Origin of the sequence: Bacillus cereus group sp. BcHK124 (genome assembly GCF_027712065.1) — a bacterium.
GTDB classification, from domain to species: domain Bacteria; phylum Bacillota; class Bacilli; order Bacillales; family Bacillaceae_G; genus Bacillus_A; species Bacillus_A pacificus.
Genome location: NZ_JAQFPJ010000006.1, coordinates 57,672 through 113,913, shown reverse-complemented (window position 1 = coordinate 113,913; position 56,242 = coordinate 57,672). Strand labels below are relative to the sequence as shown.

Sequence of the window (56,242 nt, the reverse complement as noted above, 5' to 3'; positions counted from 1 at the left end):
AAGAAATCCAGAATGGTCCAAAGGAATTGTCGACTATTACACGAACCAAGGCTATGGGAAAGAACATAATCATTCAGGTGTAGAAGGAACGATAAAAGTTCTTGAGGCTAGAAGGGATTTAGAGTTAGAAATATTCGATATGTTAAAAATGAAAAAAGAAAAAATCAATAATACAAAATATGAAATTGACTCATATAGTTCAATGCTAAAAGATAAGTTAACAATAAAAATGGTGAAATAGCTTTTTACACTAACGGGTGCTTTAGTTGAAGAAGGAAATAAAAACGCTCAGAATATTTTGTGAGCGTTTTAGTTTGCTATTTATAATGCGAAATGCATTCAAATGATTGTATTATTTCAATGGATAAACATAATGCTCCAATTATAAATATTTTTTTCAAAATGAATCCTTCTTAAAGTGTGTATGTAACTTTAATATAATTAAAAACAAAGGTTTTATTCAAGTTTGTAAAGAAAGGAATAGCAATCAACCGTTGCTATTCATCCAGCTTCTACTATATAATAGCTATAGTCTACAATAATTGAGTCGTAATATGCGATTTTTTAAGACAATCGGTGAGAAAACGCTGAAATAAGCGGTATTAGTAGGAGGACACAAATGATTACAGTAAGTAACGTTAGTTTGCGTTTCGCGGATCGCAAATTGTTTGAAGATGTTAACATAAAATTCACGCCAGGTAACTGCTACGGCTTAATCGGAGCAAACGGTGCTGGTAAATCAACGTTTCTAAAGATTTTATCTGGAGAAATCGAACCATCAACAGGTGACATACATATTACGCCAGGCGAGCGTCTAGCAGTATTAAAACAGAACCACTTTGAATATGAAGAGTTTCCAGTATTAGAAACTGTAATTATGGGTCATACTCGTCTTTACAAAGTAATGCAAGAGAAAAATGCCATTTACATGAAAGAAGACTTTAGTGATGAAGATGGAATGCGTGCTGCAGAACTTGAAGGTGAGTTCGCTGAGCTTAACGGTTGGGAAGCTGAGTCAGAAGCTGCAATCCTTCTTAAAGGTTTAGGTATTGGTGAAGACCTTCATGATAAGAAAATGTCTGAGTTAACTGGTGCAGAGAAAGTAAAAGTATTACTTGCTCAAGCTTTATTCGGTCAACCTGATATTCTATTACTAGATGAGCCTACGAACCACTTGGACTTAAAAGCGATCCAATGGTTAGAAAACTTCTTAATGAACTTTGAAAATACAGTAATCGTTGTATCCCATGACCGTCACTTCTTAAATAAAGTATGTACACACATGGCTGATCTTGATTTCGGTAAAATTCAACTTTATGTTGGTAACTATGACTTCTGGTATGAGTCAAGCCAATTAGCTTTAAAATTAACGCAAGATGCTAATAAGAAAAAAGAAGAGAAAGTAAAAGAGTTACAAAACTTCATTGCACGTTTTAGCTCAAACGCATCTAAAGCGAAACAAGCAACTTCTCGTAAAAAATTATTAGATAAAATTACATTAGATGATATTAAGCCATCATCTCGTCGTTATCCATTTGTTGGCTTCACACCAGAGCGTGAAGTAGGAAATGACTTATTAACTGTTGAAGGTCTTTCTAAAACGATTGATGGTGAAAAAGTGTTAGATAATGTGTACTTCACTTTAAATAAAGGTGATAAAGTTGCATTTATCGGTCGTAACGATATTGCAATGACGACATTATTCAAAATCCTTATGGGTGAAATGGAGCCAGATAGTGGTTCATTTAAATGGGGCGTTACAACATCTCAATCGTACTTCCCAAGAGATAACTCTAAGTACTTTGAGAACAGTGACTACAACTTAGTTGAATGGTTACGTCAATTCTCTCCACAAGATGAGTCAGAAAGCTTCTTACGTGGTTTCTTAGGCCGTATGTTATTCTCAGGAGAAGAAGTTAAGAAGAACGTTTCTGTATTATCTGGAGGCGAAAAAGTTCGTTGTATGTTATCTAAAATGATGTTAAGTGGTGCAAACGTAATTACACTTGACGATCCAACGAACCACTTAGACCTTGAGTCTATCACTGCATTAAACAATGGTTTAATCGCATTTAAAGGTACAATTTTATTCACATCTCATGACCATCAGTTCGTACAAACAATTGCAAACCGCATTATCGAAGTAACGCCAAACGGTGTAATCGATAAAGAGGCTACTTACGATGAGTTCTTAGAAAATGAAGAACTTCAAAAACAAGTAGATGCAATGTACAAAGGTCAATAATAAATGATGAAAACCCTCGCTTTCGTTTTGAGAGCGAGGGTTTTTATAATCATTATTTTTATGGATTGTGAATAATTATTCAAGAATAACTTTATTAGAGGAAAGAGATTTGGATTTTGCACATAGAAGAATGGCTGAAGCATAAATAACTGAATGAAGAAATAATATATATCAAAAAATTAAATGCTATCTATTGTGAATTTCATTATATTACATTAATGTTCCAGAACTGGAGACATATTTATTTGCGAAGTAGTGAATAAAGGTTTATAGTATGTGATGTCATAATTAGTGGATGAATCTTGGGAGAAAACAGGAAATGTTACAAATTTATTTTGTTAAATAGAAACCAAGGTCAAAATGTCTAAAAAGAAATAGTTGAATAAATACTAGCTTCAAATTATAATTACTAGTATTCTTCATATAGTTAAATATATAAAATCTATTTGAAGATAAAAAATTGAATAGAGAGACAGACTTATAAAAAAATAAGCCTTGGATGATCAAAAGAGGTGGAGAAATGAAACAATTCTTATTAAAGAGCAAAAGTGTGTTAAGCAATCATTTTGGATTCTTTCTGTTTGCCGTTATTTTATTTTGGCTCAAAACATATGCAGCTTATGTAACGGAATTTAATTTAGGAATTTCAAACACAATCCAAAAATTCTTGCTGTTTTTCAACCCACTTAGTTCAGCAGTTCTATTTTTAGGACTTGCATTATTTGCAAAAGGGAAACGATCTTATATTTGGTTAATTGTTATCAACTTGTTATTGTCGATTCTTTTATACGCAAACGTCGTATACTATCGCTTTTTCAGTGACTTTATTACGTTCCCGACATTAACACAAACGAATAACTTTGGAGATTTAGGCGGTAGTATTATTGCGTTGTTACATCTTTATGATCCGCTATACTTCTTAGATACAATTATTTTAATTGTGTTAGTAGCAACGAAATTTGCAAATCCAAAACCAATTCGTGTTGCGAAACATAAATTATCTTTAGTATTTGTAGCAGGTATTTTATTATTCAGTGTTAACTTAGGACTTGCAGAATCTGACCGTCCTGAATTATTAACAAGAACATTCGATCGTAATTATATTGTGAAATATTTAGGGGCATATAACTATACAATTTATGATGGAATTCAAAGTGCGAAAGCATCAACAGAACGAGCATTAGCTGATGGAGATAATATGACAGAAGTAAGAAATTATTTGACATCAACTTACGCTAGTCCAAACCCTGAGTATTTCGGTAAAGGAAAGGGAATGAACGTAATCTATATTCATTTAGAGTCATTCCAAAACTTCTTAATTGACTATAAATTAAATGGTCAAGAAGTAACGCCGTTCTTAAACTCATTTACAAAAGATGCGAATACGCTTTACTTTGATAACTTCTTCCATCAAACAGGGCAAGGGAAAACGTCTGATGCGGAGTTTATGTTAGAGAATTCTATGTTTGGTTTACCACAAGGATCTGTATTTACAACGAAATCTCATAATACGTATCAATCAGCACCAGCTATTTTAGGGCAACAAGGATACACATCAGCAGTATTCCACGGTAACTATAAAACATTCTGGAACCGTGACGATATTTATAAATCATTTGGTTTTAATAAATTCTTTGATGCTTCATACTATGATATGAACGAAAAAGATGTAGTAAACTATGGATTAAAAGATAAACCATTCTTTAATGAATCCATTCCGTTATTAGAAACATTGAAACAACCGTTCTATACGAAGTTTATTACGTTATCGAATCACTTCCCGTATCCAATTGATAAAGAGGAAGCGACAATTGAACCAGCGAACACAGGTGACTCGTCTGTAGATACGTATTTCCAAACAGCACGTTATTTAGACGAATCTGTAAAAGGTTTCATCGATTACTTGAAACAATCTGGTTTATACGATAATTCTATTATCGTTATGTACGGAGACCATTACGGTATTTCAGATAATCATAACGCAGCAATGTCAAAAGTAATGGGTAAAGAAATTAACTCGTTTGAAAATGCACAGTTACAGCGTGTACCTTTAATCGTTCGTGTACCAGGTGTGAAAGGTGGCGTACAACATCAATACGGTGGTGAAATTGATGTTCTTCCAACTCTTTTACACTTACTTGGAACAGATACAAAAGATTATGTTCAATTTGGTTCAGATTTATTATCACCAGATCATAAACAAGTCGTTGCGTTCCGTAATGGTAACTACGTAAGTCCAACAGTTACTGCATTAAACGGCAAATACTATGATACAACGACTGGAAAACCAGTAGAATTTACAGATGAAATAAAACAAAATGAACAAATGGTTCAAAAATCGTTAAAATACTCTGACCAAGTCGTGAATGGTGACTTATTACGATTCTACACACCGGAAGGATTTACACCGGTTGATCGTTCAAAGTACAACTATAACCATCGTGATAAAAATAAAACGAAGGTAAAGACGACTGAAGATGGGGAAACGAAATAAATATTAAAAAGCGCTACTCATATGAGTGGCGCTTTTGTTTATAAATAGAACGTTGTTATTATATAGAAACATCTTTAGTCTTTTGTTTCATCTTTCCAAAGAACACTACACCAGCAATGACAATAATGATGAATGCCCATTTAATGAAAGGGTTACTTTCGAAAAATGCAGTGAACCACTTTTCATCCACAATCATTTTCGCGGCAGTATAAGCTAAAACAGCTGCTCCAATTGTAATAATGATAGGATAACGGTCGACCCATTTTAAAATTAATCTACTGCCCCAAACTACTACTGGAATTGAAACCAATAGCCCAATGATTACTAAAGAAAAGTTGCCATGCGCAGCTCCAGCAACAGCGAGGACATTATCAATGCCCATTAATGCATCAGCAATGATAATGGTTTTAATAGCAGACCAAAAACCTTCTTCTGCTTTAATATCATGATCTTTGCCTTCAGCAATTAATTTGTAAGCGATCCATATAAGAAGTACACCACCAATTAGAAGTAACCCTGGTATTTTTAACAACCAAACGACAACTAAAGTAGCGAGAGCTCTAATCGCGATTGCCCCGATAGTTCCCCATATAATTACTTTCTTTTGTTGATCTTTCGGTAATCGTCTTGCTGCTAATCCAATTACAATGGCATTATCACCGGCTAGCACTAAATCAATTACAATAATGGCAAGCAAGGCTGACAAATATTCGGCTGAAAGAAAATCCATATACACATCACTCCTTAAGAGTAATATGTGCTAAAGTGTTGATAATATAAAAAATAGGATTGAATTTGTATATTCAATCCATAATTACCATTTTTGAATTTTTTTTACCCCAAGCTTTATGATTTCGGTTTGGGTAATGAGTTGCTTCCCAGACCCAAATAGGATAGTTACCTTCGTAATGAGGCAATCTTGTTTTAGCAACGCGCACCATCCAGTCATATGAATATAAATCGTCTTGATCAATGAATTTTTTATTACCTTCTAAATAACCAACTTTCTTAAATTGCTTCCAAGCTTCTTCAGTTTGTACTGTATAAACGATCATATGGCACCTACTTATTTAAACTAGATTATAGTATAACATGTGATTTTTTTAAGTTAAATTCATGTGATTTTGAATTTTTATTAATATTAGAGAAGGGGGAGTTTGAGCGGAATATACGAGGAATAATTCTAAAACGATAAAAAGACTTGATTCCTAAATAAAGGAAATCAAGTCTTTTTCATTACATACGATTATCATGCCAGAAGTTTAATGGGAAGTGTTCGTTCTCACTATAGGCTTCTAATTCATATCCTTTTTCTTTCAGTCCTTTAATAATACCAGGTACTGCTTTTACGGATTGTGGGTGAATATCGTGCATAAGGATAACTTCTGTTGGCTTGTTAGCGCCATTTAGAACGTTTTCTACAATTTTAGCTGATGCAGCATCAACCTGCATTTTGTTATACTTCCAGTCTAAAGAATCGATTGTCCAATCCCAAACTTTTAAGCCATTCTCAACAACTTTGTTGCGAAGAGCCTCATTTAATCCTGGCATTGATCCGTAAGACGGACGAGTTAATACTGGTGATTTGCCTAAAACGCCAGCGATTAAGCCTTGATCTTCCTTCATCTCATCTACATAATGACCTTCTGTGTAAAGCTTCTTGTAGTTATGAGTCATACTGTGCATCCCAACGTAGTGGCCTTCAGCATCTTCACGTTTTACAAGATCAGGGAAAGCTTTTACATTTGAACCAATAAGGAAGAATGTTGCTTTTGCATTTTCTCTCTTTAACATATCTAAAAGCTCAGCTGTGTATTTTCCAGGACCATCATCAAATGTTAAGTAAGCTACTTTTCTAACTTGCCCATTATATTGTTTTGGAGCTTCTTTCGGTGCAAGAGATGATTGAATTTCACTTACAAGTTGAACAGATTTTGCTTCATCCTCTGTACTCGCTAGAGCAGTATGTGCTGATCCTAAGGCCGCTTCGTATGTAAATAATACCCCCGCGCAAATCAACATAGCCCTTTTCACTAAAGTTGTCATTCGAATTCCATTGTGCATAATTTTCCTTCTCTCTATAAAAGTTCTACTCTACTATATTAGCAATTATAGGGAGGTAATTGCAAAAAAACTTTTTTACAAGAGCAAAAAAGTTTGTCCAAAAGTATGCAAGATTTCAATATTTTGCTGGTTTACTAAAATGAAACAAGGATGGAATGAAAATGCATGTAGTTTGTTGCTATATATAATAAACCCAATGAGTGAGTTATACAGAGAATGCTGACGAAGAGTGTGCCTGTTGCATTAAAACGCATCTACAAAATTTCACATACCGTATTTTGAAAAATAAATATAGGAAAACCAAAAAGTAATGTAGAATATATCGTACATACATATATGAAGTCAACAGAAAAGATAAAGAGGTGGGCATATGTTACTTGAAGAAGTAATGCAGCAACTAGAGGAATACGGAACAGAACAGAATCGTAAAACGTATAAAAACCACGGAGCGAAAGAGCCACTATTCGGAGTTAGTTTTGCTAATTTAAAATTGTTAAAAAAGAAAATAAAAAAAGATCATGATTTAGCAATTTTATTATGGGAAACAAAAAATATGGATGCAATGACATTAGCAACAATGATTTTAGATCCAAAGAAAGTTACGACAGAACTGCTAAATAAATGGGTACAGGAAGTTGATTATTATTGTTTAATGGATGTTTTAATGACGGCTATTTGTACGTCGCCAATCGCGATAGAAAAAATGGAAGAATGGACAAAGTGTGATGATGAATGGATTGGAAGAGCAGGCTGGTCTTTATTAGCAAATATAGCGATGAAAAATAAAACGTTACAAGACGATTTCTTCTCTCCGTATTTAGAAGAAATTAAAGTAAATATACATAATGAAAAAAATAGAAAAAAAGAAGCGATGAATCGTGCTTTAATCGCGATAGGAATTCGTAATGAAGACTTAGAGCAAGCAGCGATTGAAATTGCACGTGAAATTGGAAAAGTACACGTTGATCACGGGGCAACGTCATGCAAAACACCAGACGCAGAGCCGTATATAAAAAAAGCGAGAGAAAGAGCTGAAAAAAAGAAAGTGAAATAAGAAAAGGGGAACGGTTATGAAAGCAATGGAAGCGGCAAAAAGCATCATTACATCACAATTTCCGGATTGTGATGTAGCTTTACTTGGAGGAAGTGTTGCAAGGGGAGAAGCGACAAAAACATCTGATTTGGACATTGTAATAGTTGATCAAAGTTTAGTGTCTTGTTATCGAGAATCTTTCTATAGTAATGGGTGGCCAGTTGAGGTATTTGTACATAATTTTGAAACGTTAAAAACCTTCTTTAAAATAGATTGTGACCGCGGAAGACCTTCGTTACCACAATTAGTTGCAGAAGGTATTGTATTAAAAGGGGAAAATGAAATTGTTGAGAAATTAAAAAGCGAAGCGAATGAGTTACTAAATAAAGGGCCAGCTAAATGGACGGAAGAAATGATGGAGCAGAAGCGTTATTTTATTACAGATACTTTGGATGATTTTATTGGTGCATCAAAAAGAGAAGAAGAGTTGTTTATCGCGAATTTATTAGCTGATTTATTACATGAATATGTATTAAGAGTAAATGGTAAATGGCTTGGAAGTTCAAAATGGTTTATAAGGGTACTTAGAAGATATGATGAACAATACGCAGATCAATTTGTAACAGCATTCGATCATTTTTATAAAACAGGAGAGAAAAGAAAATTAATTACTTTTGTAGAAAAAACGTTAGAACAGTATGGAGGAAGAATGTTCGAAGGGTTTTCTATAGGAAAGTAAAAGGGGGATAATACAATGAATATACCATTCGTTCAATTAAGAGAACTGACACTAGATGATGTAGAAGACCGATATCAATGGTCATTAGATACAAAAGTAACAAAACATTTAGTTGTACCAGATCAATATCCACCGTTCACTCGTGAAGATACAAAAAAATGGATTGAAGCATGTATAAATCGAAAAAATGGTTATGAACAAAGAGCAATCACTACAGAGAACGGCATACATATTGGATGGGTAGATCTTAAAAACTTTGATAAAACAAATAAAAATGCAGAATTGGGAATCGCGATTGGTAATAAAGAATACTGGGGTAAAGGGTATGGAATAGCAGCCCTATATAGTATGTTACATATAGCATTCTTTGAATTTGAATTAGAAAAAGTATGGCTACGTGTAGATGAAGATAATTTTCAAGCTAGAAAGAGCTATGAAAAGGCTGGTTTTGTATGCGAAGGGTTAATGAGAAATGATCGATTACGTAAAGGTCAGTTCATTCATCGCTATCGTTATAGTATGTTAAGAGAAGAATATCAATCTTTAATTAGTAGCTTATAAAAATATTATGTTAATTAAAAGGGGATAGAGAAATATGATTCGATTACTTACGAAAGAAGATGCAAAAAAATATTGGGACTTACGGTTACAAGCATTACAAGTAAACCCTGAGGCATTTGTAACAACTTATGAAGAGGCGATTCGTCAGGAAAATCCTATTAAGCGAGTGGAAAGTAATTTATCAGCTGCTACTAGTTGTACATTTGGTGCTTTTAATGAAGAGAATCAATTAGTTGGAGTTGTCACTTTACTAACAGAAGAGAAAGAGGCGTATAAACATAAAGGGCATATCGTTGCGATGTATGTAGATGCAAGCAATCGAAGAAGTGGCCTTGCACGTGAGTTAATACGTAAGGCAATTGAAAGAGCAAGAGAAATGGACTTGGAACAATTGACATTAGGTGTTGTTTCCACAAATGAGCCAGCAAAAAAGTTGTATGAATCTATGGGCTTTAAAACGTATGGGATTGAAAAAAGAGCTATAAAGATGAATGGTGTGTATAGTGATGATGAACATATGGTGTTGTTCTTGTAAGGGGGGAGTTTCATATGAAAGATCTACTTTTGCAAAGAAATATGAACCCGCAAGTTGCGATTTTGTATGCGACGGTTACGGATACATTTAAACGACTGCAAAAGTTAGTAGAAGGTACTGATGAGAAAGAACTGTCATTTAAAGGGACAGAAAATAATGAAAATAGTATTGGACAACTACTTCAACATTTAGCAGTTGTCGATTTACATTGGGTGTACCGATTAAAAGGAGAAGCAATTCCGCTCGCACTTGAAAATATATATGGACCTATGTTAAATGAAGCAGGAGAGCTGCCAAGTTTAAGAAAACAGACGTTGCAACAATTAATGCAAAATTATGAAGTTGTGCAACATATGTTTTATGAGGAATGTATGAAACTAACAGAAAATGATTTAACACGAGAAGTTTTTTATGAAAAGGGAGAAAATGCGACTATAAGGTGGGGGATATGGAACATAGCTGATCATAATCGGTACCATCAAGCTCATATTAGTCAGTTAAGAAAACTATATAGAGCTAGATACACGCGAGATGAAAAATTTGAATTTTAATTATATTTAAATTGTTGTATAGTAGTAAGAAGAAACTGAACAAGGGGTTTTATAATGAAAGCTATAGCAGTAGGGATATTGGCATCATTTTTCTTTGCCTTTACCTTCGTTTTAAACCGGGCGATGGACTTAGAAGGTGGAAGCTGGATTTGGAGTGCATCATTACGGTACTACTTTATGGTTCCGATGCTTTTACTTATTGTCATGTATAGAGGAAACTTAAAGCAACTCTTTCAATATATGAAAAACAATCCGAAAGAATGGTTAGTTTGGAGTATCGTTGGATTTGGTCTCTTCTATGCACCACTTAGTTTTGCCGGAGCTTTTGGACCTGGTTGGCTCGTTGCATCAACATGGCAAATTACAATCGTCGCAGGGATTTTATTAACACCATTTTTTGCGGTAGATCCATTACATAAAAAACTCCCGATGAAGGAATTAGTTATGTCGGGTATTATTTTATGCGGTGTTGTACTTATGCAAGTAGAACATGCTTCTTCATTAGGAATTCGTGAAACTGTTTTATGTGTCGTTCCTGTACTTATTGCAGCGTTTGCGTATCCTCTTGGAAATCGAAAAATGATGCAAGTTTGTAAAGGGGAGTTAGATGTATTCCAGCGAGTTCTCGGTATGACTTTAGCCAGTTTACCATTTTGGTTTTTACTATCTGGTTATGAAGTATCAACAGGCGGACTACCGTCAAGTAGTCAAGTTTTTCAATGTTTTATTGTAGCAGTTAGTTCTGGCTTAATCGCAACGGTATTATTCTTCTTTGCGACAGATCTTGTAAAAGATGATCCACAAAAACTAGCAACAGTGGAAGCGACTCAGTCCGGTGAGGTTTTATTTGCGCTAGTAGGAGAACTTATCTTGTTATCTGCACCAATTCCGTCATCTTTATCTTGGATTGGTATGAGCCTCGTTATTATCGGAATGATACTACATAGTTATGTAGCGGTCGTTGTGAAGAAAGAAGAAAAAATAACTGCGTGATGAGATTAGCTCTTTATATAAAGAGCTAATCTTTTTTCATAGAAAGGAATGATGATATGAATTTGCAATGTGTTAAACAAATTGAGAAAGATCCCATATTAAATGTACTACTGTATGCAGTCGGCCCAAGTGAATCTAGCAAAAAGAAAGCAGTTTTATTTTATGAAAGCAATAAAGGGACTTTGCATAAATATGAGGAAAAGGCTTGCATAGGTATTGAAATAACCGGAGCAAATAAAGCGAGAATATGCCACATAGCAGTGGTACCGCAATATCGTCATAAAGGAATAGCGGTGCAAATGATAAAGGAAATAGTAAGAATGTATCAATTGACGTATCTAGAGGCAGAGACAGACGCTGAGGCAGTAAAATTTTATAAGAAAATGGGTTTTCAGATTCAAAGTTTAGGAGAAAAATATCCGGGGATTGAAAGGTTTCATTGTTATTTGGAAAAATAGTACGAAAATATGCAAATATATATTGTGTTTAGTTTGAAAAAAGTAACATTTACATTATATAATAAAGGTATCTGGAAAAATATAGATAATGGAAATTAGGTGTATAACACATGAGAATGGATAAAAGTAAATTTATAAAAATTGCTACTTCAATAGGGGTATCATCTTTTTTATTAACTGGATGTGGTGATTATGAAGAAGATACTGCTCAACAAGAAAGTACTGCTGTTAAAACAGATGGTGCAAAACAGGGAAATGAACAAGAAACATTAAATTGCGATGATAAAACGCCTACTAATGAAAATGTAGAAAATGATGAGTTATGTAAGGAAATGAATCCATCATTTTCATCGTATCATGAAAATTCACATTTACCGATACTTCCATTCGTAGCAGGATATTTATTAGCAAGCAGAACTTCAAATATGAATTATACAGCAAAACCAAATATAATGAAGAAACCGTATGCAAATAATATTATTCCATATCGTGAGAAAGACCAAAGTAGAACTGGTGGCAGCGGTGGAGGAGGATACTACGGTGGAACTAACAGCAACAACAATAATTCTTCTAATAAAGTGGATTTAAATAAACAACAGCCAAATTCCTCAAATAAAGCGACGCCAGATACAAATACGCCAAAATCATCTACGACACAAACGCCAAAAGTGAATTCAGGTTCAAGTGGAATTGGGAACGCAAAAGCGCCAGCCGGATCATAACACGAAAGGATAATAGAATCATGTATACAGAACAAGAGCAGAAAGAGTATATGAAAGTATGGTTTTCACTAGCGGAAGAGGCTGGTCGGAATGGATTTACTTGGCCGAGTCTATTAGAAAATGAAGAATGGAATCAATATATGGCAACAGGTATGTATCGTATGCCTGTAAACACATATACTGCTATTTCGAAAGCAACAGAAGAAATTATGTACGTGTTATATAGAACGTATCAATATATTCTCAATACGGCAGAAGATTTTCAAACACTAGGATTTCCTGCTGAAACATGGGAAATTGCGAGAATGAAACACACTGGTTTGTTTTCATATTTTACGAGATTTGACTTTATCGTAAATGGTGAAGATATAAAGTTAATAGAAGTAAATTGTGATACACCAACAGGTTATTTAGAGCCATCTGTCGCAAATGAAGTGTTGTGCCGTTATCACGATGTAAATCACCCAAATCATATAGAAGAGCATATTGTGCAGGCGTGGGAACAAATTAAACATGACTATAGTATAGATCCTAGAGAAACGATTTATTTTACGAGTTATGATTGGCATGATGAAGACCATCAAACGGTTCAATTTTTAAGAAGTTATTGTTTAGATCAGTCAACGGATTATATAGGTATACAAGATATTGTCGTTGCAGATGATGGTATATATACGCAAAATGGTGAACGAATTCATTATTTATATAGACTATATCCAATTGAATATTTAGTTTCAGATGCTGATAAAAACGGGAAAAGAATTGGACTCCAGTTTTTAGATCATATTGCGCAAGGTAAAGTGAAAATCATTAATCCACCAGCTGCTTTTCTTATGCAAAATAAAAGTGTACTCGCATTAATATGGCAACTTTACGAAGAGGAAGTTTTCTTTGAGGAAGAGGAGCGAGGAATCATTCAGAACTACTTTTTACCGACATATTTTACAAATAAACCGTTTATAGAACGAAATGAATCATATGTATCTAAACCTTTATACGGCCGTGAAGGCGGAGGAGTATCTATATACGAAAATAATGAACTATTAGCTGAAGATAAAACAGAGTATTACTTTGAACAGCGGAAAATATATCAGCAATACATAGAAATGCCTGACTATACAATTGACACATGGGACGGTCCGTATACTGGTAAACTATTAATTGGTTCACACTGTATTAGCGGGAGAGCTGCTGGTTTATTTTTACGTGTAGGTGAGAAAATAACGGGAAACTTATCGATGTTTACTGGAGTTACAATTGAAGGATAAATGGAACAAAGAGCTCATCATTTTTGATGGGCTCTTTCGTTTAAATATATTGTTTTTATTGCTGTGATGTAACGCCTTCATGTTGCTTCTTTTGTTATATAAAACTAATTTATTACCATTTTTTGTGTAGATAAAAATGATTAAGTTAAAAATTAAGAAAAATATGATAATATATGTATGTAGTAGTTTAAAACAAAATGGGGGAAAAATCGTGAAAATGAATGAAATAGTGGCAAGTACGCCATTGCCAAATACAATTAAAACAATTATAAATGATTTAAGAAAATTAGGATTAGAAAAAGGAATGACAGTTATTGTACATTCTTCGTTAAGTTCCATAGGCTGGGTATCTGGAGGCGCAGTTGCAGTAGTAGAGGCGTTAATGAATGTTATTACAGAAGAGGGAACGATCATTATGCCAACTCAATCTTCGGATTTATCTGATCCGAAACATTGGTCAAGACCACCTGTACCTGAAGAATGGTGGCAAATTATTCGGGATAACGTCCCAGCATTTGAGCCACATATAACGCCAACAAGGGCAATGGGAAAAGTAGTTGAATGTTTTCGTACATATCCGAATGTAGTACGTAGTAACCATCCATTAGGAAGTTTTGCTGCATGGGGAAGACATGCAGAAGAAATAACGATGAATCAGTCACTATCAATGAGTTTAGGAGAAGAATCTCCATTAAGAAAAATATACGATTTAGACGGATACATATTATTAATTGGTGTTGGATATGATTCCAATACTTCTGTACATTTATCAGAAGTACGTTCTGGTGCGTGTGAGTTAATAAAAGTAGGGGCACCCATTATAGAAAATGGTGAAAGAGTGTGGAAAGAATTTGTTGATATGGATTACGATTCTGACAAATTTGTAGAAATTGGTGTGGAATTTGAGCAAAAGGGAACTGTGAAAATAGGGAAAATAGGAAACGCAAAGTGCCGTCTTATGAAACAACGTGATATAGTTGATTTTGGAACAGAATGGTTTCGTAAGAAAAATTAGTAAGGGATGGTTACAATGAAGGGGAAAAAGGTATTAATTACAAGCGGTGGTTGTTTAGAAAAATGGGATCAAGTTCGTGGTCATACGAATATGGCAAAAGGAACAATTGGAAGAACAATCGCCGAAGAACTTATAAGTAAAGGGGCCTATGTTATATATTTACATGGTTATTTTGCGGAGAAACCGAATGATATAAACAATCAATTAGAATTACACCCATTTGAAGGAATTGTTGATTTACAAGATAAAATGAAGAGTATAATTACGCACGAAAAGGTCGATGCAGTCATTATGGCAGCGGCTGGATCTGATTGGATTGTGGACAAGATTTGTGATCAAGAGGGCAATGTTCTTGATATGAATGGAAAAATCTCAAGTGATATAGCGCCAATTATACATTTTCAAAAGGCACCGAAAGTATTAAAACAAATAAAAGAGTGGGATCCAGAAACTGTACTCGTTGGCTTTAAACTTGAAAGTGACGTAAATAAAGAAGAACTGTTTGAAAGAGCGAAAAATAGAATGGAAGAAGCGAAGGCGAGTGTAATGATTGCAAATTCACCACATTCTTTATATTCGCGCGGAGCAATGCACTACGTAATTGGACAAGACGGTAAAGGGCAGTTCTGTAATGGAAAAGATGAAACAGCGAAAGAAATTGTCAAAAGGTTAGAAGTACTATGTAATCGCGTTACTGCTTCATAATTTTAAGTATTTGGATAAGAGTGAATCCGCATAGTATATATTGGTAAGCGAAACTTTAATTTATGGGAATTTTACTTTTGCACAAACGTTAACCATTCAATATGGATACATAGAATAATTGGTGAGGAGTGAATTCTATGGAACATTTATTAAAGCAAGCTATTAAACTCCGGAAAGAAAAGAAATATGCGCAGTCTAAAGAGATACTCATCGGATTAACAAACTTTACGAGGGATGCAGAAGTACTTTATCAATGTGCCTGGATACATGATGTAATGGGTCTTGAAACAGAAGCTATGCCGTATTATGAACAGGCAATTGCAAACGGTCTTGAAGGGGAGTCACTTTGCGGCGCATATATCGGTCTTGGTAGTACATATCGTTGTATAGGCGAGTATGATAAAGCAATTACTGTTTTAGAAACAGGTTTGCAGCAGTTTCCAGATAATGATGTGATGAAAGTATTTTTGTCATTAGCGAAATATAACGTAAACGATCATGAATCCGCGATGAAATTATTACTTGAAACAGTCGTAAAAGTAGAAGAAGTTAAAGAGTTTGAACGGGCTATTTCATTTTATAAAGACCATTTAAACGAGGTTTTTAAATAGAGGAGTGAAAGTATGAGTGTCACACTTTCGCGAAGGCGAAAAGGTATATGGATTGGACTCGTATCTTTAATCTTATTATCAAACTATTTATTGTATGCTCTTCCGATTGTACCAGCTACTCCGAAAGAAGTTGTTCTTGGGTCATTATTAGATTGTATGTTTGTAATTCCGGTCATTACGTATTTCTTTATTATTCGAAAAAGATACTCGTTAACGTATATATTCCCTGTCGTAATAGCTGGTTATATATTTGCAAGATTTATTATTCCAAGCGACTATTTACAAGCTTTTTCATACGTTTCTTATATTATAGTTGCAGGAGAAATTGCTTTTGTATGTGTAGAGTCATTCCTTCTATATAAAATTGTTAGAAAGCTTCCTAACATAATAAAAAAATATAAAGAATATAAAAGTGAGTATTCTTCATTTTCTTATGCAATTGATGCTGCGTTTGACGCTGCTATGAAAAGAAATAAATTAGTAGATATTATTGTAACAGAGTGTAAGTTAATCTATTATGCATTTTTATCGTGGCGTGAAAAAGTACCAGAAGGTGAATACGTATACTCATATCACAAAAAGACTGGCGCAATAGGTGTATATATTATGATCATCCATGCGACCTTAATAGAAAGTATCGGCTTTCATTATTTGTTTCATCAATGGAATCCAGTTGTAGCATGGGTGTTACTTATTTTAAACGTATATGCAATGTTTTATTTTTTAGCTGAAATACAAGCAATGCGTAAAAATCCAATTATTGTTACAGAAAAAAAGATAATCATTCAAATCGGATTAGGAAAGAAAATTATTATACCTTTTACACAAATTGATAAGATTACGTTCTATAAAGGAGAACTTTTAAAGAAAGAGAAAGAGGTTCTTGACGCAACGGTGATGGAATTTATAAAGGAACCTCCAACATTTGAAATTATACTTAAAGAGCCGGCGAAAGTACAATTGTTATATGGGTTTTCTAAAACAGTAAGTCGTGTTCACTTAAATGTTGATGAGGAACGGAATTTTTATGATGTGATGACGGAGAAATTGAACCATGAATAATGCTACTAATTTTCATCGTACGTTTGGTGTGTATGGCATTTGTATCGAAAACAATAACATATTAGTAATAGATAAAATTAAAGGTCCATATAAGAACAGATATGATCTACCTGGAGGGAGCTTAAATGAAGAGGAGTCGTTGTTATCGGCACTCCATAGGGAATGTAAAGAAGAAACTGGATTAGAAGTAAAGGTTATAAAGCAAGTAGGTACGGTTGATTTTCAATACCCTTCAAAGTTTAAAGATTATACACATGTACACCATATTGCAGTTTTGTATGATGTTGAAAAGAGTGCAGGGAAAATCATAGTACCAAAACAATTTGAAGGTCAAGATTCTTTAGGAGCGAGATGGGTTTCTATAGAAAGCATTACAGAAGACAATTCATCTCCACTTGTATGTAGTGCAGTAGAATGGCTGAAAACAAATGAGCTTCCATTAGAAGTGAAAAAATATGAAGTATGGACAGTGAAAAACTCCTTCTAAAATAAGAAGGAGTTTTATTGTGTACTTGGAGACCAAATACTTCTTTATGACTATATAAACCGATATAATAAAGCTAGAAATAGCATAAGGGGAAACAAAGAATGAATAAATTACTAACATCCAAAAGTGAAATTATAGAAAGAAAAATACGATATGACTCGACAACAGTAGAACACACTTGTTTATTACTTGAAAAGCAGTTGCGAAGTATCGTGTTATTTCATGAGGTTCAGTATTCATTTACGATGAATACACATGATTCAAGTTTAACAATCCCGAAAGGCAGTTACACCATTGCATACTACTGGGAGGATCGTCCGTACAATTTATACATATGGAGAGATAAGGATGGAATGTATGTAGGCTCTTATTTTAATGTTGTAAAAAATACGCAAATAACAGATGAACTAGTGTCATTTGAAGATTTAATTATTGATATTTTGGTACTTCCAAGTGGAGAATATTTTATTTTAGATGAGGATGAGTTGCCTGAGTCTTTAGAGGAGTTTGAGGATGGTTATGTGAATGAAGCTCTTAATGTATTAGAGGAAATAATTCAAAAGACCCTTCCTCAAATGATTGTAGAAACAGAAAGAGTGAGGTTAAACTAAAGTGTAATCGATTTGAAAATAGAATACGTGTTTAATGAAATTGAGTAGTCTCAAGTTATATAATCTAACTTTTTTGATAAGTCTAAGGTTAGATGTATATTTCTTGGGATTACTCTTTTTTGTAGAAATTAATGTTGACTGAATATAGTTCAGTCATTTATGATTGAATCAGATTCAGTCGAGGACAAAATTAGTAGGAGATGACCTATGAAAAGAATATCAAAAGAACCAGATATAAGACGACAAGAGTTAATGGATATTGGCTTTGAACTATATATGAAAAATGGTATGAAAGGATTTGGCATAAAAGATGTTGTGAATCATGCAGGTGTAGCAACAGGCTTATTTTATTATTACTTCAAGTCTAAAGATAACTTTGTTGATGAAGTTTTAAATGATTTTATTGTGAAAAATATGGAGTTAATCGAAGAAGTACTAATTTCAAATGAACGGTCTGTCATGCAAAAGATGGAAGATTCTCTAAATATATTTTGGACATTTATTGAAAAATTAGCGCCTTATAAAAATGTGAGTTCTTTTCAGACAGAACAACATTTTCAACTGGAACAGAAATTATTCACGCGAATGCAGCCATTAATTCGACAAGTGATTGAAGAAGGGATGAAAACGGGGATTTTTAATACTGATAACTCATTACTAGCTTCAGGTTTTATTTTATACGGTCTTAGCAGTGTTGCTCATTCAGAGGTGAATTTGAATTTAGATACGAAGCAAGAAATGGTTAATTTAGTATTAAATACACTACGATATGATCAAAGAGAAGGAGAATGTATATGAAGATTATGATCGATGGAAACAATATTTCGAATGAACAACTTACAAAATGGAAAAGAGAACGTATTAAAAAAGTTTTAAATACATTAGGACATAAAGAGCAAGGATTAAATGATACAGACGTTATGATAAAAAAACTAACGGAACTAAAATTAAATTATTCATACGATGAAATGTATGATAAGTTGAAGTCTAAACTTAAATTAAGTGAAATGGGTATGCGTATCGCTACAGTTTTATCTGGTAATAGACGGAAATTTTCAAAAACAAGTATTTATTTAGATGGGATTACAGCAGAAGAAGCGATAAATGGGATTGACAGTTTTATGCTTGAACAATCACGTGAAAATAATCAGGTGAACTTGTCAGCTTGTCCTGATCACTATGTACTAAGACCGTTTGGGGAAAATGAATTAGAAGTTATCGAAACAACTGGTAATTCTCCATTTCCAGTTCAATTTTTTATTGTTTTTGGTGACGAAACGGGATTGAAGACACCTAGAGATAAGTCTTATCAATACCAATCAACAGGTGTTGCACGTATGAAAGATGGTACTACTATTGGTGGAGTTCGACATCAATTCAAAGATACAGATACTGGTATAGAAGTAAGTCTAGTTGTAGAGTTTCCAGCACTTTGTCCTAATAGCCTTATTAAATCGCACCAAATGCATTTGGCATGTGAGTTTTCTTATTGGTTACAGTGGATTAAGAACCATAAAAAATAAATAACAATAAGGATGTTCAAACGAACCATATGTATTTTTTAACAAAACCTAGTTGACTTATCGGAAATATTTGTATAATATGTACTTAATTCTATTACGTATTGCTGATTGGAGAAACCAAAGGCATTTTATCTATTGATAAAATGCCTTTGGTTTTTTTATTGCATAAATACTGAATCGGTTCATTTAGATGAATCATTTCAAGGAGGCGAAGAAGTGACTGTTTCAATTGATGGAGTATCAAAATATTTTTCGAAACAAACTCGTACTGTTCAAGTATTAGAGAATATTAATTTTCAATTAGAGAAAGGGGATTTTGTTACAGTAATTGGTCCGAGTGGCTGCGGAAAAAGTACACTATTAAAAATTATTGCAGGCTTAGACAGCGATTTTGAAGGAGAAATCATTATTGACGGAGAGCGTATAACAAAACCGAGTAAGAAGCAAGGATTTATATTTCAAGAGCATCGATTGTTTCCGTGGCTTACAGTGGAAGAAAATATTGCGGCTGATTTGTCATTAAAAGATAAGTATGTGAAGGATAAGGTAAAGGAATGGGTTGAAATTGTTCGACTAGATGGTTTTGAAAAATCATATCCGAAAGAAATATCAGGCGGGATGTCACAACGTGTTGCGATTGCAAGAGCGTTGCTAAGAGATCCAAATGTATTGTTACTTGATGAGCCATTTGGAGCACTGGATGCATTTACCCGAAGTCATTTGCAAGAAGTACTGCTCAACATTTGGGAACAAAAAAAGACGACAATGATATTTGTTACACATGATATAGACGAAGCAATATATCTTTCAAACAGAATTGTCATCATGAGTGCAAAGCCTGGAAAAATACATAAAGTGATTGAAAATAATTTACCTTATCCGCGTAGTAAAACTTCGGAGTCATTCCAAGAAATTCGAAAGAAAGTATTACAGCAGTTTGAGTATGGAGAATTGATTCAAACAAGTTTATAGGGAGAGGGTGAGTATTTATGTATAAAAAATTTAAAGTTCTTTCTTTTGCATTAGCTATTTCTTTATTTTTATTCGGATGTGAGAAAAGTACAGCAAGTAGTAAGAAGGAAGATGTAACAGTACAAATTGGTATTCAGCAAGGATTAAGTCCACTATTACTCGCACAGAAAAAGGGATGGTTTGAAGAGGAGTTTAAAAAACAAGGAGTTAAGGTGAAATGGACAGAATTCCAAAGCGGACCTCCTTATTTTGAGGCAATCGCATCAAATCGATTAGACTTTGGTGAAGTTGGCAATTCTCCAGTTATTTCCGCGCAAGCAGCAGGTATTGAATTTACCGAAATTGCTAATACAAGTTATGCGAGAAAAGGAACAGGGATTCTTGTACAAAAAGATAGCAAGATTACGAGTGTAAAAGATTTAAAAGGTAAAAAAATCGCAGTAGCAAAAGGAAGTAGCGCATTTAATTTATTGTATCGAGCGCTTGATAAAGAAGGTATCAATGCGAAAGATGTAAATGTCATTCAGTTACAACCAGATGAAGCGCAGCCAGCATTTGAATCAGGATCAGTAGATGCATGGGCAATTTGGGATCCTTTCATATCGTTACATACGGTAAATAAAGGAGCGAAGGTGATTACAGATGGTGAACAATTAAATGTATCTTCTCCAGAGTTTTTAATTGCGAGAACAAAATTTGCGAAAGAGCATCCAGAATTAGTGGAGAAATTCCTTAAAGTATATGAAAAAGCACGTGTATGGCAAGATGAAAACTTGGATGAAGCAATAAAAATATATACTTCTGCAAAGAAAATAGATGCAGATATTGTAAAAGAAGTGTTTAATCACGACAAACCCATCTTAGTTCCGGTAACGAAAGAAATAGTTGCAGAACAGCAACAGACAGCAGATTTTCAATATAAGCTTGGTTCTATAAAGAAAGAAATTAAGACAGATAAAGTTGTAGATAATTCTTTCGTAGAAAAAGCGTTAAAGGCGAAGTGAAAAGAGGTTGTATAAATTGGAGAATACGAAAGCGGTTATTAAAAGGGCGAGTATAACGATTGAGAAAAACAATGTAAAGAAAGTACAGAAGACGAATATCAAATTTTTGATAAGGGCAACTACTATACCGATTATTATATTAATAATTTGGCAATTGGCCGGCGTATTCGGTCTAGTTTCTAAAACAGTTTTACCAACGCCGCTAGATATATTTTTAGCTTTTCAAGAACTTATAAAAACAGGAGAGTTATTCGGTCATTTAAGTATTAGTGTATTCAGGGCTGCGGCTGGTTTCTTTATTGGCGGGAGTTTAGGGATTATTTTAGGAACAATTGTTGGATTTTCAACGAGAAGTGAGCAATATTTAGATCCGTCAGTACAAATGTTAAGAACTGTGCCTCACTTAGCTGTTGCACCGCTTTTCGTATTATGGTTCGGTTTTGGGGAAACATCAAAAGTGTTATTAATTGCAGATGGTGCATTTTTTCCTTTATACGTAAACGCGTTTCTAGGAATACGAGGTGTAGATTCAAAGTTATTTGATGTTGCGAGAGTGTTAGAGTTTAGTAAAAGAAAATTAATTACAAAATTAATTTTACCTGCCGCATTACCTAACCTTTTACTAGGAGCAAGATTATCATTAGGAGTTGCATGGGTGAGTTTAGTAGTCGCAGAACTTATGGGATCTACAGAAGGTATTGGCTATATGATAATGGATGCAAGGCAATTTTCAAATACAGATATCGTATTTGTTGGTATTATCATCTTTGCATTCGTTGGGAAGTTTTCGGATTCACTCGTACGTTTACTAGAAGTGAAGTTTTTAAGATGGCGAGATAATTTTAAAGGTGAGATAGGAAATTAACATATAAATTATTAGGGGTAATTTATATAGAGTAGTTTAGTGTACGTTTCAAAATAAATAAGGGGTGTGTAAAGGTATGGAATTATTATGGTTTATTCCGGCGTATGGAGATGGACGATATTTAGGAACGACAAAACGAGGAAGAGCAGCTGAGTATGGTTATTATAAACAAGTTGCACAGGCAGCTGATTATTTAGGATATACAGGTGTGTTACTTCCAACTGGCCAAGGTTGTGAAGATCCATGGGTATTAGCATCGGCACTTGCAGCTGAGACAGAAAAGCTAAAATTTTTAGTAGCAGTTAGACCGGGACTAATGTCACCGACAGTTGCAGCGAGGATGGCTTCTACATTTGATAGAATTTCAGACGGGAGGTTACTTATTAATGTAGTAGCTGGAGGGGATCCAGTTGAATTACAAGGAGATGGATTATATCTTGAACATGATGAAAGGTATGAAGCAGCTGATGAATTCTTAAAAGTTTGGAAATCGACTTTGCAAGGTGAGACCATTTCACTAGAAGGAAAACATATTAAAGTTACAGATAGTAAAGTTGTGTTCCCACCAGTTCAAACGCCATACCCTCCTATATATTTTGGAGGATCATCCACTGCTGGAAAGGAAGTTGCAGCAGAACATAGTGATGTATATTTAACGTGGGGAGAGCCGCCAGAGCAAGTGAAGGAGAAAATAGAGGAAGTAAGAAAACTGGCAGAAGAGAAGGGGCGTTCAGTACGATTTGGCATCAGGTTACACGTAATTGTAAGAGAAACAGAAGAAGAAGCGTGGGAAGAGGCAGAACGTTTAATTCAATATGTAGATAATGAGACAATTGAGCTTGCTCAAAAGACATTTGCAAGGTACGATTCAGTTGGTCAAAAACGAATGACACATTTAAATAAAGGAACAAGAGAGTCGTTAGAGATAAGTCCAAACTTATGGGCTGGTATAGGACTTGTAAGAGGTGGTGCAGGTACTGCACTTGTAGGAGATCCGCATACAGTAGCAGATAGAATAAAAGAATATGAAGCGTTAGGAATTGATACATTTGTATTATCGGGATATCCTCATTTAGAAGAGGCATATGAAGTGGCAGAACTGTTATTTCCTTTATTGAAGGAAGATAAGAAGCAAGAAAATAAAATTGTTGGTGAAATGATAGCTGATGCATATGCATTAAAAAAATAGTGAGAAAAAACCCGCAAGTAAATCACTTGCGGGTTTTCATCGTAAACTATCAGAAAATATGGTAAAATTAAATAGTAACTTAAGGTACGGTTGGTTGTTCAATTATCACTTCTCTAAGTAGGAGGGGGGTGATAATAAGTGAGTGAAATAGCGTTGTTACTGCAAGGTGGACTGTTTCTCGTTGCATTGTTAACATTCGTCGTCGTTTTAATAGACAAGCTCAAAAAATAACAACCCACCTATGCCAATAGAATGTGGGTTGTTTTGTTTGTAAGAAACAAATAGGATAAATGAACAATCCAATCTGCTAAGTTACGTGGACTAGTGTGTAGCCGCACACTAGTCTTTTTTATTTATATACAATTTATAATTGGTTTATGTGATTGTATTGTTCTTTTCATACTTATTATAACACAGTGTCTTTTCATCAAGAAAGGAGACCGTATGTTCTGTTTCTAATTAAATAGAAGGTGTGTTTTCTTTGAAGAGCCCGTCCATATACTGTTTTAAAGTTTGGACGTAAAATTCTTGCTTATTTACATTATTTACGCCGACAATTGGTGATGGAAGTTCATATCTCTTTTCGGATAAATGAACGACAACGTCAAAAATATCAAATAGACGAATGAAACAGAACAGGCCATCTTTATCACTTAATAAAATAAAGTAATGGTTTTCACTATTTGTATTTAATGTATTCCATAAAGAACTTTTGCTTAAATCACGAACAATGCTCTTTTCTTTTAATTCCATGAAGTCGGCATTCGATAGGATGCTAGAAATATCAATCGCATCTGGATCTTCAAAATAGCCATCGACTGCTTGTACAGCGAAAGTATAAGCCATTTTTAATACACTCATTTTATACTTACGGTTATCTAAAAGTAATTCACGTTGAATAGAGCTAGCTACTTTCGTTACACGTTCTTCTTTCCAAATTTCATTATGTAGTGAAATATCGTGCTTTTTACATAGTTTCATAATTAATGCATTGGAATAAAGTATTTCGTCACTTACTTCAACAACATCCGTCTCAGCCGCTGCAAGTTCCTCACCATGCTCATTCGTATAGAGCGGGGAGTCAATCTGTTTTTTCATGTGTTCGATCTTAAACTGACTTAATTTATGCCGGATTAAGGGGCGATCAATATTTGTTGTCATTTGTTCATAACAAGTATCACAAATTGAGTTTGTGAAATAATATCCACATAATATTTCTGGGATGACATATTGTTCACTAAGTTCTTTCGTATCTTTTCTGCAAATGATGCATTGTGTCATTTTTATCACCTTTACCTGCAAATTTGTATGTAATCTCATTGTAGTGTATTTATTGGTATTTTGGAATATTGTAAAGGAAAATATTATGTGAAATTGTTACTTATTTTGGTACAATGAAGAGAAGTGTTAGTTTAAAGGAGGACGTTTTTTTGAAATCGAAAGTGCACTTTTGGACATTAGAAGTGCTAATGGTTGTAGCGATCATATTTATTTGCACAAAAATATCGTTTCTATTTCAACCGATTGGTATCTTCATATCAACGCTGTTTTTCCCAATCTTAATCGCGTTATTTTTATACTTCATATTTAATCCGGTGTTAGTCTTTTTAGAGGAGAAAAAAGTACCTAGAAATTTAGCGATTTTACTGTTATATCTTTTTATCATAACATTAACTGCGGTTGGCGTTGGGGTAGTTGTTCCAACGATCTCACAACAGCTAATGGATTTAGTGAAAAATATGCCAGGCTATATAAAAGAGGGAAAACTATACATACAAGATTTATCCCATCATAGATTGTTTGAATGGTTATCTACACAAAACTATGTTTCCATTGAAACAATTGAAAAAAATGCAATTGAATACTTAAAGGATATACCAAACACAATTACGTCGAGTGCAACGGCTTTATTTGGTATCATAACGAACGTTGCATTAGTTATTTTTACAGTACCGTTCATTTTATTTTATATGTTTAAAGATGGACATGCGTTTCCAGGAAAAGCAGTAAGTTTATTACCAGAGTCATACCGTGAAGAAGGGCTTCGTATCATTAAGGAAACGAACGAAACATTATCTGCATATATTCAAGGGCAAGCACTCGTTTGTATATTTGTAGGTGCTTTTACTTTTATCGGTTATTTAATTATCGATTTACCGTACGCTTTTGTTTTAGGAATTATAGCTGCATTTACAAATATCATTCCTAACTTAGGTCCATTTATCGGTGCAGCACCAGCTGTTATTGTAGGTCTGTTCGTATCTCCGATGCAAGCGTTGTACGTAATTATTATCGTAACAATTGTACAACAGTTTGAAAGTAACATTATTTCACCGCGTATTATGAGTTCAAAATTAAATATCCATCCGTTAACAATTATTATTTTAATTTTAGGGGTAGGTAACTTTGCGGGAATTATCGGAATGATCTTGGCAGTGCCAGTGTATGCAGTAACGAAAACAGTTGTATCGAACTTAGTGAGATTGTTTAAGACGAAACGAAGTAATCGAAAATAGTATATGTTGAGAAAGATACACCGCTTTTTAAGTGGTGTATCTTTTGTTTATTAATCAAAGTTAAAAATTGTACAAGTGCAATTTTATTGTAGATTTATTACATATCAAATATAACGTTAAAGTTGTATGATATAGCTCCAATAAAACTATGTGGAATCCCTCTGAACTATCCAAATCATTTCCTTACAACGTGCTATCAACATCATAATCGACTCCTTTCAAGTTTTATATTTTTAAAGGATTATAGGTGAGAGTAGTATTTGCTTCTACGATCTCGAATTTCGTCCATAATCTTTTTGTATTGTTGCTCTTGTTTTAATTCATCTTCAGAAAAGATTTCTTTCTGGATTGTAATTGTTAAAAAGAAAAGGTGAAACTTCATGATACATTCCTCCTTTCGAAAGGAATTATAGATGGCTACAGTAGTGACTTTGACGTTCTTTTACATCTTCCATAGCTTTATTAATTTGATGGTCATGCAATATCTCACTGTCCGAGAACTTAGTTTTTTGAATCGTGATAGTTAAAAAGAATACTTTAAATTTCATTAGATAAAACCCCTTTATAAGTTTATTAGAAAAGACGGCTGTAATAAGAAGCTTGACGTTCTTTTACTTCGTCCATAATAGTTTGAATGTGTTGCTCACGTAAAATTTCGTTGTGAGAAAGTTTACGTTTTTGAATGGTGATAGTTAAAAAGAATGCTTTAAATTTCATTAGATAAAACCCCTTTATAAGTTTATTAGAAAAGACGGCTGTAATAAGAAGCTTGACGCTCTTTTACTTCGTCCATAATGGATTGAATGTGTTGCTCACGTAAAATTTCGTTGTGAGAAAGTTTACGTTTTTGAATGGTGATAGTTAAAAAGAATGCTTTAAATTTCATGAAGGTAGTTCTCCTTAAAAATATATTTTTAATACATATGCGTATAATATGAACTTTTAATGTCAGTCATTTTATCAGTCAGCTGTTTTATTTGTTGTTTACGATGGATCTCAGCTTCAGTTAAAGTGTTTTTCTGAAGTACAGTCGTAAAAAAGAAAATATGAAAAGTCATAAATGAATTCCTCCTTTCGAAAAGGAATTACATGTGATCACAATAAAGTGCTTGGCGCTCCTTAACATCATTCATAGCTTTTTCTATTTGCTCATTATGAAACATTTTATCTTTAGAAATTTTATTTCTTTGAATCGTAATACTTAAAAACAATACGCTAATAGTCATCGAATGTTGCTCCTTTCTTTAAAAAATAATATAAGAGACTAAAAAATCGCACAAAAAAGCCACAGGAAGATATAGTTCTCCTATGGCCAGGCGTGAAAAAGCCACAGGAAAGTATACGACCTCCTGTGGCGAATTTATGAATTAATCGAAATAATGTACGATTTTCAATTCTCCATTAGGGTGGTCGAATTCATATTTAATTGTCCAGAAAACACAGGTGCAGTTAACACTAAAGTTAAAGCATGTAATTGTAATTTCATCATTTCCTTCGACCTCCTTTTAGAATATTTTTCTTACGTTAGTAAGTATATACAATTAATGGATAATTGTAAACATAAAAAATGAAAATTTTAAATTTTGATTAAAATGCGTATATTTTAAAGGGTTTTGAGAAGGTGTATTGTAATTAACGAAATATCGATAAAAATGGGGGATGCTAAATGAAATATATGCATCGTAATGTAGTTGTTATGCTAACAATTTTTTTATTTATTACTGCTTGTTCTAGAGGAGAAAGGATAAAAGAAATATCCGATGTTGAACCTGGTGATTTTAAGAAATATGCGGGGACATACGTTGGGAATAACTCAGATGTAGTTGCAATTGTTAATCATTTACCCGGTGGTGAAACATTTCAAAGTGTAAGTTTAGAGAATGAAAGTATAAAGGTGAACTATGGTGCAAAAGGGAATGAACCCCTTACAGAAGATATGGTTGCGACGTATTGGTTTGATAGTAAAGATACGATGAAGAAGAATTTTCTCTTTAACGCTATTTATCTTGCAGTTTTAGTACCAAATGCAAAAAGTTATGAGTTTCAAGTAGAAAATAAAAAGTTTACGATAAAAAGGGAAGAAATACTATCAATCTTGCATGAAAAATTTGATGATTTTCCAAAAGAAGATGATATATGGGATAAAAAGAAAGTAGTAAAGTTTCTTAATGATAATAACGAAAAAATTGATCGGCTGGTGAATGATAAAGATTTCCGAAAATCTTTATTTGTTAAATATCCAGTAAAGTTGTTAAAATAATTGGAGGGACAAAGATGGAGTTAGTATACAAAATTTCTTATTATAGAATGCAGGATTATTATTTACCTAAGTTAGTACAGGTAATTCAGTTTGTTAGTGAAGATAATTTATGGAAACAAGGGGAGTCTGTTAATTCAATTGGTGGAATCGTACTGCATATTTGTGAACATATACTGAGAAATACTAGTCGTTATAAAGATCCAAATATAGTTTTCGAAAAGGGAATCGAGGAGTATTTTCCAACAAAACGACAACGTACTGAAGTTTTGACAAAAACTGTTGAAGAAATATTTGATGAGTGGGGAAAAGCATTTATACAAGCTTTTGCAGAAAAAGGGCATATTGATCTACATAGTTTATTACATTTAGTGGAGCACACAAGTTATCATTTAGGGCAAATAGTAGATCGTACAAAATCAATAAAAGGACAACAATTTAACTTTTGTCAAAATGGTATAAATGAAAAGAATTTGAGGACAAGAGTTGAAACTTCGAATTTTTAGAAAGAGAATCATTCCTAAATGAATGATTCTCTTTTTTTGTAAAAGGAATTTATGGAAATAAATATGTTTATGTGGTATGGTTAATTACATAAGTAATGAACCTAAGAACCTAAGGTGGTGAAATTGTGAAACCTACTCTGGAGCAAAATAAATTAATATACTTACAAATTGCAGAAACGATTGAATCTGATATTTTAAAAGACATATTGCTTGAAGAAGAACAAGTTCCATCAACAAATCAATTTGCAAAGATGCTACAAATAAATCCAGCTACTGCAGCTAAAGGGGTAAACGTATTAGTGGATGAAGGGATTTTATATAAAAAGAGAGGGATCGGGATGTTTGTTGCAAAGGGAGCGAAAGAAGTCGTACTTAAAAAAAGACAAAATACTTTTATGACCGAATACTTACCTAAAGTATGGGAAGAAGCAAAAGTATTAGAAATATCAAAAGATGAATTGATGGATATGATTCAAAAAATTACGAAGGAGGGGAAAGAGGAATGATTGCACTTGAAACGAAAGATGTAACGAAAAAATATAAAAAGAATGTAGCGGTAAATGAAGTAACGATTTCATTGGAAGAGCACAAAATATATGGTTTGCTCGGTAGAAACGGTGCAGGAAAAACGACACTATTAAATTTACTTGCAGGCCAAATTACTTCAAGTAGTGGTAGCATATCAATATTTGGTGAAAATGTTTTTGAAAATAGTAAAGCAATGCAAAATATTTGTTTTGTTAGAGTGAAAGAAGAAGCACATTTCAGTTATAAAGTAAAAGATATTTTTAAGATGTGCAGCATGTTTTATAAAAACTGGGATGGAAAGTATGCTGAAGAACTCGCTAATAAATTTCAGCTTAATATGAAAGTGAAATATCATAAGCTATCACACGGTATGCAAACAGTTGTTGGAATTATTCAAGGATTAGCAAGCAGGGCACCAATTACTATTTTTGATGAACCAACTACAGGTTTAGACGCAGCACATCGTGAATTATTTTATAGTCTACTCCTAGAAGATTACGGTGAGTATCCACGAACTATTATATTATCAACACATCTAGTAGAAGAAGTAACCCATGTGATTGAAGATGTGATCATCATAAAAGAAGGAAGATTAGTTGTTCAATCATTGGTGGAAGATTTATTACAACAAGTTCAGATTATTTCAGGGCAAAAGGATAAAGTGGACGAGTTCTTGATCGATAAAAAAGTATTAAATCGAGAAGTTTATGGAAATAAGGGTATTGCTGTTATATGGGAAGAATTGTCTAATGAAGATTATGACTCTATTGAAAAATTAGGATTAGTAGTTGATGGAATAACATTACAAAAATTATTTATTCACATAACTGGTGGTGAAGTGAAATGACGATATTAATGAAGCAGTTAAAGTTACATATTAATTTTCATTATAAAGCAATTTTAATATTTTGGATTGTAGCCTTATTAATAAAAGGGGCTTTAAATGCTGCTCATTTAAATGGAGCGAACATTGGTTATTTACCCGAAATTATAAATAATCCTTCAATAGCAATTATGTTATTTATAGTAGGGAGTGTTTTCATCATACAAGATGAGCTATTTCGTTTAGCAGTTTCATTCGGTGTAACGAGAATACAATATTTTATCGGGGCAATTTGTTATATCGTATTGCAATCTGCATTATTTTCATTTCTTCAAGTTATGCTGTTACAAGATATAAAATATAATTTAGTAAATGTTAGTTTTGGAGAGCAATCGGTACAACAATTTATTTTGCACTTTTTATTTTATGTTACAACAGCATGTTTCTTTCAAGTGGTAGTAGTTTTTAAACAACGATTTCAGTGGATCGGTCTTATGATTGGTGGGACCCTTTTCTTATCAACAAATAGTGTACTTTATGGAGAAGCAGGGGTAACCGGTTTATTATTTACGAGTGATGGATCTTTAGTAGATATACCGTATTTTATTGTTATTTCAATTGGATTAACTGTTCTTTATATCATAACTAGTAGTATATTTATTCGTAAAGTATCATTCGAAAAAACGATTTGAAATATTATTAGATTACTATAGAGAGAAGGATAGTAAATGGGAGACACATCTTCACTCATTACAGTCTTTTTAGGGATTGCACTATTAATATTCTGGCGTCGTTATCGCTCCATGCATAAGCCAATAAAGGGATCAGGAAAACGTATGTTATGGCCATTATTATTTTTAACACCAGGGATTATATGGTTTTTTGGTCCCGTACATCCAGCTATATTACAAGTAGTTATAGCGGTATTCATTGGGGTACTTTTCGCTGTGCCGCTTATAGTATTAACAAATTATGAACGAAGAGATGATGGGAATATTTATACGAAAAAAAGTGTTGCCTTTTTAATTACTTTTATTGCACTTATCGTTTTAAGGTATGGTTCAAGGAAATATATTGCTAATTTAGATCAACAAACGATAGGTTTATTATTTTACGTCGTTGCAGTATCGTATATTATTCCTTGGAGAATTGCTTGTTATATAAAGTTTAGGAAAGTTTTGCGTGGGACTAGTAATCATGCTAAATAAAAACTTCTCGTTTGAGAAGTTTTTATTTTTACATGTAAGCAAAATAATTTGTTGATGTTCAAGGCTATCATAGAATACGATACATATTAAAATGAGAGGAAAGTAGAGGGATAAAAATGCGTACAATTTTATTCTTTCTAAATAACATGTCCATCGATAAAATAGAGAACATTAGACAAAAACATGATCCTTTATTTGAAGTAATTCCACCGCATATAACAATCGTATTTCCATTTAAGAGTAATATTTCAAGTGATGCATTAAAATCTCATATTTTAAATTTATCAAAAGGGGTAGGGAAAATTGAAGTTGAGTTTGCAAATCTTATCACTAATGTAGGAAACTATTTGTTTTTAGAAGTTGAGGGAGGGAAAGAACAAATAGAAGAACTACATGACTTGCTGTATACAGAACCTTTAACCCAATTTTTAAAAGAAGATATTCCATACATACCGCATGTAACAGTCGGGAGAAAAGAAAGTGCTGAGTTAGCTGCTGAAGTAGCCAAGGATATTCCTAGTTTCCCTCAAAAGTTACAATGTGTAATTGATAGAATTAGTGTAGAGCGAATTGGAGAGAATGGGGAATCAATTATTGAATTTGAAGTACCGTTGCAAAAAAGCTGACAAAAGTCAGCTTTTTTTATTCGTAACATGAAGTAGAGCACCAATCGCACCGCTATTACCACCATCGCGTAAAAAGATTGGTGTTTTATTTTGATATTTTGTGTAGTCACTAATAATATTTTGAAGGTGTACGTTATTACATAGAGTGGAACCAATATAAATAATATGGTCAATGTTTTTTGTTTCGGCGAATTGAAGGCTTAATGCAGTAACGACTTCACCGACAAGCCCTTGTACAGTAGCTAGTATATCAGAGCTATTATAATTTGCTTCAGTATTGGCTGCTTTACCAAAGTTGCTAGCAGTTAAGCTATTATCAATAGGAGAGAGAATACCACTATAAATATCTCCAACTGTAATATCTAAATCTTTTCTAGAACCCACTTTTGTTAAAGGGATTACATCTTCAAAATGATCTATATTTGTTAATAATTTTGAAAGTCCCATAATAGTACCTCCGCCAACACCAGTTCCACCAGCACGAATGTATTGGTCATTATAAATGTAATGAATGGAAGTGCCTGTACCGATATTTGTTAAAACAAAGTTGTTTATATCATATTTCCCTTCTTTTAAAATGTATCGGACGCCTATAAGAGTAGCTTCAAATTCATTTAGTTCTACTATTTTATATGAGTCTGAAAGTAGTTGCTGTAATTGTTTCGCTTTACCACCGGTAATACATATTTGTTTTATACCAGTCTTGTTTTTAAGGAAATCTATTATTTTATTTTGTTCATTTGAATAAAATTTTTCAAAAGTTAATAGCTTTTTTTTGTTCAAATAAGCAATTTTTGTTAATGTTCCTCCAGCATCGATACCGATAGTACGTTCCATTTGCCTGCTCCTAACTAAGTAATGTGTTTTCCTGTTAAATCATACACTCAACTAATTTAAGGAACACGTTAATCTGTTTGATATATTAATAGCTTTTCTATAGTTACAATAGGCTGATCGTTTACTGTTGCGATGCCTTTACCTAGAACAAAACCTCGGCGATTACGAATTAGCTCATAATGTAAATCAAGTTTATCGCCGGGATATGCTTTTTCATGGAACGCAACCCCATCTAACGAGGAGAGGAAACCGAGTCCTTCAGAATCACTTGTATGTACAAATGCGCTAAGCTGAGCAAGTGCTTCTACAATTAACATATGAGGCATATGTTTTTGACTATCATTTATAAACCATTCGTTATTTGTAATGAGTTTATATCCTGTAACAGATTCATCTTGTTTTACATTTGTTACTTTATCAATCATTAAAAAAGGATAACGATGAGGAAGAGTGTCTTTAATATACATATGAAAGTACCTCCAATGAATAATACCCCTGCTATAGTTAAGCAGGGGAGTTATCATTAATTTTTAACTAATTCTTCTGCTTTTTCAAGAGAAAAAATACCACTATTTCTAATGTTTTCAACAACTTGTTGTAACACTTCTTTATCTTGAACGAGTGCAATACGTACAAAGCCTTCTCCGTGAGGTCCAAATGCATGACCTGGCGTAACAACGACATTCGCATGATCCATTAATGCATATGCGAAATCTATAGAAGTCCAGCCGTTCGGAATTTCGGCCCAGACGAACATACTACCAGCTGGTTTATCAACATTCCAGCCAAATGTTCGGAATCCATCAACTAAAGTGTCTCTACGTTCTTGATAAATACCGCGGTTTTTCTCACAAAAAGCAGCGCCATTTCTTAGTGCAACACATGCCGCTTTTTGAATTGGTAAAAACACTCCGTAATCTGTATTGGATTTAAACTGAGTAAGCGCACGAACAATTTCTTCATTTCCAATCATATATCCAATACGACTACCTGCTAAACTATAACTTTTTGACAAAGAGTTAATTTCTACGCCAACTTCTTTAGCACCAGGCACAGAGAGGAAGCTAATTGGTTTATTACCATCAAAATAAAATTCAGCATAAGCAAAATCATGGACAACAATAATGTTATGCTTTTTCGCAAATGCGATTACTTCTTTAAAGAAATCTTCATGAGCCATTGCTGGAACTGGATTCCCTGGGAAGTTTAAAATCATCATCTTCGCTCGATCCGCAATTTCTTCAGGAATTAGCTCTAAGTTAGGTAAGAAATCATTATCTTTCTTTAAAGGCATGTAGTAAGATGTTGCTCCAGCCATTTGAATTCCTGTTTCATAAGCTGTATATCCTGGATCAGGAACTAATATAATATCTCCCGGATTCGCATAAACCATAGGTAAATGAACGAGTCCATCCTGTGACCCCATTAATAATAAAACTTCTTTATCGGCATTTAATATAACATTATGAGTGTTGTTGTAATATTCAGTTACAGCTTCGTGAAATTCTTGAATACCACTTAATGTGTATCCATAGCTTTCTTTTTGATTTGCTGTATGTACCATTTCTTCTCTTACGAAATCAGCAGGTGGCATATCAGGATTCCCGATACTTAAATCAATCATTTTGTGACCTGCTGCAATTTTTTCTTTTTTATAAGCCCCTAATTCACTAAATATAGAAGATTGGAATGCTTTCATTCTAGTTGCTAACGTGTAAGTCATCAAAACCCCTCCTAAAAACAGTGTTTTCTTTCTGCGTTTTTAATTATTCTGAAAACACATGAGTACATTTTATCATTTTTTTATGAAAATTAAAACGATTGACAAATTTAGAGGGAGGATAAATATAACGCAGAAAACATTTTCTGCGTTTTAAATGAAGAGCAATCATTTCTTTTTATATGTACATAATTTTTCAACTGTATAAAAGTATACGCTTAATTTGCCATCGGCAACCTTTAAAGTTTGATCTGATGTAAATGAGTTACCATAATCAATGTGATATACATTAGAATCCTTAACAAATGAGCCTTTGTATAAATCTTCTTTTTTCTTTGTTGTTTGCATCTCTACTAAATATTGAATAATTTTTTCTTTCTTTTCTTCTTTTACAACTGTTTCAAATTTATACGATATAGGACAAAGACCGTTTTTGTTGTCAACGACTTCCCAAGAGCCGTATATGTCATTATTGCTACATCCACTGAGTAGTATAATGAATAACGGAATAATTAATAGGACCTTTTTCATTTTGTACTCCTTTCTTTTCGTTTTCAATAAACGTGCGAATACGATAGGAATATTGTAATAAATAAAGTTTAAATTTTTATAAAGAATTATTTAATTTCATATAAAAATTTAGAGGGGATTGAAAAAGCATGAATTTAGTGTACAGTCAGATTCATGCTTAGTTTGCTATCTGATGTTTTGTTTTTTGTGGATAAATGAAGCGGAAAGAAGAATGACAATGCCATTTACAATATATACATTTACAATAGAAACGGTTAGATTAACTGCTCCAAAACTAGCTTTATTGAATATAGAAGTGAAAGCTGAAGTAGTCAAAAAGATAATGGGAGTTAACAATAAAAATATGAAACCTGCCACAATTCTTCTTTTAAAGTTATGCCCTGAAAGGGAAAAGGCTAAAACGTTTAGGATGCTAAACATAGCAATTACAAAAAGAAGGATAATAAATAGCTGTATGCCAGCAGACATTCTTGCACCTCCAGGATATCTTGTTAATATACTATATTCGAATGCAAAAGAGGGTACTCCTTTAAATAATTTCAATAAGTGTAATAAATAAAGTTTTATATAAAAAAGAAGCATGGATTAATCTAATAGGATCCATGCTTCTTTGATTATGTTATAAATTCGCAGATTGCGAAGGCTGTTTTTCATATTGTTTTTGTTTAGATAGCGATATGAAAATAATTAATAATGAAATAACTCCGAAGATTAGAACCATATATTGCAATCCAATCGTATCTAAGAAGAAACCAGTACCGAGTAAAACGATTTGGAACATCACTCTCTCAAACATATTACGGAATGAGAATAGACGGCCGTGATAACTTTTTTCCACTTTCGTTTGGAAAATTGTCGACATAATAGGGAAGAAGCAACCGACACTAAAACCAAATAAACCAAATGATGTAAGAGACATCCATTTTATATCGCTAAAGAACAATGATAGATGTGCAAAAGCGGTACAAACTGCGAAGAAATATAGTAACTTTTCAGGTTTGAAATGATCAGATAAACGTTTAATAACGAAGGCACCTAACATAAATGCGATACCTTCAATGGTATATATAAATCCTTTAATCGTTGGATCATGTTGCATTTCGCTAATGTTAATTACCATTAAATTAAATCCAGCTATAAATAATAGAGGGATAATACTTAATATAAGTGCTGTGAAAGCAATCGGAATTCCTTTTAAAATACGAAATACTTCCATAAAGCTATTATCTTTTGCAGCTTGTTTGCTTGGTGTTGTTGATTTCTTATCTTCGAATTGAAGGAAGAAAGTTGAGAGGAATAATAAAGCGTACGCTGCCATTGAGAAGGCATACATATACTGTAAACTCATTACAACTAAAAGAATTCCACCTAGTGAAGTACCTGCAATACGAGCGATTGTACCTACATTCATATGTACACCGTTCATCTGTAATAACTCATGCTCACGTACGATAAGTGGGATTACAGATTGTAATGCAGGGAAATAAAATGCTGCTGAAATTTGAAGAGCAACCATAAATGCAATCATAAAGGCGATACTTTCAAATTGGATAGCGAAAAACATAAAAATAACACTAATAACACGACCGAACCCGGCATAAAGAAGAACTTTTTTCTTTTCATACTGATCAATAATGCGACCAGCCATAGGCCCTACTAGAACACCTGCTAATAGTCCGATAAATAATATAACTGATTTCATGAAATCAGAAGGGACATATTTTTGCATAAATTCCAGATTGCCAAGAATACCAAGCCATAACCCTAAACCAGCAATAAACTCCCCAATTAAAACAATCCAAACATTTTTATTACGCCACATAATATAAAACCTCTCCGTCTTTTAAAATGAAAAACTCGTATATAAAACCTCCTTATTTTATGTATAATTTATAGCGAACTTTTTTAGAGTCAGAGTCTATATTACGTGTTTCATGAGTGGATTTCAATTTTTTTGATTTGTCAAAAAATGATTCGTTAATTGATAAAATAAGCACATCAAAATGTAAATACGAGATGATTGAAAATTAACTGAAAGTAGGGACAAATATCGCAAAAATAAAAAAAGCAAGAACGTATAATTACGTCTCGCTTTTTTCAATAGCAAAATTAAACATTAGATTCACTTAGCAACATTTACGTTCTTGTCCGATAGCTAAAGCGCTAAAAGAGAGTGGACCAACAACATCTGCACTAGCACCACTAGTAAGGTTTTCTACAGTTAATGAATATTCGTGTGTTCCACTGCTAACGTTTTGATCTATAGCTTGAAATGTTTGAACGTAAAATTGTTCAGAACCGGTAGATTCAATGCCTACTTGTGTATTGAAAATTTCAGTGTTATCACGGAAAATTCGGAATAACACTTGTGCAATCTCAGTTATACCTTCTACACCGACTGTAGTTATTAATTCTACTCGATTATTACGTGAATCTCTATTTGAAATTCTCAATTTCAAATTTGCTAGAATTGCTTTATTTGGAGAAGCTGGGATTGCAAAAGTGGTTTCACCTGTTTTACTAATAGGTTGAGTAGCTTGGTAATCAATGATATGAGTCATATTCGTCACCTCCTCATATACTAAAATATGAAAATAGCAATGAAATAGCTTGGACAAATAATAGAATATTTTAATAGAGTCGACAATAATTATTGAAAAGGAGTAATTCATAAAAAAGCATCAAGAAAATATCACAATAAAGTGAGGTTTTTCTTGATGCTTTTTGTAATTAAGCAGAATATTCTTCTTTACGTACTTCGAAAAATTCATTACGACGTAAGTAATTATAAACTTTCTCGGAAACCTCTTCTTCTTCAGACATTAAGAAACGATGATCAAAAGCATAGAATGATTGACCTTTAATTAATTTTACGTAGTAAATTTTACACGCCTCCTCTAGCGAAATTAGTATTTACTTAATATTATGATGGCCTATAAGTATGTGAATCATACTTGAAGTTTCAAAGGGTTGAAGCGAAACAAAATAAAAAAGCTTACAAAACTGTAATGTTGTTGTCACGTTTTCCGATAGTTAAAAATAACCAATCTCTTCTATACTACAAATAGGTTACATAAAATAAGGGGGTAAAAAGATGGATGAAGTGATTGGAGAAGTGGTAGCAGGTATTTGTGAATTTGTGGTGGAAGTAACAGCAGATGCTATTGGGAATTTAGTTTCTGGAAAGGATGAGGAAAAAGAAACATTATAATAGTTTGTAAAAGTATATAGATGATCAAACTATAAAGGCTGATTTCTGAAGGGAAGTCGGCTTTTTTATTTTTTACATTATATTAATCTTATTTGAATATTCATTTGTTATTATGTTTGTGAATCGAATAAAGGGGGTGAATAAATAACTATGTCGAATTTAGGGACTAATTTATCTAATTCTTGTTTGATTGTTGTAAAGATAGAGGAAAAGGAATATCACTTTATTGTCCGTGAACACCCGATTGTAGGAAAAATGATATCGCTATTGGAAAATGGAAAAGAATATGGTTTAATAGAAAAACAAATAGCTAATAAAGATAAATTTATTAAATCGGAGCTTACTAAATTAGAGTATTTTAACATAGATGTTCTCTATCATACACCTGGATGGATATGGATTGGTATGGATCAATTTGGTTTACATGCTCGTGAGGCTACTTATAACGAAGTAGACGTTATTATGAAGTTGAAAGAGGATTTATATTATATAGATGTATATGAAAAAGTAAAAATGTAATTGATATTTAGTCAGGTTAGGGGACAAGTTCCCGTAGCCTTTTTTGTTTTATATGTAAACGGAAAATCGATTTTATGTTGATGATAGGACAGCATGATAAGAAGTGAGCTGAAAAGAGGATTTGAAAATACATAAAGAGAACTTTAATTATTATATGAATTCTATATGTCAATAACAATAGAAAGAAGATGATAAAATGAGTAAAGAAGAGCTTGTGAAACAACAGTTTGGTAATAATGCAGAGAAGTATGTAAAAAGTAAAATTCATGCTAAAGGACCGGATTTACAATATGTAGTTCAACAAGTTGAGTCTCGTCATAATAATCGTCTTCTTGATGTTGCTACTGGCGGAGGACATGTTGCAAATGTATTAGCTCCATTGTTTCAAGAAGTAGTTGCCTTAGATTTAACAGAAAAAATGTTAGAGAATGCGAAAAACTTTATTATAAGTAATGGACATGAAAATGTATCTTTTGTCGCTGGAAATGCTGAAAGTTTACCGTTTTCTGATCGTTCATTTGATGTGATAACATGCCGAATTGCAGCACATCATTTTACGAATCCAGCTCAGTTTGTTTATGAAGTAAATCGGACGTTAGAAGATAATGGATTGTTTATTTTAATAGATAATGTTTCACCGGAAAATAATGAATACGATACATTTTATAATTTTATAGAAAAAAAGCGGGATCCGAGTCATGAACGAGCGTTGAAAAAAACAGAATGGATTACCTTGTTAGAAAAAAATAGTTTGCAAATGCTGTCATGTCTTACTTTTGACAAGAAATTTGAATTTGACTGGTGGTGCGATATGATGGATGTACCTTTGCAAAAACGAGCGAAGTTAACAGAATGTATGATGAAAACATCACTTGAAATACAAGAATTCTTTAACATTCAATATGAAAATAATAAAATTATATCGTTTTATACTGAAATGGCATTGTTTATATGTAAAAAAAGCGGGACATTAAAAAGATAAATTCCTTGCAGTCTTTTCAAAGTACGTTATACTTAGTACAGAGAAAATGAGAATTGAGGAAAAGTAATAATGATTCGCGTACGTATTGAAGGAACTGAAGAAGAAATGCTTGAATTTATGGAGAAAATGCCAGATATTCCTGGATTTGAAAAAACACATATGAGAGAACCGAGAAAAGGAAATAATCCAAAATACGATTCAAGTAAGAATGTATTAGCATATTTATCTTATAAAAAGATCGAAGTCGCCAATAAATAGGCGGCTTTTTTAGTTTGCACTGTTTCACAGCCTTGTCTTTTTTACATAATAATAATAGTAGATTATGCTGAAGAGGGGTGAGGATAGTTAATAAGAAAATCATCTTTTTTGGAGACTTTGGTATTGACGATGCTGTGGCGTTAATTTATGCAAATAAAACATGTAAATTAGATATTATAGGTATTGTTGCTGAATATGGAAATGTATCGCGAGAAATCGTAACGGAAAATGTGTATTTTTTAGAAAGATACTATGCTACAGAAATAAAGATCATTGAGGGTGCAGCAAGACCGATGACAGCTGAAGAACCTTTGTTTTTTCCTGAAATTCATGGAGAGCACGGCCTAGGTCCCATTATTCCACCTGAAATGAGGATTTGTAAACGGGAAAATTTTTGTGAATTAATTAAATTAATTGAGCCTTGTCCAGAAGATATTATTATCGTAGCGACAGGACGATTAACAACATTGGCAACATTATTTTTAATATATCCAAATGTAATGGATAAAATATGTTCGTATTATATTATGGGCGGTGCGTTTTTATTTCCCGGTAACGTTACTCCTGTATCAGAAGCAAATTTTTATGGAGATCCAATTGCTGCAAATATTGTAATGAAGTACGCAAAGAATGCGACTATTTATCCATTAAATGTAACGCAACAGGCCCTAATTACGCCTGAAATGGTGGATGTTATTAATAAAGAAGGAACAGGGCAGGCAAAGCTTATTAAACCAATGATTGATTTTTATTATGAGAATTTTTATAAAAAAGAATACCCTGGTATTGCTGGAAGCCCGATTCACGATTTGCTTCCGTTCATTTCATTTATAAATGATGATATTTTTGAATATAAAAAATCTGCAGTTTGGATTAGTACGACAAATGACGTAACAAGAGGACAAAGTGTGGCTGACTTTAGAAAAATAGCTAAGCCAACAAGGTTTGATGATCGGCCAATACAAAGAATTGCGGTTGGTTTTAACTATCCTGCATTTAAAGAAGAGTTTATGCGTACAATATTGAAGCCTGATTGCCCATAATAGGAGAAATATGAAGGGTTTCCACCACTAATCCAAAAACTAATTATTCGTTATTTTGAAATAATTTAATGGTTGAGCTGTATGAATAACTTATGAAAAATGTAGCATAACTAATGGTAAGCAATTGTTTCTAATTATATTTTGATTTGTGAAATATAAAGGAGGTTATCATATGATTTGGTCTTTAATCGTTGGTGGTATATTAGGGTGGCTTGCTAGCTTAATTACTGGTAGGGATGTACCTGGTGGTGTAATTGGTAATATTATTGCTGGTATTATTGGTTCTTGGATTGGTGGGAAATTACTTGGTAGTTTCGGCCCAGTAATCGGCGGATATGCAATTATTCCAGCTTTAATTGGTGCGATTATTTTAATCTTCATCGTAAGTTTCTTATTGCGAGCAATGCGAAAATAAATGTAAGGACTGTTTACATTTGTAAGCAGTCCTTTTTATATGTTATGCTAGTATTATACAATCAGGAGGTGTCAGCATTGAAAACATTTACAGTAAATTTTCATCAAGAAGATAATGCTAAAGCGACAACAGTACATAAATTAAGTGAAGAGGACTTCAATAAAGCAACAGAAAAAGGAACTCGTCATCTATTTGATTTAGATACAAACGTTGGATTCTTCGTATTCTTTGACGCAGAAGATGCAGAAGGAAATGATCAATACTTAATGCTACAATATGAAGGAGATCATGAAGAGCCAACTGCGTGCTACGGATTTGATTTAAAACTATACTATCAATTTTTAGCACTATACTTAAATGATCTTGAATTCCAAGGTGAAACTGATGAAGAAGAGGAAGAGTATGGTCCAATTCATCATTTAGCTCACTTACTTTATCATATTGTTGAAGATGGTAAGTCAATCGAAGTGTAAAAATACATATGAAAAGCTGTCCTTTTTGGGCAGCTTTTTTTATTTTCTAAAGCAAAATATACAAAACCTTTGCTATAATTTTTATATATCTTGATAAACATATGATATGAATAGGAAGTGAAGTATTTGTTTACGATTGAGAACTATAAAAATTCTTTAATAAAAGGATTAGAAGCAAAATCCTCTGATTTGATCGAAAGGTTAAAAGTAACAACACAGCTTAATTATTATAAAGAAATAGATTTATTAGATTTTACTGTTTTTGTTCATTCACTTGAATTGTCTATCGTTATGTTTTCAATGGATGGAGAAGCGAATGAAGTTTTTTATGAAGGGACTGATAAAGGAATTTTTTCTGGTAGCTATAATGTAATGGATGACATTACATATTATACATTCAGTGATGAAGAATCTGATGAATTTTGGGATTTTTACGAAAAAAATGATGAGAAGTTATCTGAAATTGGAACGAAGACTATAGTAGAATGGTTTGTGGCATGCTGGAATAAAGCTGGTGGTATGAATGTTACATTACCCTCTTACGTTAGTTTTCATGACGATGAGGAATGTTATGATTTACAAAATGGTAAATGGATTTCTGATGGTGATAGATGGTTTGATTAAACAGAAAAAGCAACAAAGAAAGCTCATCTTTCTTTGTTGCTTTTTCTATATTTAAGGCAGGATTGTAGTGTAATTGGCGAGAAGGGATATATAAGGAGATGGAAAAATGATAAACAATACAATTCCAAGTTTTTTAAAATTATGGGAAAGTGAAGATGTAGAATTAGAAATTCTTAATCAATACTTTATTTTACATCCTGAGGTATTTGAAGAATACTTTAAGTATCATTGTCCTAAAACGAGAGAACGTCTTTCTACTGCCATTAAACAATATCCCGTGAAACTAGAAGATATTCATATCATTGCAGAAACATTACCTAGTATTATTCAAGAGATAACGAATGAATATCATAATAAATATAATCTTGTTGTAAATATGCAGTTTCATTTATTTGTTGGAACTTTTAGCTCTAATGCATTTGTAGAAAGGGAAATCATTGGTGACATATTTTTTGCAGCAGAAAAATTATCTCCAGATGTAAATCATCTTCGTGTTATTGTTGCTCACGAAATAGGGCATATATATCATAATGTTATGTTACAAAATAATGGAATGGATTGGGAGAAAGCTGAGTGGACCGATGCGGCAGTTAATTTGTATCGTGAAGGTGTTGCAACATATGTATCAAAGCAAATTGTGAAAGGTTTAAATGAATCAGTGTATTACTCATATGACGATGATGGTGAACGTTGGTTACAATATTGAATAGAAAATGAAGAACAAATAAAGAAACGTTTTTTGAAAGATTATATAGAAGGATGGACGTTTGAAAAAGAGAAAGAGTGGTTTCGGTTATCTGGCGGACAATATTTTGGGTACAACCGACTCGGTTATTTTTTAGGAACAGCTTTTGTAGAATATGTTGCACAAGCATTGGGCGAGAGTGAAGTATTTACTTTTTGGAACAAACACAATTTGAAAAGAGATGTAATGGATTGGTTATCGAAATGAATCAGATTATGATAGGGGGCTGAAATGTATGAGAGTGTATGTAAAGATAGGTATGTTATTTCTCGCTTTTACATGCATTTTTACATTAGTAGCATGTAAAGGAACGGACGAAAAAAAGGAAACAGATCCAACAACGGAAAATAGTAAAAATGAACAGAATAATACTTCTGAAGAAAAGAAAGAGCCTGATGAAAAATCAAATAATGAAGGATCAACAAAAGCAAAGCCAGATCCAAGCACGAAAGATACAATAATCAATCAAAAATCAATTAACCACGTTAAAGAATTGTTTGAATTAGCGAAAGAAGGAAAAGTACCTAATGTTCCGTTTGCAGCGCATACAGGAGATATTGAAGAAATAGAAAAAGCGTGGGGGAAAGCAGATAAAACGGAACAAGCAGGAAATGGAATGTACGCTACCTATACAAATAAAAATGTTTCCTTCGGTTTTAATAAAGGATCACAAGTTTTTGATGTACGCTCCTATCATGCAGAACTAAAATCAATTACATTACAAGAAATAGAAAAAGCATTAGGAAAACCAACTTCAGTTAAAGGAAATGGTGAAGATAAAATATATGTATATAAAGTAAACAATCAGTTTGAGTTAAAATTCATTATTCCAAAATCGACTGGTAAGGTAAATCATATTTCGGTATTTTCACCTGAGGATAGTATTAATAAAATGGCAGGGTAGGATAATAAAAAAGGATGTCACAAAAGTCGAAATCGATGACCATGTGACATCCTTTTTTGTGTAAATAAGAAACTTCCTTTTATAAAATATGATGGGGATGCTCTAAAACATCTTTTTGAATATCTTTTCTTTTTTTCTTACGCTCTAAATTTTGAACAAAAAGAACTTGAATAATGCCTCCAATTGTTAAGAAACAAGCACAAATATAAAATAGCATACTGCCGTTTAGTTTACTTAATAAAACCGCACCGATAACAGGACCGCACGTTCGAGATACATCCCAGTGTAAGCCGTAAATTGAAAAATACAATCCACGTTTATTTGTAGGAGCGATTTCTGAAACGAATCGAAGTAAATGGTTGAAAGCAACACTTTCTCCAACGACTAAAAAGAGTAATGTGAAAAATAATGACAAGATTGTTGCTGAAAATCCATAGCCAATTGCAGCTATCGTAAAGCAGGTGTAAGCAATAAGTATGATTTTCGCCATAGAAAATTGTTCAGACCATTTTACAAGGAAAACTTGTAGAGTGATTTCCATAAGAGCTTTGCATGTTGTAATAAAAACGAGTATGCGATCGAAATCCGGAAGTGTATGTTTCACGAAAATAAGATAATTTGTTTCAGTTTGTGCATAAAAAAAGCTAATAGGAATTGTAGTGATCATTAGTCCAAATACGGCGTAATGTTTGTGTACAAATTGCTTTGGAGATGATACTTCAAGCTTTTGCGTTGGTGTTGTCATTGCCGGAGCAGTTTCTGGAAGCTGCGTCCAAACAACGACTGCATATGCTATAAGTGTAATGCTTTGCACAATAAATACATATTCAGGGTGAGTCTTATAAAAAATAGTACCAATTAAAGGACCGATTAGAGTACCTATTGCTCCCATCGTTTGCAGAAGTGAGAAGATTTCTGCTTGCTGCCCATGTTTTGTTAAATCAGCAATTTGTGCACGTTGAGCGGGAATATATAAGGAACGGCCAATACCATTTATAACGTATAATAATGCAAAGATAAAAACAGATTGAGCGAAAATGAAACTACCGATTGCAACACCTTGTAGTAACAATCCTAGTAACATAATTTTCTTTCGTCCATATTTATCAGTAATTCCACCAGCAATTAGTGTAAATACAATGTCTGAAAGTGGTTGTAATCCGAAAATAAGCATAGTTATTATGATATTACCGTTTAACATTTTATCAACGTAAATAATCATAATGATGGCTAACATGGATTCTGTTGTTCGGGTTAATAATTCGCCGCACATTCTTATAATAATTGGTTTGTTATAACGTAGTAAGAGATTGGTCAATATTAATTCCTCCTTTCTATATTGAAATGATAAGATGAAAGGAGAAAGAGAAAAAGGGTAGAAATAAAAGGGGTTATTTTTCACCTTTTAGGGGGAGTATGATGTTTATTTTAGATCAATATATTGAACTATGGTGTGTCTACGGTAAAGGGAGACGAGAAGGAGAACGATTAGAAGTAACCGTACAAATGATAGCAGAAACATTATTTTGTACAGAGCGTAATAGTAAATTAATTATAAAAAAATTAGAAGAGTTACATTGGATCACTTGGTTTCCAGGTCGCGGGAGAGGGAATCGTTCTAAATTAATATTTCAAAAGCAACCCATTCCACTAATTTTAGAAAGAGGAAAAGAATTAACGAAAAAAGGAGATGTGAAAAGTGGAATCTCATTTGTAGAACGCTACAGCTCACAATTTCCATCAATAAAGAAAGAGTATGAAGCTTGGGTAGATTCTATATTTGGTCATCAAATAGAACGGACATCTGAAGGAAGAAAAGATGTACTTCGTTTGCAAGTACAAATGAACCTGGACATCGCTTTAGATCCGGTTTACGCTACGATGCGCTCAGAATGTCATATGGTTAAACATCTTTTTGATACACTCGTATATGTAAATGAAGAAACAAATTCTATAGAACCAAGGCTTGCTTTTCAATGGGAATATAATGATGCTGAAAAGGTATGGACTTTTTATTTACGAAAAGGCGTTCGTCTTCATAATGGAAAACGACTCACTGCACATCATGTTATACATTCATTGAATCGATTTATGAAAGCTGAAAACAACCCACACGCATGGATGTTACAACATGTTGAAAGTTTCCGTGCAGTGGATGAATTTGTTGTTGAAATTCAATTACATACGGTAAATAGGATGTTTTTACATATGCTAAGCGCAGAACAGTGTTCTATCGTAATTGAAGATGAAGCAGGAAACTTCATAGGTACAGGTCCTTTTATATTACGAGAGAAGAATACACATTTATTTGCATTAGAAGTACATGATTTATATTATCGTGAAAGACCTTTTCTTGACCGAATTGAACTATTGAATGTGGAGCAAAATGTAAATACTTATGACGTGTTAGTAAAGGCGCAGTATAAAGATAAAGAAAATCTCAATGAAGAACTTTCACGGCTTGAATCGAATGTGACATATGTAACGTGTAATCTTGTAAAAGAAGGGCCAATGCAAGATGAACTGTTTCGGAAAGCGCTATATAAAATTATTCATGGCGATAAAATCGTTCAAGAACTCGGCGGAGAACGTGGAGAAGTGGCAAAGAAACTAATATTAGCAAATGAAAGCATAGTAGAAATTGAGGAAGATATCGAAAGTTTAATTAAGAGAAGTACGTATCATAATGAAGTGCTACAACTTTATACATTTACAGGACGAGATCACGTTGAAGATGCACAATGGATACAAAAAGAGTGTGCGAAGTACGGGGTTCGTGTAGAAACTAATTTTCTTGAAATAGAAGATCTTTTAGAAATAAGTACGATACAAAAGGCTGATATAATGCATGATAGCGCAACAATTAGCGAACGAATAGAAGATAGTTTGCTATATATGTTTCTTACAAAAAACAGTTTTATTCATGGGCAAAGCAGCGTAGATTTTCATAAATCATTGTCCCCTTATTTTAAACAAGAACAAGTAGAGAAAAGAGTTACACTGTTACGCGAAATTGAAGATACTTTGTTACGTCACATTCATATAATTCCTTTATACCGTAACAAACAACAAGTAACTTCTCATGAAAAAGTACAAAATATAATGATTAATTCACAAGGGTGGATTGATTTTTATAGAATATGGTTTAAACCTTGATAGATAAAGGTTCTTATGCATTTTTTATGAGATGTGTAAGGGCCTTTTTGTATGTAAAATAGGGTTGTTTTACACATTGTTACGCTACTTGTGATAAAAGTCTATTTACAGCGTAACAGTGTTATGTTACATTGTTATCAGGAAGGAGTGTTATACAGTTGAGTACAGATTTAATTTCAAAAAAAGATTTATTAGAACTTACTGGTATTTCATACGGACAATTATATAGGTGGAAAAGAAAAAATTTAATACCGGAAGATTGGTTTGTACGAAAGTCTACATTCACGGGTCAGGAAACATTTTTTCCGAAAGAAAAGATATTAGAGCGTATTGATAAAATTCAAACGATGAAAGAGGATCTATCACTTGATGAACTAGCAAATATGTTTTCGCCGAGTGTGAGGGAAATTCTTTTAACGAAGGAAGACATTTTACGTAAGGGGATTGCATCAGAACCAGTTTTACAATTTTTCATAGAACAAACGAATAAAACAGCGGAGTTTCAATTTGTAGATATTCTTTATGTGTACATGTTAGAAGAATTACTACAATCGGGAGAGATTAGTTTAGAAGAAGGAAAAATGGTCTTGCAAGTTTTACGTGAAAATTATGAAGCAATGAAACATAAAACGTGTGACTTAATCATTATTCGAAAGTTAGGGATTTCTACATGTTTATTAGTTTCAAACGTGGACGACTTAATTTTTGAAAAAGGCACCAAAATCGTTTTACGCGAAGCGATTATGAAATATACCGAAGCATTAAAAACTAAATTGTTGTAATGGAGGAGTAAGTATGCGTACAGATAATTTGATTATAAATGGTTACGGTTCATCGAATGGCGGTGAGTTTCATAAAGTGCAATTAAACGGAAAAGGAACTGTGAATGGAAATGTCGAATGTGAGCAATTTGAATGTAACGGTTACGGAGCAGTTACTGGCGATTTGAAAAGTAACAGTGCACGAATTAGCGGATCTGGTAAAGTCGATGGCACAGTTCATGCTGAAACGATGCGAATTGATGGAAAAGCTACAATTACGCAAAATGTAAAGGCAAACAGTTTGAAAATTGCAGGAAAAGGTATGATAGGCGGAAATGTCACAGGTGAAGAATTTAAAGTCAATGGTCAAGCAACAATTGACGGTAATTGTGAAGTGGATACTTTTTCTTCAGAAGGACAATTTACAATTGGCGGATTATTAAGTGCTGATGAAATAAATATTAATATTCACGGTACATGTCGCGCGAAAGAAATTGGTGGTCAAACGATTAAAGTAAGACATAGATCAGGTACATTAAGTAGGCTATTTAAAACAGTATTTGGCTTGCAGTTAGAAGCTGAACTATTAGAAGGTGACAATATTGATATTGATTATGCTCACATAAGAACGGTAAGAGGAAACAATATTACAGTAGGACCGAACTGTGAGATTGAACTCATTGAATATACAGGTGTTCTAACTGTTGATAAAAGCGCAAATGTAAAAGAAATTAAGCAGGTTTAATGGGAGGGAGAAAGCAATATGGAACATCCACATAGTCTCACAGTAAATGGTTCCGGTAATTCAGCAGGCGGAGATTATAATAAAGTGAAGATTCGCGGTGAAGGAACGATTTCTAATGATATGAGCTGTAATGAATTTAAAACGTACGGCACGAGTGATGTACGGGGTAATATGAAAGTGAAAAATTATGTTGTGTATGGAGATAGTGAAGTACAAGGAAATGTAGATGCAGAATATGTAAAAGTATACGGTAATACACAAATTCATGGTGATGCACATATTGAAAAAACAAAAGTTAGAGGTATGATAGATATTGCGGGGAAGTTTTCAGGTGATTTTGTCGATGTAAAAGGTGCTTTAAATGTTAGGGGAAATATTGAAGTAGAAGATTTATCATTAACTGGTGGTCTTGAAAGTGATGGATTACTTAATGCTGAAAATATTCAAATCTCACTTCGTTATGAAGGAAGTAAGGTAAGAGAAATTGGTGGTAAAAACATTACGATTCGTAAAAAAGCGAGATTTTTTCCTTTTATTAGTCATGTTGGAAACCTCCAAACTTCAATTGTGGAAGGAGATGATATTTATTTAGAACATACGATTGCTGAAGTAGTGAGAGGAAACAACGTTACAATTGGCCCTGGGTGTGAAATTAGTGTTGTAGAATATCATACTAGTTTTAATCAAAAGGGTAATGCAGTCGTTAAAGAACATAAACAAATATAAGTAGTACGAGGGAGAGCAGGGTTATGGTTGAGAAGAATAATAAGCTCGGCTTTGTTGTGGCGGGTTTATTGCTAGGTATTTTAATGGCATCAATGGATAATACCATTGTCGTAACAGCGATGGGAACGATTGTTGGTGACTTAGGAGGTCTTGAAAACTTTGTATGGGTCGTTTCTGCCTATATGGTCGCAGAAATGGCAGGCATGCCGATATTCGGTAAACTATCAGATATGTATGGTAGAAAGAGATTCTTTATTTTTGGTTTAATCGTTTTTATGATTGGTTCGGCACTTTGTGGTACTGCTGAAAATATTACACAGTTAGGTATTTATCGTGCCATTCAAGGTATTGGCGGCGGGGCATTAGTGCCGATCGCGTTTACTATCGTTTTTGATATTTTTCCTCCTGAAAAGCGCGGGAAAATGGGCGGTTTATTCGGAGCAGTATTTGGTTTATCGAGTATTTTTGGACCGTTGCTTGGCGCGTATATTACAGATTATATTAGCTGGCACTGGGTATTTTACATTAACTTACCGCTTGGCATTTTAGCACTTATTTTTATTACATTCTTTTATAAAGAGTCACGAGTTCATAGAAAGCAAAAAATTGACTGGTTTGGTGCAATTACTTTAGTTGGTGCAGTAGTTTGTTTAATGTTTGCTTTAGAGCTTGGCGGACAAAAATATGACTGGGATTCTAGCTTTATTTTAAGTTTATTTGGTGCATTCGCTATTTTAATTGTTACATTTATTTTTATTGAACGAAAAGTAGAAGAGCCGATCATATCATTTGAGATGTTTAAGCAGCGCTTATTCGGAATGAGTACAATTATTGCATTATGTTACGGTGCTGCGTTTATGTCAGCAACTGTGTACATACCGTTATTCATTCAAGGTGTATACGGTGGTACCGCAACAAACTCAGGATTACTACTATTACCGATGATGTTAGGATCAGTTGTAACAGCGCAATTAGGTGGATTTTTAACGACGAAGCTTAGCTACAGAAACATTATGATTATTTCTGCTGTTATTATGCTAATTGGACTATTCTTATTAAGCACATTAACGCCAGAAACAAGTCGTGTATTATTAACAGTGTATATGATTATTATTGGATTTGGAGTTGGTTTCTCATTCTCTGTACTAAGTATGGCGGCTATCCACAACTTTGGTATGGAACAGCGAGGGTCTGCGACTTCAACGAGTAACTTTATTCGTTCATTAGGCATGACGCTTGGTATTACAATCTTCGGAATGATCCAAAGAACAGGTTTCCAAGATCAATTAGAAGAAGCATTTAAGGGTATGAGCGGAGGAATGAATACAAACGCTTTAGGAGATTCAAGAGCTATTTTATCAGAATCGGCAAGATCTCAAATTCCACCGCAAATATTAGATAAAATTATTGATGCTCTTTCTAGCTCAATTGTCCAAACATTTATGTGGGCATTGGTACCAGCTGGTTTAGCATTCATATTTATTTTCTTTATGGGAAATGAGCGCATGGTAATTAAAAAACAACAAAAGAATAAAAAGAGCGAAACATCTAAAGCGTAATGAAAAAGCTCCCTTCCAATTGGAAAGGAGCTTTTTCGTATGTACGGTTTTAGATTAGCCTTCGATGATTTCGTATTCTTCGTCTGCTAATAATAAAATTTGTGTTTTCTTACCTTTGTTTTGAACTTCGATTACATCGTAAGCACCTAGGTCTCTTATTTTGCTTTGAGAAGCGTTAACCATAACTTCAATAGAATCAATTAAAATATCTTCTTCAATGTATGATTCAGGCAATGCCATATCTTCAGTATCTAATACACATGCGTATAGATTTTGTAAGTTTTCAGCAGTTGGATTTTGTTCTTCAACATCAATGATGTTTTTTACTGCTTCCATATTTTCTTCTTTTGCTTGGTATACTTTAATTTTAGCCATTGTTTTAATCTCCTTTATAACGTAATCGTAGAGGCTACACTTCATTATAACGTTTTTTTTATGAAAGATGAAATCGTTATATGTATTTATAGGGAAATTTATGCGTTATTACTCATTATTGGCGTAATTTCATTATTAATGAGATGAGTAGGTAGCTATATTCCTACGTTAAAGTTATATTATCCAAGCTTTTCTCATATCTCGCTCATATTATGTGTATGAGATAAAACATATAGAGAAGGGATGGGGTGTAAGTGGGTTGTGAGCCGAAAAGAAATTATCGATGTTTCCAAAAGGATACGAGTTAAGAAAAATAGATGAACATATTGTAAATAACTCTACATTACATAAAGTCTCTGAAGATTTTACAAGTCAATTTCAATCAGTTGAAGATTATATAAACCGAGGTATAAGATATTGTGTTTTGTATAAAGGAGAAGTTGTATGCGGTGCATCATCATATAGCATTTATGATAGCGGGATTGAAATTGAAGTAGCGACTAATTACAATCATAGAAGAAAAGGGTTAGCGACTATAGTTAGTGCAGCACTAATCTTGGACTGTTTAGAAAAAGAGATATACCCAAACTGGGATGCAGCGAATACTACATCTGCAAAACTAGCTGAAAAACTAGGATATGTTTTTGATAAGGCGTATGATACTTATTTTGTGGATAATAGATGAAATCGTATTTTCAAATAAAAGAGCAGTTAGCAAAAGCTAACTGCTCCTCTCCAAAGGGGGAATGGAGAGATACAATCATGTTACTTACATTATTGACGGGAGGTTGATTTTTAATCAATCTATTATAAAAGTTGAGATAAAATATTTTTAATTAACCCTGAGGATCCAATTAAGAGTACTGATAAAAAAACGATTGAGAATATACTTTTTTTAGGTTTTTTTAATTCTATGTATATGTTAATAATGGCACCAATTGCAACTACAGTAAAGATAACGAGTCTTACTACATCTATCATAAATAACGCTCCTTTTAATTACTTAATTGTATTATATAGGAATTCGCGTTTCGATTAGTTTATTTAAATACGATTTAAGGTAATTTTAAACAAACTAATCTTTTATACAAAAGTAAGGTTAAGGAAAAAGATAGCGTAAGTAGTAATAGTATATCTTGTAGAAGCTGATGTAGACCAAATAAAGTAGGGTTATTATCTATGTGGAAAAGTATAATTAATATTTATATATACTCACTTTAGGTACCTTTACAACTTAAATAATAAAACATGCTTTTCATAATGATCCAAACACCAATTATATTTTTGTAGAATAATTGGATGAACAACTTCTTTCGTAGTATCGACCTCAGTATAGCCATATTTCTTATAAAAGTTTTCTAATTCCTCAAAAGGAAGACAATATACATTTGGAACTTGTAATTTCTTCGCAGTTTCTACTAAAAATGAAACAAGATCCCCAGCTAATTGTAGCCCTCTAAATTGAGGAAGAATATAAATTCCACCCATTTCTAAAGTATCTTCATCTATTTGGACTAATCGTCCAATACCTGCATACTCATTGTTGTATGTAATAATTGCAACTTTATCTCTTTTTAAATCACTTCGTACAAATCCTATTGAGTCATATTGATTATTAATCCATTCTAAATCATTAGATGTAGCCATTTGAATACTCATTTATATCTCCCCTTTATAAAAAATGTAATTTTCTTATTATATAGAATATAATATCAGGAAAAAAGTGATTATAATGGCATGATTTTTATTATCAGTTCAAGTTTTGAAGAATAGTGCATACAATATAAAGTGTTTTCCTTTCTTCATTTAAGTTTTACGTATATAATTTAAAAGTACTATTTTTATTTTATATTTTTTATATTTATAACAGAATAGAGGTTTAAAAATGGGTGTTAAAATCATTACGGATAGTGCAGCGGATTTACCGGTAGAATTGCTGCAAGCATATGATATTGATTTAATTCCACTCCGTGTTTATGATGAAGCAGAAACAGAGTATTTAGATGGAGTTACATTAGAGTCAGTTACATTATTGCAAAATATGAGAGAAGGCGCTGTTTATAGAACGTCATTGCCTTCACTTGAAACTTTCCAGGAAAAATTTGTTTCTTATGCAAAAGAAGGTAATCCTTGTATATATTTAGCTTTTTCATCTGAACTGTCTGGTACATATCAATCATCAGTTCTCATTAAAGAGGAAGTAAAAGAAACATATGCTAACTTGGATTTAGAAATTATTGATACGAAATGTGCTTCGCTCGGTCAAGGGCTTGTCGTATTAGAAGCTGCTAAAATGGCGAAAGACGGTGCATCAAAAGAAGATATTTTAAAACGTGTTGATTTTCTAATGAACCATATGGAACATATCTTCACTGTAGCTGACTTACAGTACTTAGTGAGAGGTGGACGTTTAAGTAAAGTCGCAGGATTTATCGGTGGTTTACTAAACATTAAGCCAATCTTAAACGTGGAAGAAGGAAAGCTTGTACCACTTGAAAAAGTCCGAGGGAAAAAGAAAGTACTTGGCCGAATTGTCGATATAATGGAAGAGCGCGGAAAGGAACTTAAAGGTCAAACAATCGCAATGACTCATGGTGATGACTTAGAAACAGCTGAAGCATTAAAAGCATTAATTACTGATAGATTGGGCTGTGAAGTATTTATCGTAAATACAATTGGTGCAGCAATTGGAGCACATACAGGACCGGGTGTTATAACGTTATTTTTCTTAAATGAAGTCGAGTAAAGGATTGATCTTTTGATCAATCCTTTTTTCTTATTAATCTGTAATAATCGGTCGATATGGTATCGGTGAAGATAAAATCATCGAAGTTTTGACTGTTCCAAATGGTATAACGATATCAATTAATTCCTCTAATTCTTTCATAGAGTGAACCGCTACCTTTAAATAATAGCTACTTTCACCTGTTACTCGATGACATTCGAGTATTCTATATTCTTCGTAGATTTTCTCCTCAAATTTTTTGCAAGGAATCTTTAGATTTTCAATTCTTAAAAATGCTTGAATTGATTTTCCTACTGCATCTAATGATATCCGTGCAGTATATTTCTCGATTATTCCAGTATCTTGTAATCTCTTTAGCCTTTCGGTAACACTAGGACGGCTGAGGTGTAAGTGCTCAGTCATTTCTGTAATCGTCATTCTCGCATCTTCTTGTAGTAATAACGTAATTTTCTTGTCAATTTCATCCATGAATTATGCTCCTTTGCAAAATTGAAATTAAATTTCCGAAATAAATACATAATATAAAATCTAATGTTAAATTACATGCACTTTTGTATATTGAATAGAATGATAACTTTCTATAATTAAAATATAAATGGAGGTGCATGTAATGTCTAATCATTTTGGTGAAACAATTTCTATTAAAAAGGGAACAGCCTTATACGTCGGAGCGGTTCTAGGATCAGGAATTCTTATATTACCTGGTATGACAGCGAGTGTAGCAGAGGGGAATGCAATTGTTTCTTGGCTTGTTATGATATTACTTAGTATTCCACTTGCATTCACATTCGCATTTTTATCGATAGAGCATCCAAGTGCTGGTGGAATAGCTACTTTTGCAGAAAAAGCTTTCGGTAAAAAGATAGGTGCTATTATAGGATGGTGTTTTTTTATTGCAGGTAGTGTTGGGCAAATCGTAGTCTCAATGACTGGTGGAATGTATATAGTGAGAGTGTTTGATTTATCATCATATTTTTCTTACGTTATAGCGCTTATTATTTTAAGTACTTCAATTGTTTTCAATTTATATGGGTTAAAAATGAGTGGGTGGTTTCAAGTATGTATTGGTGTATTAACTTTCTTTATTTTAATCGTAACTATTATTAGTTCGCTATCTTATATTGAAATGAAGAATATAAATGTACATATTTCTATGCAAGAAATAAATCCAATTTTAGAGGCATCATTATTAATTTTTTGGTCTTTTTTCGGCTGGGAAGCTATTGCAAGTTTAGCTCCAGAATTTAAAACACCTAGAAAAAGAAATATTATTTTATCTACGGGATTTGCGATTGTTATTATTGGAGTTTTATATATAGGTATTGCATTATCAGTAATTGGAACGAAATCTTATTATATCAATGCTGATAATACTACAGCTCTTGTGCTTGTAATCAAGCAAACTTTAGGTGAACAATTTGCATGGGTAATTGGATTTTTAGCTTTTATCATTTGTTTAGGGACGACAAATGCATTTATTGCAAGTATGGGTCGCTTAGGTTATTCACTAGGGAAAGAAGAAATTGCACCTCGTTATTTAGCACATATTAATGAAAAAAGAGAAAACCCAACAAATGCAGTAAAAGTGGTAGGTTGTATTGCAATAATTGGTTTACTAATAAGTTTCGTTTTTCAAATTAGTATAGAGAACATCGTATTAATACCAAACTCATTAGGAATTATTACATATATAGTCGGTGCTGCGGCTGGAATGAAATTAATAAAAAACAAGTTAGGAAAA

General features: G+C 33.1%; 70 protein-coding genes and 3 pseudogenes (2 of these 73 only partly in view). 50 read left to right on the top strand and 23 right to left on the bottom strand.

Annotated elements, in window-relative coordinates; genetic code table 11:
- From PDK19_RS12115 to PDK19_RS12105, 3 genes are all read left to right on the top strand, one after another.
- A protein-coding gene (locus PDK19_RS12115) for a hypothetical protein (RefSeq protein ID WP_001093184.1) crosses the window boundary here: on the top strand, positions 1–241 show its 3' portion. The gene continues 608 nt to the left of window position 1, outside the view; only the last 241 of its 849 coding nucleotides appear in the window; its start codon lies off the left edge, out of view; its stop codon occupies positions 239–241.
- 378 nt (positions 242–619) lie between these two features.
- The gene (locus PDK19_RS12110) at positions 620–2,245 is read left to right on the top strand and encodes an ABC-F family ATP-binding cassette domain-containing protein (RefSeq protein WP_000633868.1); all 1,626 of its coding nucleotides are present in this window, start codon (positions 620–622) and stop codon (positions 2,243–2,245) included.
- A gap of 520 nt (positions 2,246–2,765) precedes the next feature.
- Entirely contained in the window at positions 2,766–4,739 is a 1,974-nt protein-coding gene (locus tag PDK19_RS12105; protein WP_000808747.1) for an LTA synthase family protein, read from the top strand.
- A gap of 58 nt (positions 4,740–4,797) precedes the next feature.
- Here the strand turns inward: PDK19_RS12105 and PDK19_RS12100 are convergent, their stop codons facing one another.
- The 3 genes and pseudogenes from PDK19_RS12100 to PDK19_RS12090 form a co-directional block, all read right to left on the bottom strand.
- Positions 4,798–5,469 carry a TerC family protein gene (locus PDK19_RS12100; protein ID WP_000346927.1) on the bottom strand — a complete coding sequence of 224 codons (672 nt, stop codon included), beginning with the start codon at positions 5,467–5,469 and terminating at the stop codon, positions 4,798–4,800.
- 79 nt (positions 5,470–5,548) lie between these two features.
- Positions 5,549–5,794 (bottom strand): annotated as a pseudogene (locus PDK19_RS12095) (DUF3841 domain-containing protein); the annotation flags it as partial.
- Positions 5,795–5,975: 181 nt separating this feature from the next.
- Positions 5,976–6,803: a peptidoglycan-N-acetylglucosamine deacetylase gene (locus PDK19_RS12090; protein ID WP_000551433.1), complete on the bottom strand. Its 828-nt coding sequence runs from the start codon at positions 6,801–6,803 to the stop codon at positions 5,976–5,978.
- 370 nt (positions 6,804–7,173) lie between these two features.
- Here PDK19_RS12090 and PDK19_RS12085 point away from each other — a divergent pair, with 370 nt between their 5' ends.
- The 22 genes from PDK19_RS12085 to PDK19_RS11980 all read left to right on the top strand — a co-directional run bounded on the left by PDK19_RS12085 (position 7,174) and on the right by PDK19_RS11980 (position 23,938).
- The gene (locus PDK19_RS12085) at positions 7,174–7,857 is read left to right on the top strand and encodes a DNA alkylation repair protein (RefSeq protein ID WP_000923426.1); all 684 of its coding nucleotides are present in this window, start codon (positions 7,174–7,176) and stop codon (positions 7,855–7,857) included.
- Positions 7,858–7,873: 16 nt separating this feature from the next.
- Positions 7,874–8,575, top strand: a complete 702-nt coding sequence (locus tag PDK19_RS12080; protein ID WP_049112821.1) for a nucleotidyltransferase domain-containing protein — start codon at positions 7,874–7,876, stop codon at positions 8,573–8,575.
- Between the two features lie 15 nt (positions 8,576–8,590).
- The gene (locus PDK19_RS12075) at positions 8,591–9,136 is read left to right on the top strand and encodes a GNAT family N-acetyltransferase (RefSeq protein ID WP_049112820.1); all 546 of its coding nucleotides are present in this window, start codon (positions 8,591–8,593) and stop codon (positions 9,134–9,136) included.
- Positions 9,137–9,170: 34 nt separating this feature from the next.
- Positions 9,171–9,671, top strand: a complete 501-nt coding sequence (locus tag PDK19_RS12070) for a GNAT family N-acetyltransferase (RefSeq protein ID WP_000620338.1) — start codon at positions 9,171–9,173, stop codon at positions 9,669–9,671.
- Between the two features lie 14 nt (positions 9,672–9,685).
- Positions 9,686–10,222 (top strand): DinB family protein, encoded by a 537-nt coding sequence (locus tag PDK19_RS12065; protein ID WP_270707165.1) that lies wholly within the window; start codon positions 9,686–9,688, stop codon positions 10,220–10,222.
- A gap of 54 nt (positions 10,223–10,276) precedes the next feature.
- Positions 10,277–11,215 carry a DMT family transporter gene (locus PDK19_RS12060; protein ID WP_000643664.1) on the top strand — a complete coding sequence of 313 codons (939 nt, stop codon included), beginning with the start codon at positions 10,277–10,279 and terminating at the stop codon, positions 11,213–11,215.
- A gap of 56 nt (positions 11,216–11,271) precedes the next feature.
- The gene (locus PDK19_RS12055; protein WP_001053113.1) at positions 11,272–11,673 is read left to right on the top strand and encodes a GNAT family N-acetyltransferase; all 402 of its coding nucleotides are present in this window, start codon (positions 11,272–11,274) and stop codon (positions 11,671–11,673) included.
- A gap of 110 nt (positions 11,674–11,783) precedes the next feature.
- Positions 11,784–12,395, top strand: coding sequence for a hypothetical protein (locus PDK19_RS12050; RefSeq protein WP_001242159.1), 612 nt, complete (start codon positions 11,784–11,786; stop codon positions 12,393–12,395).
- A 20-nt stretch (positions 12,396–12,415) separates the two neighbouring features.
- Positions 12,416–13,663 (top strand): glutathionylspermidine synthase family protein, encoded by a 1,248-nt coding sequence (locus tag PDK19_RS12045; RefSeq protein ID WP_074615400.1) that lies wholly within the window; start codon positions 12,416–12,418, stop codon positions 13,661–13,663.
- 217 nt (positions 13,664–13,880) lie between these two features.
- Entirely contained in the window at positions 13,881–14,678 is a 798-nt protein-coding gene (aacC, locus tag PDK19_RS12040; protein ID WP_124878413.1) for a BA2930 family N-acetyltransferase, read from the top strand.
- 15 nt (positions 14,679–14,693) lie between these two features.
- Positions 14,694–15,383 (top strand): phosphopantothenoylcysteine decarboxylase domain-containing protein, encoded by a 690-nt coding sequence (locus tag PDK19_RS12035; RefSeq protein WP_000676730.1) that lies wholly within the window; start codon positions 14,694–14,696, stop codon positions 15,381–15,383.
- Positions 15,384–15,520: 137 nt separating this feature from the next.
- A complete protein-coding gene (locus PDK19_RS12030; RefSeq protein ID WP_000400626.1) occupies positions 15,521–15,994 on the top strand; it encodes a tetratricopeptide repeat protein in 474 nt (157 codons plus the stop codon).
- A gap of 12 nt (positions 15,995–16,006) precedes the next feature.
- Positions 16,007–17,056 (top strand): hypothetical protein, encoded by a 1,050-nt coding sequence (locus PDK19_RS12025; RefSeq protein WP_074568073.1) that lies wholly within the window; start codon positions 16,007–16,009, stop codon positions 17,054–17,056.
- The gene (locus PDK19_RS12020) at positions 17,049–17,543 is read left to right on the top strand and encodes an NUDIX hydrolase (RefSeq protein WP_074615399.1); all 495 of its coding nucleotides are present in this window, start codon (positions 17,049–17,051) and stop codon (positions 17,541–17,543) included. Before PDK19_RS12025 ends, PDK19_RS12020 begins: the two co-directional genes overlap by 8 nt.
- A gap of 101 nt (positions 17,544–17,644) precedes the next feature.
- On the top strand, positions 17,645–18,154 hold the full coding sequence (locus PDK19_RS12015; RefSeq protein WP_001037888.1) for a DUF402 domain-containing protein: 510 nt from the start codon (positions 17,645–17,647) through the stop codon (positions 18,152–18,154).
- Positions 18,155–18,361: 207 nt separating this feature from the next.
- On the top strand, positions 18,362–18,952 hold the full coding sequence (locus PDK19_RS12010) for a TetR/AcrR family transcriptional regulator (protein ID WP_074615398.1): 591 nt from the start codon (positions 18,362–18,364) through the stop codon (positions 18,950–18,952).
- A complete protein-coding gene (locus PDK19_RS12005) occupies positions 18,949–19,677 on the top strand; it encodes a hypothetical protein (RefSeq protein WP_000699958.1) in 729 nt (242 codons plus the stop codon). Before PDK19_RS12010 ends, PDK19_RS12005 begins: the two co-directional genes overlap by 4 nt.
- 216 nt (positions 19,678–19,893) lie before the next feature.
- Entirely contained in the window at positions 19,894–20,649 is a 756-nt protein-coding gene (locus PDK19_RS12000) for an ABC transporter ATP-binding protein (protein WP_000218593.1), read from the top strand.
- 17 nt (positions 20,650–20,666) lie between these two features.
- Positions 20,667–21,653, top strand: a complete 987-nt coding sequence (locus tag PDK19_RS11995) for an aliphatic sulfonate ABC transporter substrate-binding protein (protein ID WP_270707164.1) — start codon at positions 20,667–20,669, stop codon at positions 21,651–21,653.
- Between the two features lie 16 nt (positions 21,654–21,669).
- Positions 21,670–22,518 (top strand): ABC transporter permease, encoded by an 849-nt coding sequence (locus PDK19_RS11990; protein ID WP_208735708.1) that lies wholly within the window; start codon positions 21,670–21,672, stop codon positions 22,516–22,518.
- A 76-nt stretch (positions 22,519–22,594) separates the two neighbouring features.
- Complete coding sequence (ssuD, locus tag PDK19_RS11985; RefSeq protein ID WP_074615395.1) at positions 22,595–23,707, top strand: FMNH2-dependent alkanesulfonate monooxygenase; 1,113 nt, start codon at positions 22,595–22,597, stop codon at positions 23,705–23,707.
- Positions 23,708–23,845: 138 nt separating this feature from the next.
- Complete coding sequence (locus PDK19_RS11980) at positions 23,846–23,938, top strand: putative holin-like toxin (protein ID WP_001289320.1); 93 nt, start codon at positions 23,846–23,848, stop codon at positions 23,936–23,938.
- Positions 23,939–24,166: 228 nt separating this feature from the next.
- Here the strand turns inward: PDK19_RS11980 and PDK19_RS11975 are convergent, their stop codons facing one another.
- Positions 24,167–24,988, bottom strand: coding sequence for an HNH endonuclease (locus PDK19_RS11975; RefSeq protein WP_049122591.1), 822 nt, complete (start codon positions 24,986–24,988; stop codon positions 24,167–24,169).
- Between the two features lie 149 nt (positions 24,989–25,137).
- Here PDK19_RS11975 and PDK19_RS11970 point away from each other — a divergent pair, with 149 nt between their 5' ends.
- Entirely contained in the window at positions 25,138–26,223 is a 1,086-nt protein-coding gene (locus PDK19_RS11970; protein ID WP_000837888.1) for an AI-2E family transporter, read from the top strand.
- Positions 26,224–26,464: 241 nt separating this feature from the next.
- On the opposite strand, the gene PDK19_RS11965 is transcribed toward PDK19_RS11970, so the two are convergent.
- From PDK19_RS11965 to PDK19_RS11940, 6 genes are read right to left on the bottom strand one after another with little or no spacing between them, the layout of a single operon-like run.
- Positions 26,465–26,605, bottom strand: coding sequence for a YrzI family small protein (locus tag PDK19_RS11965; RefSeq protein WP_049114427.1), 141 nt, complete (start codon positions 26,603–26,605; stop codon positions 26,465–26,467).
- Between the two features lie 25 nt (positions 26,606–26,630).
- Complete coding sequence (locus PDK19_RS11960; protein WP_000669812.1) at positions 26,631–26,771, bottom strand: YrzI family small protein; 141 nt, start codon at positions 26,769–26,771, stop codon at positions 26,631–26,633.
- A 25-nt stretch (positions 26,772–26,796) separates the two neighbouring features.
- Positions 26,797–26,940, bottom strand: a complete 144-nt coding sequence (locus tag PDK19_RS11955; protein WP_074615393.1) for a YrzI family small protein — start codon at positions 26,938–26,940, stop codon at positions 26,797–26,799.
- A 25-nt stretch (positions 26,941–26,965) separates the two neighbouring features.
- Complete coding sequence (locus PDK19_RS11950; protein WP_000668957.1) at positions 26,966–27,109, bottom strand: YrzI family small protein; 144 nt, start codon at positions 27,107–27,109, stop codon at positions 26,966–26,968.
- Between the two features lie 28 nt (positions 27,110–27,137).
- Positions 27,138–27,281 (bottom strand): YrzI family small protein, encoded by a 144-nt coding sequence (locus PDK19_RS11945; protein WP_000142732.1) that lies wholly within the window; start codon positions 27,279–27,281, stop codon positions 27,138–27,140.
- Positions 27,282–27,308: 27 nt separating this feature from the next.
- Positions 27,309–27,449, bottom strand: a complete 141-nt coding sequence (locus tag PDK19_RS11940; protein ID WP_000156180.1) for a YrzI family small protein — start codon at positions 27,447–27,449, stop codon at positions 27,309–27,311.
- A gap of 440 nt (positions 27,450–27,889) precedes the next feature.
- Here PDK19_RS11940 and PDK19_RS11935 point away from each other — a divergent pair, with 440 nt between their 5' ends.
- From PDK19_RS11935 to PDK19_RS11905, 7 genes are all read left to right on the top strand, one after another.
- Positions 27,890–28,483 (top strand): DUF4825 domain-containing protein, encoded by a 594-nt coding sequence (locus PDK19_RS11935; RefSeq protein WP_049114418.1) that lies wholly within the window; start codon positions 27,890–27,892, stop codon positions 28,481–28,483.
- Between the two features lie 14 nt (positions 28,484–28,497).
- Positions 28,498–28,986: a DinB family protein gene (locus PDK19_RS11930; protein WP_074615392.1), complete on the top strand. Its 489-nt coding sequence runs from the start codon at positions 28,498–28,500 to the stop codon at positions 28,984–28,986.
- A gap of 125 nt (positions 28,987–29,111) precedes the next feature.
- Positions 29,112–29,492: a GntR family transcriptional regulator gene (locus tag PDK19_RS11925; RefSeq protein WP_000805193.1), complete on the top strand. Its 381-nt coding sequence runs from the start codon at positions 29,112–29,114 to the stop codon at positions 29,490–29,492.
- Positions 29,489–30,361 (top strand): ABC transporter ATP-binding protein, encoded by an 873-nt coding sequence (locus PDK19_RS11920; protein ID WP_000560927.1) that lies wholly within the window; start codon positions 29,489–29,491, stop codon positions 30,359–30,361. Before PDK19_RS11925 ends, PDK19_RS11920 begins: the two co-directional genes overlap by 4 nt.
- Positions 30,358–31,029 carry a DUF4052 family protein gene (locus PDK19_RS11915; RefSeq protein ID WP_000153894.1) on the top strand — a complete coding sequence of 224 codons (672 nt, stop codon included), beginning with the start codon at positions 30,358–30,360 and terminating at the stop codon, positions 31,027–31,029. Before PDK19_RS11920 ends, PDK19_RS11915 begins: the two co-directional genes overlap by 4 nt.
- A gap of 36 nt (positions 31,030–31,065) precedes the next feature.
- Positions 31,066–31,545 (top strand): CcdC family protein, encoded by a 480-nt coding sequence (locus PDK19_RS11910; RefSeq protein ID WP_000502989.1) that lies wholly within the window; start codon positions 31,066–31,068, stop codon positions 31,543–31,545.
- Between the two features lie 116 nt (positions 31,546–31,661).
- A complete protein-coding gene (locus PDK19_RS11905) occupies positions 31,662–32,171 on the top strand; it encodes a 2'-5' RNA ligase family protein (RefSeq protein WP_270707162.1) in 510 nt (169 codons plus the stop codon).
- A 6-nt stretch (positions 32,172–32,177) separates the two neighbouring features.
- Here PDK19_RS11905 and coaW read toward each other — a convergent pair whose 3' ends face one another.
- The 8 genes from coaW to PDK19_RS11865 all read right to left on the bottom strand — a co-directional run bounded on the left by coaW (position 32,178) and on the right by PDK19_RS11865 (position 38,142).
- Positions 32,178–33,008, bottom strand: a complete 831-nt coding sequence (gene coaW / locus PDK19_RS11900; RefSeq protein ID WP_000442515.1) for a type II pantothenate kinase — start codon at positions 33,006–33,008, stop codon at positions 32,178–32,180.
- 68 nt (positions 33,009–33,076) lie between these two features.
- Positions 33,077–33,475 (bottom strand): 3-hydroxyacyl-ACP dehydratase FabZ family protein, encoded by a 399-nt coding sequence (locus PDK19_RS11895; RefSeq protein WP_014893638.1) that lies wholly within the window; start codon positions 33,473–33,475, stop codon positions 33,077–33,079.
- A 56-nt stretch (positions 33,476–33,531) separates the two neighbouring features.
- Entirely contained in the window at positions 33,532–34,731 is a 1,200-nt protein-coding gene (locus PDK19_RS11890; protein ID WP_000222670.1) for an LL-diaminopimelate aminotransferase, read from the bottom strand.
- Positions 34,732–34,896: 165 nt separating this feature from the next.
- On the bottom strand, positions 34,897–35,259 hold the full coding sequence (locus PDK19_RS11885; RefSeq protein ID WP_049110665.1) for a hypothetical protein: 363 nt from the start codon (positions 35,257–35,259) through the stop codon (positions 34,897–34,899).
- A gap of 165 nt (positions 35,260–35,424) precedes the next feature.
- Positions 35,425–35,727 carry a hypothetical protein gene (locus PDK19_RS11880; protein ID WP_049110664.1) on the bottom strand — a complete coding sequence of 101 codons (303 nt, stop codon included), beginning with the start codon at positions 35,725–35,727 and terminating at the stop codon, positions 35,425–35,427.
- Positions 35,728–35,878: 151 nt separating this feature from the next.
- On the bottom strand, positions 35,879–37,081 hold the full coding sequence (locus PDK19_RS11875; protein WP_000269246.1) for an MFS transporter: 1,203 nt from the start codon (positions 37,079–37,081) through the stop codon (positions 35,879–35,881).
- 304 nt (positions 37,082–37,385) lie between these two features.
- Positions 37,386–37,820, bottom strand: coding sequence for an exosporium protein ExsC (exsC, locus tag PDK19_RS11870; protein WP_014893640.1), 435 nt, complete (start codon positions 37,818–37,820; stop codon positions 37,386–37,388).
- Positions 37,821–37,989: 169 nt separating this feature from the next.
- The gene (locus PDK19_RS11865; protein WP_071680000.1) at positions 37,990–38,142 is read right to left on the bottom strand and encodes a YqbF domain-containing protein; all 153 of its coding nucleotides are present in this window, start codon (positions 38,140–38,142) and stop codon (positions 37,990–37,992) included.
- Between the two features lie 478 nt (positions 38,143–38,620).
- On the opposite strand from PDK19_RS11865, the gene PDK19_RS11860 reads away from it, so the two are divergent.
- The 9 genes and pseudogenes from PDK19_RS11860 (at position 38,621) to PDK19_RS11820 (ending at position 44,433) form a co-directional block, all read left to right on the top strand.
- Entirely contained in the window at positions 38,621–38,989 is a 369-nt protein-coding gene (locus PDK19_RS11860; RefSeq protein WP_074615388.1) for a hypothetical protein, read from the top strand.
- Between the two features lie 196 nt (positions 38,990–39,185).
- Positions 39,186–39,971, top strand: a complete 786-nt coding sequence (locus PDK19_RS11855) for a class I SAM-dependent methyltransferase (protein WP_000031340.1) — start codon at positions 39,186–39,188, stop codon at positions 39,969–39,971.
- Positions 39,972–40,040: 69 nt separating this feature from the next.
- A complete protein-coding gene (locus PDK19_RS11850) occupies positions 40,041–40,229 on the top strand; it encodes a DUF3970 family protein (protein ID WP_000621879.1) in 189 nt (62 codons plus the stop codon).
- Positions 40,230–40,306: 77 nt separating this feature from the next.
- Positions 40,307–41,272 (top strand): nucleoside hydrolase, encoded by a 966-nt coding sequence (locus PDK19_RS11845; protein WP_049113708.1) that lies wholly within the window; start codon positions 40,307–40,309, stop codon positions 41,270–41,272.
- A gap of 172 nt (positions 41,273–41,444) precedes the next feature.
- Positions 41,445–41,687 (top strand): GlsB/YeaQ/YmgE family stress response membrane protein, encoded by a 243-nt coding sequence (locus PDK19_RS11840; protein WP_000638307.1) that lies wholly within the window; start codon positions 41,445–41,447, stop codon positions 41,685–41,687.
- Between the two features lie 77 nt (positions 41,688–41,764).
- Positions 41,765–42,160 (top strand): hypothetical protein, encoded by a 396-nt coding sequence (locus PDK19_RS11835; protein WP_000847587.1) that lies wholly within the window; start codon positions 41,765–41,767, stop codon positions 42,158–42,160.
- 126 nt (positions 42,161–42,286) lie between these two features.
- Positions 42,287–42,784 carry a hypothetical protein gene (locus tag PDK19_RS11830; protein ID WP_000494144.1) on the top strand — a complete coding sequence of 166 codons (498 nt, stop codon included), beginning with the start codon at positions 42,287–42,289 and terminating at the stop codon, positions 42,782–42,784.
- Between the two features lie 106 nt (positions 42,785–42,890).
- Positions 42,891–43,736: pseudogene (locus PDK19_RS11825) on the top strand (aminopeptidase).
- A 28-nt stretch (positions 43,737–43,764) separates the two neighbouring features.
- Positions 43,765–44,433 carry a YjgB family protein gene (locus PDK19_RS11820; RefSeq protein ID WP_001267137.1) on the top strand — a complete coding sequence of 223 codons (669 nt, stop codon included), beginning with the start codon at positions 43,765–43,767 and terminating at the stop codon, positions 44,431–44,433.
- Positions 44,434–44,512: 79 nt separating this feature from the next.
- Here PDK19_RS11820 and PDK19_RS11815 read toward each other — a convergent pair whose 3' ends face one another.
- A complete protein-coding gene (locus PDK19_RS11815; RefSeq protein WP_270707159.1) occupies positions 44,513–45,751 on the bottom strand; it encodes an MDR family MFS transporter in 1,239 nt (412 codons plus the stop codon).
- 101 nt (positions 45,752–45,852) lie between these two features.
- On the opposite strand from PDK19_RS11815, the gene PDK19_RS11810 reads away from it, so the two are divergent.
- The 5 genes from PDK19_RS11810 to PDK19_RS11790 all read left to right on the top strand — a co-directional run bounded on the left by PDK19_RS11810 (position 45,853) and on the right by PDK19_RS11790 (position 51,380).
- Positions 45,853–47,589 carry an SgrR family transcriptional regulator gene (locus PDK19_RS11810; RefSeq protein WP_270707158.1) on the top strand — a complete coding sequence of 579 codons (1,737 nt, stop codon included), beginning with the start codon at positions 45,853–45,855 and terminating at the stop codon, positions 47,587–47,589.
- Between the two features lie 158 nt (positions 47,590–47,747).
- A complete protein-coding gene (locus PDK19_RS11805) occupies positions 47,748–48,371 on the top strand; it encodes a YhbD family protein (RefSeq protein ID WP_000102249.1) in 624 nt (207 codons plus the stop codon).
- A gap of 13 nt (positions 48,372–48,384) precedes the next feature.
- Positions 48,385–49,095 carry a bactofilin family protein gene (locus PDK19_RS11800; protein WP_270707157.1) on the top strand — a complete coding sequence of 237 codons (711 nt, stop codon included), beginning with the start codon at positions 48,385–48,387 and terminating at the stop codon, positions 49,093–49,095.
- Between the two features lie 18 nt (positions 49,096–49,113).
- Positions 49,114–49,821, top strand: a complete 708-nt coding sequence (locus PDK19_RS11795) for a hypothetical protein (protein WP_000400895.1) — start codon at positions 49,114–49,116, stop codon at positions 49,819–49,821.
- 23 nt (positions 49,822–49,844) lie between these two features.
- Entirely contained in the window at positions 49,845–51,380 is a 1,536-nt protein-coding gene (locus tag PDK19_RS11790; RefSeq protein ID WP_074615083.1) for an MDR family MFS transporter, read from the top strand.
- Positions 51,381–51,434: 54 nt separating this feature from the next.
- Here the strand turns inward: PDK19_RS11790 and PDK19_RS11785 are convergent, their stop codons facing one another.
- Positions 51,435–51,755, bottom strand: a complete 321-nt coding sequence (locus PDK19_RS11785; protein WP_001062732.1) for a hypothetical protein — start codon at positions 51,753–51,755, stop codon at positions 51,435–51,437.
- A 277-nt stretch (positions 51,756–52,032) separates the two neighbouring features.
- Here PDK19_RS11785 and PDK19_RS11780 point away from each other — a divergent pair.
- Positions 52,033–52,440: pseudogene (locus PDK19_RS11780) on the top strand (GNAT family N-acetyltransferase); the annotation flags it as partial.
- Positions 52,441–52,562: 122 nt separating this feature from the next.
- On the opposite strand, the gene PDK19_RS11775 reads toward PDK19_RS11780, so the two are convergent.
- Both PDK19_RS11775 and PDK19_RS11770 read right to left on the bottom strand, forming a co-directional pair.
- Entirely contained in the window at positions 52,563–52,736 is a 174-nt protein-coding gene (locus PDK19_RS11775) for a hypothetical protein (RefSeq protein ID WP_046647385.1), read from the bottom strand.
- 246 nt (positions 52,737–52,982) lie between these two features.
- On the bottom strand, positions 52,983–53,414 hold the full coding sequence (locus PDK19_RS11770; RefSeq protein ID WP_000027222.1) for a GNAT family N-acetyltransferase: 432 nt from the start codon (positions 53,412–53,414) through the stop codon (positions 52,983–52,985).
- Between the two features lie 226 nt (positions 53,415–53,640).
- Between PDK19_RS11770 and PDK19_RS11765 the strand changes: the two genes are divergently transcribed.
- Positions 53,641–54,501, top strand: coding sequence for a DegV family protein (locus tag PDK19_RS11765; protein ID WP_074615190.1), 861 nt, complete (start codon positions 53,641–53,643; stop codon positions 54,499–54,501).
- 33 nt (positions 54,502–54,534) lie between these two features.
- On the opposite strand, the gene PDK19_RS11760 is transcribed toward PDK19_RS11765, so the two are convergent.
- On the bottom strand, positions 54,535–54,969 hold the full coding sequence (locus PDK19_RS11760; protein ID WP_000343327.1) for an Lrp/AsnC family transcriptional regulator: 435 nt from the start codon (positions 54,967–54,969) through the stop codon (positions 54,535–54,537).
- 142 nt (positions 54,970–55,111) lie between these two features.
- Between PDK19_RS11760 and PDK19_RS11755 the strand changes: the two genes are divergently transcribed.
- A protein-coding gene (locus PDK19_RS11755; RefSeq protein ID WP_074568084.1) for an APC family permease crosses the window boundary here: on the top strand, positions 55,112–56,242 show its 5' portion. It continues 126 nt past the right edge of the window; the window shows 1,131 of its 1,257 coding nt (coding positions 1–1,131); its start codon is at positions 55,112–55,114; the stop codon falls past the right edge of the window.

What these genes read in the sequence shown, in the direction of transcription:
- PDK19_RS11875 (WP_000269246.1), bottom strand. Translation starts at nt 37,081, where the DNA reads ATGTGGCGTAATAAAAATGTTTGGATTGTTTTAATTGGGGAGTTTATT.
- PDK19_RS11960 (WP_000669812.1), bottom strand. Translation starts at nt 26,771, where the DNA reads ATGAAATTTAAAGTATTCTTTTTAACTATCACGATTCAAAAAACTAAG.
- PDK19_RS11810 (WP_270707158.1), top strand. Translation starts at nt 45,853, where the DNA reads ATGTTTATTTTAGATCAATATATTGAACTATGGTGTGTCTACGGTAAA.
- PDK19_RS12075 (WP_049112820.1), top strand. Translation starts at nt 8,591, where the DNA reads ATGAATATACCATTCGTTCAATTAAGAGAACTGACACTAGATGATGTA.
- PDK19_RS11775 (WP_046647385.1), bottom strand. Translation starts at nt 52,736, where the DNA reads ATGATAGATGTAGTAAGACTCGTTATCTTTACTGTAGTTGCAATTGGT.
- PDK19_RS12030 (WP_000400626.1), top strand. Translation starts at nt 15,521, where the DNA reads ATGGAACATTTATTAAAGCAAGCTATTAAACTCCGGAAAGAAAAGAAA.
- PDK19_RS11820 (WP_001267137.1), top strand. Translation starts at nt 43,765, where the DNA reads ATGAGAGTGTATGTAAAGATAGGTATGTTATTTCTCGCTTTTACATGC.
- PDK19_RS12010 (WP_074615398.1), top strand. Translation starts at nt 18,362, where the DNA reads ATGAAAAGAATATCAAAAGAACCAGATATAAGACGACAAGAGTTAATG.
- PDK19_RS12090 (WP_000551433.1), bottom strand. Translation starts at nt 6,803, where the DNA reads ATGCACAATGGAATTCGAATGACAACTTTAGTGAAAAGGGCTATGTTG.
- PDK19_RS11950 (WP_000668957.1), bottom strand. Translation starts at nt 27,109, where the DNA reads ATGAAATTTAAAGCATTCTTTTTAACTATCACCATTCAAAAACGTAAA.
- PDK19_RS11935 (WP_049114418.1), top strand. Translation starts at nt 27,890, where the DNA reads ATGAAATATATGCATCGTAATGTAGTTGTTATGCTAACAATTTTTTTA.
- aacC (WP_124878413.1), top strand. Translation starts at nt 13,881, where the DNA reads ATGAATGAAATAGTGGCAAGTACGCCATTGCCAAATACAATTAAAACA.
- PDK19_RS12005 (WP_000699958.1), top strand. Translation starts at nt 18,949, where the DNA reads ATGAAGATTATGATCGATGGAAACAATATTTCGAATGAACAACTTACA.
- PDK19_RS12100 (WP_000346927.1), bottom strand. Translation starts at nt 5,469, where the DNA reads ATGGATTTTCTTTCAGCCGAATATTTGTCAGCCTTGCTTGCCATTATT.
- PDK19_RS11850 (WP_000621879.1), top strand. Translation starts at nt 40,041, where the DNA reads ATGATTCGCGTACGTATTGAAGGAACTGAAGAAGAAATGCTTGAATTT.
- PDK19_RS11800 (WP_270707157.1), top strand. Translation starts at nt 48,385, where the DNA reads ATGCGTACAGATAATTTGATTATAAATGGTTACGGTTCATCGAATGGC.
- PDK19_RS11915 (WP_000153894.1), top strand. Translation starts at nt 30,358, where the DNA reads ATGACGATATTAATGAAGCAGTTAAAGTTACATATTAATTTTCATTAT.
- PDK19_RS11860 (WP_074615388.1), top strand. Translation starts at nt 38,621, where the DNA reads ATGTCGAATTTAGGGACTAATTTATCTAATTCTTGTTTGATTGTTGTA.
- PDK19_RS11995 (WP_270707164.1), top strand. Translation starts at nt 20,667, where the DNA reads ATGTATAAAAAATTTAAAGTTCTTTCTTTTGCATTAGCTATTTCTTTA.
- PDK19_RS11895 (WP_014893638.1), bottom strand. Translation starts at nt 33,475, where the DNA reads ATGTATATTAAAGACACTCTTCCTCATCGTTATCCTTTTTTAATGATT.
- PDK19_RS11770 (WP_000027222.1), bottom strand. Translation starts at nt 53,414, where the DNA reads ATGAGTATTCAAATGGCTACATCTAATGATTTAGAATGGATTAATAAT.
- PDK19_RS11920 (WP_000560927.1), top strand. Translation starts at nt 29,489, where the DNA reads ATGATTGCACTTGAAACGAAAGATGTAACGAAAAAATATAAAAAGAAT.
- PDK19_RS12035 (WP_000676730.1), top strand. Translation starts at nt 14,694, where the DNA reads ATGAAGGGGAAAAAGGTATTAATTACAAGCGGTGGTTGTTTAGAAAAA.
- PDK19_RS11855 (WP_000031340.1), top strand. Translation starts at nt 39,186, where the DNA reads ATGAGTAAAGAAGAGCTTGTGAAACAACAGTTTGGTAATAATGCAGAG.
- PDK19_RS12050 (WP_001242159.1), top strand. Translation starts at nt 11,784, where the DNA reads ATGAGAATGGATAAAAGTAAATTTATAAAAATTGCTACTTCAATAGGG.
- PDK19_RS12055 (WP_001053113.1), top strand. Translation starts at nt 11,272, where the DNA reads ATGAATTTGCAATGTGTTAAACAAATTGAGAAAGATCCCATATTAAAT.
- PDK19_RS11975 (WP_049122591.1), bottom strand. Translation starts at nt 24,988, where the DNA reads ATGACACAATGCATCATTTGCAGAAAAGATACGAAAGAACTTAGTGAA.
- exsC (WP_014893640.1), bottom strand. Translation starts at nt 37,820, where the DNA reads ATGACTCATATCATTGATTACCAAGCTACTCAACCTATTAGTAAAACA.
- PDK19_RS12065 (WP_270707165.1), top strand. Translation starts at nt 9,686, where the DNA reads ATGAAAGATCTACTTTTGCAAAGAAATATGAACCCGCAAGTTGCGATT.
- PDK19_RS11955 (WP_074615393.1), bottom strand. Translation starts at nt 26,940, where the DNA reads ATGAAATTTAAAGCATTCTTTTTAACTATCACCATTCAAAAACGTAAA.
- PDK19_RS11760 (WP_000343327.1), bottom strand. Translation starts at nt 54,969, where the DNA reads ATGGATGAAATTGACAAGAAAATTACGTTATTACTACAAGAAGATGCG.
- PDK19_RS12085 (WP_000923426.1), top strand. Translation starts at nt 7,174, where the DNA reads ATGTTACTTGAAGAAGTAATGCAGCAACTAGAGGAATACGGAACAGAA.
- PDK19_RS11945 (WP_000142732.1), bottom strand. Translation starts at nt 27,281, where the DNA reads ATGACTTTTCATATTTTCTTTTTTACGACTGTACTTCAGAAAAACACT.
- PDK19_RS12060 (WP_000643664.1), top strand. Translation starts at nt 10,277, where the DNA reads ATGAAAGCTATAGCAGTAGGGATATTGGCATCATTTTTCTTTGCCTTT.
- PDK19_RS11880 (WP_049110664.1), bottom strand. Translation starts at nt 35,727, where the DNA reads ATGTCTGCTGGCATACAGCTATTTATTATCCTTCTTTTTGTAATTGCT.
- PDK19_RS12020 (WP_074615399.1), top strand. Translation starts at nt 17,049, where the DNA reads ATGAATAATGCTACTAATTTTCATCGTACGTTTGGTGTGTATGGCATT.
- PDK19_RS12015 (WP_001037888.1), top strand. Translation starts at nt 17,645, where the DNA reads ATGAATAAATTACTAACATCCAAAAGTGAAATTATAGAAAGAAAAATA.
- PDK19_RS11940 (WP_000156180.1), bottom strand. Translation starts at nt 27,449, where the DNA reads ATGACTATTAGCGTATTGTTTTTAAGTATTACGATTCAAAGAAATAAA.
- PDK19_RS11910 (WP_000502989.1), top strand. Translation starts at nt 31,066, where the DNA reads ATGGGAGACACATCTTCACTCATTACAGTCTTTTTAGGGATTGCACTA.
- PDK19_RS11790 (WP_074615083.1), top strand. Translation starts at nt 49,845, where the DNA reads ATGGTTGAGAAGAATAATAAGCTCGGCTTTGTTGTGGCGGGTTTATTG.
- PDK19_RS11965 (WP_049114427.1), bottom strand. Translation starts at nt 26,605, where the DNA reads ATGAAGTTTCACCTTTTCTTTTTAACAATTACAATCCAGAAAGAAATC.
- PDK19_RS11885 (WP_049110665.1), bottom strand. Translation starts at nt 35,259, where the DNA reads ATGAAAAAGGTCCTATTAATTATTCCGTTATTCATTATACTACTCAGT.
- PDK19_RS11765 (WP_074615190.1), top strand. Translation starts at nt 53,641, where the DNA reads ATGGGTGTTAAAATCATTACGGATAGTGCAGCGGATTTACCGGTAGAA.
- PDK19_RS12025 (WP_074568073.1), top strand. Translation starts at nt 16,007, where the DNA reads ATGAGTGTCACACTTTCGCGAAGGCGAAAAGGTATATGGATTGGACTC.
- PDK19_RS12070 (WP_000620338.1), top strand. Translation starts at nt 9,171, where the DNA reads ATGATTCGATTACTTACGAAAGAAGATGCAAAAAAATATTGGGACTTA.
- PDK19_RS12110 (WP_000633868.1), top strand. Translation starts at nt 620, where the DNA reads ATGATTACAGTAAGTAACGTTAGTTTGCGTTTCGCGGATCGCAAATTG.
- PDK19_RS11785 (WP_001062732.1), bottom strand. Translation starts at nt 51,755, where the DNA reads ATGGCTAAAATTAAAGTATACCAAGCAAAAGAAGAAAATATGGAAGCA.
- ssuD (WP_074615395.1), top strand. Translation starts at nt 22,595, where the DNA reads ATGGAATTATTATGGTTTATTCCGGCGTATGGAGATGGACGATATTTA.
- PDK19_RS12105 (WP_000808747.1), top strand. Translation starts at nt 2,766, where the DNA reads ATGAAACAATTCTTATTAAAGAGCAAAAGTGTGTTAAGCAATCATTTT.
- PDK19_RS11890 (WP_000222670.1), bottom strand. Translation starts at nt 34,731, where the DNA reads ATGACTTACACGTTAGCAACTAGAATGAAAGCATTCCAATCTTCTATA.
- PDK19_RS11930 (WP_074615392.1), top strand. Translation starts at nt 28,498, where the DNA reads ATGGAGTTAGTATACAAAATTTCTTATTATAGAATGCAGGATTATTAT.
- PDK19_RS12080 (WP_049112821.1), top strand. Translation starts at nt 7,874, where the DNA reads ATGAAAGCAATGGAAGCGGCAAAAAGCATCATTACATCACAATTTCCG.
- PDK19_RS12045 (WP_074615400.1), top strand. Translation starts at nt 12,416, where the DNA reads ATGTATACAGAACAAGAGCAGAAAGAGTATATGAAAGTATGGTTTTCA.
- coaW (WP_000442515.1), bottom strand. Translation starts at nt 33,008, where the DNA reads ATGGAACGTACTATCGGTATCGATGCTGGAGGAACATTAACAAAAATT.
- PDK19_RS11840 (WP_000638307.1), top strand. Translation starts at nt 41,445, where the DNA reads ATGATTTGGTCTTTAATCGTTGGTGGTATATTAGGGTGGCTTGCTAGC.
- PDK19_RS11905 (WP_270707162.1), top strand. Translation starts at nt 31,662, where the DNA reads ATGCGTACAATTTTATTCTTTCTAAATAACATGTCCATCGATAAAATA.
- PDK19_RS11795 (WP_000400895.1), top strand. Translation starts at nt 49,114, where the DNA reads ATGGAACATCCACATAGTCTCACAGTAAATGGTTCCGGTAATTCAGCA.